Source organism: Desulfopila inferna (genome assembly GCF_016919005.1).
GTDB classification, from domain to species: Bacteria; Desulfobacterota; Desulfobulbia; order Desulfobulbales; family Desulfocapsaceae; genus Desulfopila_A; species Desulfopila_A inferna.
On sequence record NZ_JAFFQE010000005.1, the window covers coordinates 1 to 57,671 of the forward strand.

Here is a 57,671-nt window from a genome sequence, read left to right on the forward strand (position 1 = left end):
CCGTTCCCATTCCGAACACGGATGACGGAGTCTCGCTGCACTCGCTTACCTACGCTCTTCAGCGCCGATGGTACTGCATGGGTGACTATGTGGGAGAGTAGGTCGTCGCCGAATTCTTATAGAAAAGCCCCTTAACGTTTTTTTCGTTGAGGGGCTTTTTTTTTTGCTCTGAATCCCCTTCAGGATAGTTTCAGGAGATTAGCTTCCCTCCTCCTATATCTATTTTTCAATAGACCTTGGTTTTCCATTTCTTCTTTCAGCCCTTTGGCTGAAGGCGACAAACTATTCTGTCTTCTGGCCTCTGACTTCTGTTTTCTGATAAGTAGGTCCTCTCCCCCGAATTTCTTTCGGGGGAGTTCGCCTTACTTACATCAACTCGGAAAAGAAATCATTACCCTTGTCATCCACAAGAATAAAAGCTGGAAAATCGACAACCTCAATCTTCCACACTGCTTCCATACCCAGTTCGGGATAATCAATGCATTCTACTTTTTTAATATTTTCTTCCGCAAGAATAGCAGCGGGTCCACCAATGGAGCCAAGGTAAAAACCGCCATGCTTTTTACAGGCAGCCGTCACCTGCGGGGATCTATTGCCTTTGGCGATCATAACCATAGACCCGCTATGTGACTGGAGCAGATCCACATAACTGTCCATACGACCTGCTGTTGTCGGTCCGAATGACCCCGATGGCTTACCAGGCGGTGTTTTGGCGGGACCTGCATAATAAATCGGATGTTTTTTCAAATACTCCGGGAGAGGCTTTCCTGCATCGAGCAATTCCTTGAATTTGGCATGAGCGATATCCCGTCCCACCACTATCGTACCTGTCAGCATGAGTGATGTACCGACCGGGTACCTGCTCAACTCTGCCAGGATCTCCTGCATAGGCTGGTTTAAATCTACTTTAATCCCATGCTCATGTTTGCCGCGATATTTCTCAGGAATCAAGCGAGCCGGGTCGTCATCCATAACCTCGACCCATAAACCATGCTTATTGATCTTCGCTTTTATATTCCGATCAGCAGAGCACGAAACTCCCATGCCGACAGGACAGGAAGCACCGTGACGCGGCAAGCGGACAACACGAACATCGTGAGTGAAATATTTACCACCGAACTGAGCGCCAATGCCTGAGTCCTGCGCGGCCTTTTGCAATTCAGCCTCGAGTTCTACATCACGAAACGCCCTGCCGTGTTCATTCCCTGTGGTTGGCAGTCCATCAAGATATTTGGCAGAAGCCAGTTTAACCGTTTTCAAGTTAGTCTCCGCACTGGTACCCCCAATGACGAATGCCAGATGATAAGGAGGACAGGCTGCGGTACCCAGGGTTTTCATCTTTTCCACCAGAAAACTTAGCAGCTTTTCAGGATTCAGGAGGGCCTTTGTCTCCTGAAAAAGATAGGTTTTGTTTGCACTACCGCCGCCTTTAGCGATGAAAAGAAATTTGTATTCGTTTCCTTCGGTTGCATAGAGATCTATCTGAGCTGGCAGGTTTGTGCCGGTGTTGGTCTCGGTGTACATATCAAGAGGTACTGTCTGGGAATAGCGTAGATTTTCTTCCGTATAGGTATTAAATACGCCGCGGGAAAGCGCTTCCGCATCATTGCCGCCCGTCCAGATATTCTCCCCTTTTTTCCCCATGATTATTGCAGTCCCGGTATCCTGGCAGATGGGAAGCTCTAATTTGGAGGCAACTTCAGCATTTCTGAGAAACGCCAGAGCAACTCCTTTTTCATTCATTGATGATTCCGGATCATGCAAAACCTTAGCTACCTGATCATTATGACCCGGCCGCAGCATAAATGAAACATCCTTCATTGCCTGATTAGCAAGAACCGTCAGCCCTTCAGGATCAATAGTAACAACTTCAATGCCCTTGAAGGTATCCACGCCGACATGTCTTTCCGAACCATCAATCTTACGATACTGCGTTTCATCACTGTCCAAAGGAAAAGGGTCCTGATAAATAAATCCTGCCATTTCATACTCCTTGTCTCAAACTTTTTGCAAATAAAAGCTACCTGGTGACTATAATGGGAATTTTCTGTTTTAAATCGGAATTATCTTCTATGAAGGCTATGGATATCAATCTATTTTATTTATCACATTTATTTAACTCGCAGCCTGAATTTTGGCCAGATCTTTTTACCGTATTTTCTTTTCATGTACTGATAGTTTCGTAAAATGTCCGATCCTGGGACTTCAAAAAGTACGAGAAGTTTTTAGTTTGCTCTTCCAACGTTGATGAGATTAATATCGCTCTAATGTCTTTTCGAACTGCAACAAACATTATTCCAAATTGAAAGAACATTGGCACGCAGGCTATTGATGCCTTTCAGAAAACTTGATTTTTTTCGCTCATACATGGTATATCGGTACATTCTAATGTGCCTTTGCCTCTATGGCGCAAAAGAGCAGTCTCTGCTATAGCAGACTGATTCACGTATTCAAAAATACTTTTCGTTTTCCTATTTTTCGGGCAGTTTTAGAAAACATCACTAATTCAGCGGAACTGGATAAGAACCTTGAAGGCAGATTGTTTTCTTGCAAAAAAAACAAGAATAGAATCTTTAAGCTAACACTTAGGAAGGGGGAATCATGTACGGAAAGATTGCATTCCATATAAGCTGTGTGTCCATGCTGCTGCTTTTTGCAATAAGTGCAGCTGCACAAACCACTATCCCGGAAGCACCCTCCGGTAATCTGAAATATTCCATTACCGTCGCCAAGTTTAAAAACGAATCCAGTTGGTCCGGACAATGGGATGTAGGAGATGGCTTTACAACCGCCATGACTGATCTTCTTCAGCAGTCCGGCTGGTTTATTGTTTTAGGTGATTCAGAGATGCGTGAAGAGGCTATGGTTGAGCAGGATTTCGGTGCCAGCGGCCGCACTGCCGGCGGTAAAAAAACCCCTCAAGCTGGACGAATGACTCCAGCACAACTGCTGGTCCGCGGCTCTATTACCAATGTTCAGGAAACCGGAGGTCAGGGAGGTGGAGTAAACCTCTTTGGGGTACGAGTCGGCGGCGATATGGGCCATTCGGAAATGGACATAACCATTTACCTTGTTGATTCGGAAACAGGTCAGGTTAAGGCTTCAAAGAAGGTTACCGGCAGATCCACGAACAAAGGCTTTTCCATCGGCGGCAGAATTTTGGACGATATCGGTGCCAATTATGGGGCCGACAAAAAGGACAATGTTCAAAAAGCCGCGGAGGACGCCATCGCTCAGGGAATAGCATTTCTCATAGACCAGTTGGAAAGTATTCGCTGGGAAGGAACCATTATTCTTGCCAACAATGGTAAAATAATTGTCAATCGCGGTTCCCGCGAGGGAGTCCAGGTAGGTACAAAATTCTCAGTAGGGAGTGTTGAGGAATTAATTGATCCCGATACCGGGGAAGTGCTTGATTCCGAGATGACCCAGACGGGAACCTTGGTGGTCACCAATGTGAAAGAGAAAATATCCTATTGCTCGGCTGAGACCGGCGGCAATGCCATTCAAAAAGGAATGACTGTTTTTGCCATGAATTAAATCCCCTGTTCCGGCACGGCCCTTCAGGAGTGAATCTGCAGCGGCTGTGCCGTAAGTGCGCATCCGTCTTTTATCAGGGCTCCAAGAGATATTCCTCCATTTTTACCCTCAACTGCTTGAAGTGCTGTTCGATTATCTTCCCATGATGATCAAGATCGCCGCCTTTATCATTTTGGGCCAGGTAATTTTCAATTTCGATAATTGCCTCCCTCATCCTGGAGGCACCCACATTGCCTACGGCACCTTTCATTTTATGGATCTGCTTTTTAATCAGCTCAAAATCCTTTTCGGCGATGGACGAAAACAGGTATTCAAGTTGGACCTGCATATCTTTAACAAATTCTTTAACAATGGTTTTGGCCAGCGACTTATCGTTGAGAACCCTTCTTTCCAGCTCCTGTGCATAAAAAACGGATGATGTATTTATATTGTTGCACTGGGTGGCGCAAACACTATCCGGGGCTTCCAGACTCGATTCCTGTTTATCTCCGCCATCCTGGTTGATATAAAGTTCCAGAATATGGCCAAGCGCATCAGGTGATACCGGTTTGGTGATATAATCATTCATTCCCGCGGCAATACATCTCTCCTTATCACCTTCCATGACATGCGCGGTCAGGGCAATGATAGGAACATTTCGATTCCTCATACTGGAATGTACCTGACGAAATCTTCTCGTTGCCTCCAGTCCGTCCATTTCCGGCATCTGGACATCCATTAATACCAGGCTATAAGGAAATGCCTCCAGAGCCTGAATCGCCTCCATGCCATTACCGACGACATCAACATGAGTATACCCTATCTTGTTCAGGATACCGATAACCACCTGCTGATTAATGCTGTTATCTTCGGCAAGAAGAATCCGGCCCTTTTTTTCTTTACATGATGAGAGTGTAGTACACCTGGGACGCTGAACCACCGGTCTCTTCCCGGTCAAAAGCATGCTCAAACAGGCAATCAGGCCATGATAACGGACAGGCTTGGCTAAAAATGCCGTGAACCTCATTCCGATAAGTCCGCGCAGCTTGTTGCGATAGCTTGAATCATGCATGAGAACCATTCGCAGAGCCGGTATGTTTGGGTCGGCCACAATACAGTTTCCATAAACAACACCATTCTTATCCGGCAAGTCCATACTTAAAAAAGCATAATCAAAGGGCTTTCCATTACCCCCGGCTTGCTGCAGAATGGAAACTGCCTCCATGCCCCGTTCTGCCTCGCCTATCTCTGCTCCCCAATGCTGAAGTTGCTTCCGCAACATATTGCGCACATTGCTATTATGGTCGACGATAAGAACTCGACGACCGACAATTTTCCTTAGCCAGTCGGGAGATTCTTCACTGCTTTTCTGCTTTTTAAAACGAGCGGTGAAGAAAAACTCCGACCCTGTTTTCTCCTGTGAATGAAATCCAATCTCTCCTTCCATCAGTGAACAGAGTTCTCTGGAAATCGCCAGGCCTAGACCAGTTCCACCGAATCTTCTGGTAATAGAGCTATCGGCCTGAGTAAAGGTTTTAAATATATCAGCCTTCCGTGAATCAGGGATACCTATGCCCGTATCCTGAATTGAAAAACGCAGCCTGCAGTCCTCCTCACCCTGCTCAAGAACGGTGACATGGACAACAACCTGTCCCTGATGAGTGAATTTTATCGCATTCCCGGTCAGGTTAAGAAGAATCTGACGCAACCTTCCTGAGTCTCCAATCAGCAAAGAAGGAACAACAGGCTCGACACAAAATACATATGCCAATCCTTTGGCTTCAGCCTTTAGCGAGGTAATATCAATGAAATCATCCAGTAGTTGCCGCAAATTGAAATTGAATTCCTCCAGTTTCATTTTTCCTGCTTCTATTTTTGAGAAGTCCAGGATGTCATTGATTATTCTCAACAATGACTCACTGCTCGACTGCAGGGTCTGAACATAGTGCATTTGAGATTCATCGAGTGGAGTATCCAGCAACAGTGTTGTTAATCCCATGACCCCATTCATCGGTGTACGTATCTCGTGGCTCATGCTTGCCAGAAATTCACCTTTGGCCTTGCTTGACTGTTCCGCAATATCCTTGATTACTCTCAGCTCTTTCATATTTTCACGGCACCTTGCTAATTCTTTTTTGTGCAGGGAAAGCTTAAGAGACATATCATTAAAAACTGCAGCTATCTCGTCAATTACAACGGCAGAGGAGTCAGTAGCGGTTGCTTGCGATTCATTCGCTTCAATCTTTCTCATGTCATTTCTGAGAATGATCAGTGGTTTGACCAGCAACCTGTTGAGAAAAGCGCTCAAGATTACCGTCAACAGGGCAAGAGAGACAAAAAGCAGCATAACGATCGTAAAAAAAGATCTGCTTTTCTCCCTGAGGATATTTTCCATCGAGTAATAAATCGAAAGAAAGCCTACTTTGTCACCGTCTGCATAGAAATTATTACGATACAGTAAAATATCACCTATTCCTGTTTTAACCTGCCCAAAAAAATATGGCGCTGCAGTAGAAGCTATATTCTCCGGTTTAACATTATGATGAATAGCATTTCCGGAACATGAAAATAGATTTCCGTTTGCAGCATACATACAAATTCTTTCAATCTCCGGCGCTATTTCTCTGATTCCATCGAGAGTCTCTCGATATTCCAGATCATTGCCGTCAAGAAATCCATCTGCCAGGACAGAAGCTTTTTCTCTGAACAAAGTGTCGAGAAGGAGCTCAATTTTATTCAAGTGCTCGTTAAATCTTCGATTTTCAAGAGGATATACAGAGGATAAAAATAGGATTGCAACAAGAACAGCCGTTGACAAGAGAACCGCATTTATTTTAAAAGACAAGCTCGGGGTGCTCATAAATAGTGAAGCCGTACTTTTAAGTGATAAGTACACGAGATTATGTAATAATGGATTTCACAATAAATAGACGATAATAGTTTTGTTTAGGGAGATATAGTTACTTTTTCTGATAAAGCAGGATAGATAACCAGCTCCTTCTGACTATATAATAGATCATTAAGAAAAAGAAGAGCAACGCGGAAAATAAAAATCGTTCTTCTGAGAGGGTTTTGCTTCTCCGAATCACGACTCGAGGCAGACAGGATACTTAATGAATTTTATTGAATAGTTACCTTGCTATTAATCGATTCTACTGGTGGTCCAAATCTATATTCCAGCATAAATAAAAATCAATACGAAAGCTTTTGAGGCGGTTTTTCAGGAGTGATTCGCCAAATTACCTTATGGCAAGCAATAATATTATTTATGCTTCGACGACCATTTCTCAGTAAACCTCAGCTTGGCTACCTATTAAATAATGATCTTCTACCTTTTCCTTTTTATATCATCATTCCTGGCAGCGACCGTTCTACCCTTTTCTTCAGAAGTAATCCTCTTTGCCCTTGTTCGTCAGGGGGAACCGGAGGGCTTGCTGATTCTCACAGCATCGCTCGGCAACACTCTTGGCGCTGCGGTAAACTGGTATCTCGGCCGCTTTCTTCTTCATTACCAGGATCGCAACTGGTTCTATTTCAAACAGGACCAAATCGAAAAAATGCAGCATTGGTTTCAACGTTATGGCATCTGGTCACTCCTTTTCTCCTGGCTCCCCCTTGGTGGAGATGTGCTCACCTTTATAGCCGGGGTGATGAAGGTGAATTTCCTATTGTTCATTATCCTGGTAGGAGTTGGGAAAACTTTGCGTTACATAGCTGTGTTCTATCTCGCCGCGTGGCCGATTCTTTCCCTTAATTAGGCTCTACACCGGAAATACGAAAAAATGATATCCTGTCAACAAAAACGTGCTTTCTTAAAATGGTTGCTTATTTTTATAGTTGATGCCCCCTGAACTCCGATTGGGCTTGTTACAAACTATTCTGATTACCAGTTCAAGATAGGGGCTGCTCTTTTTCACTGGTCTCTGCAGCCCGGCTGGCTACAGCAAAGCCCGGTTTATGGCGTCCCGATGAAGGAGCGGCTAATACTTCAAACCTACTGCTGAAATAACCGGAGGAGGCTGTCTTCATGTCGTATATTTATGGCATCGATGGTCTGCTTTTTAAAAGCAGCTATGAAGCACTTCAACACCAAGGAAAAAAGATAAAGCCTTGTGAACAATCTGCTCGGGTTCCCGGCGGCACTTGTAACCAGGCAATAAAAACATACACAGGTACAATGCAAGGAACGGCTGTTGGCCGACATCTGGTACCTGTCTCTCAAATTATGTCCTCACCTGTTTTAACCATCAGCAGGTATCAATCCCTGTACACTGCCTGGCGTCTGCTGAAAGAAGCAAATATCCGCCAATTGATTGTTATTTCCGGAAAGAATGAGGCAATTGGTGTTCTGGCGGACCGGGATATCCTTCAACATCTGAATGTGAAAGACGGTGAAGTTGAAACGAGCAGGATTCAGCCTGTAGCCGATGTGCTACAGGCTGAAATATATACCACTGACAGCACCAGCGATATCCGCCAAGTTGCCGGGGTGATGGCTGAGCACCATATCGATGCCGTTGCAATTGTTGACAAGCACCGCGCGACAGGTATCGTAACCCGGGGTGATATACTCAGATGTTTTGCCTCGAACCCAAAACTTAACCTCTGGGCCTGACTGTAAATATCCTGCTCAAGCAGGATATTTACATCATTGAGACTGCTGACCCTTCGCTTTTCGCTGCAGAACACTTTCCACCTTATCGCTCATTGCCTGCTCTCTGTCGGTCCGTGTTGCCAGCTTGATAGTAGTTAATATTCGCGGAACGCCCATTTCATGTACTTTTTCTTGACATCTTTTTACCGCTGACATGACTTCATCCCACTCACCTTCGATATTCGTTCCAAAAGCATGCAGCTTTATCTCAAGTCCTGTTTCGTCGAGAATCTCATGACAGGCTATGATATATTTTGATAAAGAAACGCCGGTGCCAATGGGTACAATGCCAAGGTCTATATTCACCTTCATATTTTTCCTCCTGAGAGTTTCTTATGGCCTTTTATAGAGCAGCAGGCGAAATGCCTGCTGCTTTACATTTTAATAATGTTCTTCGTGAGGGTAAACAGTGGATCCTATCGCATTCACAAAGAGCGTGTGTTGTTTGAGCCTACCTCTTTCAAGATCAGGTTAATGCTCGTCTCAAATCCCGATTCATATACTTTCTCACTTTTATGTTTTGATCCTGCATTTTTCAATTCTTAGTTTTGCCTGATATTTCAACTCAAACATAACATATGCACATTTAATTTTTTCATTTCATCAATAAAAGACAATGCTAAATTAATTGATATTTCTTCAGATTAACTACTAATTTTAAAAGCCTCTAAGATACTTTTCCTTACCCTTGCTTATTGTTTTTACACTTTAATTACAGATATTTAATTACTCTATTATTATTTTCCCGTTGATCTTTTGGTGTTATTTTCCTCATTACGCTTTTTCCCAAATATGTTGTTTTATTCTTGCATTTTTTACCATCATCGGATATTCACAAAGTAGGAGTGTGAGACACACACCGTAGGAGTACCACAACGTAGTAACGTGCATATGTATTTTATACGACATTGTAGTATATATTTACGGGTGAATTTTTTTTGAATTTTTTATGTGCATATGCATCTTATGTCACAATGTGGTGATTGCCCATTTTAAACTTTTTGTAACTCCAGTTTCGTACATATGAAATCTATACCACAGCGTAGCAATGAAGCACCTTGGAACGGGAGACTGATGACACTTGGACAGCAGCTTAAAACTATAATTCCCCTTCTGCACGAGCTCCAATATTTCGAGCAGAGGTAACTTGCAATCCTTTTTTTGGAGGGTAGAAACATGGTCAATCCCGAGGCATTGAATGAATTCAAAAAGATGTGGTCCTGGCTGTACAGGCATCCGGCGCATGACAGGAAGTATTACGTAAAACATGTCGCCAAACCTGAGCCACCCTGGAAAAACGACTGTCCGCTATGCAACCTCTCAGAGGGAGAGTGCACAGCATGTCTTTTCCTATGGGACCATGGTCACGGCAATCTCTGCAGCGACCCCGACTCCCCCCTGTCAAAATGGCGGATTACGCAGTTGAGTGACCCCAACTTCAGGACTTGGTATGCGGGAAAGATTGTAGACATAGCCCAGAAAGCGGATGCGTGACAAACCAGGAGTATGGCAGGAGACCATAGTCCTGCCATACAAAAAAACGGTCTGGAGAAATCTCTTCCTCTGCATCAGGGGATGAATAAGCTATGTAAAATCGCAATGAAAGCACATTACGCACAGTAAGAACAAATGCAATTGGCGAGGGGGAAAACAGGGCTCAATCCGCTCCTTTTACCCTTGCAATTTTTATCTACGTAATATAATCATGCTGACGGACCTTAATATGCATATGCCAAATATACTACATTGTAGTGATGCCCTTTCCGGCAGAAAACTCACAATAGGCGTATTGTGCATATGCAATTATTGTCTTTTGCCCGCATCATACTCTATCAAAGCGATATGGAACGTCCTTGAGGCGGTCTCAAACCGACGTCCTTTCATTAACCCACCTACTGGTACAGAAGGGAGAATGTTTTGAAGAATTATGGTATCAGTCAAAATCTTTATGGCGAGATCAAGAGGTTGGGTGCCAAGGATATGGAAATCTGCATGCAGTGTGGCAACTGTGCTGCGGCATGTCCTCTGTCTACAGGTGAAAACACCTTTCCTCGGAAAATCTACCGCTATCTTCAGCTCGGCCTGAAGGATAAGGTTCTGGAATCTCCGGAACCCTGGCTTTGCTACTATTGCGGCGACTGCAACACCGACTGCCCGCGTGGTGCAGAACCGGCGGAAACAATGATGGCAACCCGCCGCTGGCTGACAACCCAATATGACTGGACAGGTCTTGCCAGGCTCTTTTACGCCTCTCCGAAATTGGAAGTTGCAGCCTTTGCCGGCATCGCACTCTTTGTCATGTCATTGTTTTTACTTTTTCATGGTCCTGTCATTACCGACTATGTTGCCCTGAACGCCTTTGCCCCAGCGCATTACGTGCATATCGGCGATGAAATAATGATCCTGATTGTCCTCGGGCTGCTCGGCTCCAATGCAATAAACATGTATCTCAAGATCATGCAGGGTACCAAAGTTCCGCTGAAGCTTTATTTTACCCAGGCGCCTGTCTTTATCCTGAACTACTTCACTCAGAAAAAGTGGAGAAAGTGCGGTACCGGGCCTTCAAGTGCCTGGGCTAGACACTTCTTTCTCTTCTCCGGTTGGGTAGCTATGGAAGTATTGGTCATGATTTTCCTCACATCTTTCCAAACGGATATAGTCCATCCTTTCTGGCATCCGACCCGAATCGTCGGGTATTACGCCACGGTTGCACTCTTGGTAGGCTCAACCAGCATGCTCTATGGCCGATGGTTTAAAAAGGAAGAAAATCTGCATCGTTATTCGGATTTTACAGATATGTTTTTCCTGGTTCTCATTTTTGCCATCGCTTTCACCGGAATTCTGGTCCACTTTGCCAGACTCGGCGGGCTGCCCTTGACCACCTACTCCATCTATGTCATTCATGTGGGAATCTGCGTGGGCATGCTGATGATCATGCTGCCGTTCGGCAAACTGTCCCATCTGATGTACAGACCGCTGGCCATCTTCCTCACCTCTATAAAAGCGAAAGCACAACATGACTCACAGGTCGATCCCGTCGATATGGAACACGAGATCGGCGAAGCCTTCAAGACCTGTATGCAGTGCGGAACCTGTACCAGTGTGTGTACGTCGACTCATGCCAACAATTACAGCCCTCGACTGGTCCTCAGAAATCTGGCCCTTAACCGGGCTACAGATACCAATGTGGATGATGTCTCCTGGAACTGTGTGACCTGCAACAGCTGTGTGGCAAACTGCCCCCGCGGAATCGACATTATCGGTCTTATCAAATCGGTGCGAAGACAGATAGGGGAAGGAAAATTTATGCCTGAATATCTGCAGGCACCTCTTAAGAGCCTTGAAAAAGAAGGTAATCCCTGGGGCGGCAAACGCTCCAAAAAAACAGATTGGATAAACACACCCAAGATTCCCGTCTTCAGCCAAGATAAAGAATACTGTTTATTCACATGCTGTACCACCGCTTATGACGATACAGCCGCAAAAGGGAGTCTGAGCAGTGGGACCGCCCTGGTCAAGCTTCTGGAAATAGGCGATGTCTCCTATGGGACACTCGGCACAGCGGAATCGTGCTGCGGTGATCAGGCTGAGAAAATAGGTGCGGCGACCGTCAATGAAAGCCTCATCAAGGCGAATACCGATCTTTTCCTGAAAAACAATGTGAAAAAGATTCTGACATCCTCACCCCATTGCCTGAATGCCTTCAAAAAGAATTATCCGGAGTTGGAGGAAAACACCAAAACAATTCATTACACTGAGCTGCTCGATGCACTGATCACCAATGGCAGTCTGACCCCGCTCACTGAGGTGAACAGCAGGGTAACCTACCATGATCCGTGTTATCTCGGCAGACACAATGGAATATATGAACAACCGCGCAGAATCCTGCAGAGTATTCCGGGGCTTAAAATCATAGAGATGCAGAACTCCAGGAAGAGAAGTCAATGCTGTGGAGGCGGAGGCGGCGGAGCCTGGCACATTCTGCCGATAGACGAAAGCCACGGCGTTCAAAGAGTACGTGAAGCCATGGATACCGGAGCTGAGATCATCGCAACCGCCTGCCCCTATTGTATCCGTATGCTGAACGATGCCATTGCAATACTTGGTGCCCAAAATAAAATTGCTGTCCGTGATGTGGCAGAGCTTCTTCTCCAATCCGTAGAAGCATCATATATATCGGGTCAAACCACAAGCGCTAATCAGGAGGAGTATCATGTCTGAACGTATTGGATTTTTCATCTGCCACTGCGGTATCAATATTGCCTACAGGGTAAGAGTTGAGGAGGTTGCCAAATATGCAAGCACCTTCCCCGGGGTAGTAGTGGCAAAAGACTATCTCTTTATGTGTTCTGATCCCGGCCAGGAACTGATCGAGAAGGAAATAAAGGAGCACGATCTCACACGTGTCGTAGTCGCAGCGTGCTCTCCCAGAATGCATGAAAAAACCTTCAGGGCAGCCTGTGAAAGGGCCGGCTTGAATCCTTATCACGCCTTCCATCAGGTCTGTGTCCGCGAACATGGCTCGTGGGTCACGGAGAATGAGGACGAGGCAACCGCCAAGGCCATCACCATAGCCAAGGCAGGTCTATCCCGGGTAGCTTATCAAGACAAACTGGTACCGAAAACTTTTCCGGTAAATCCCAATTCTCTGGTAGTCGGCGGCGGCATCGCAGGAATGGAGGCTTCACTCACTATCGCCTCCTCAGGCAACAAGGCATATCTGGTGGAGACTCAGCCCACCGTCGGCGGCCATATGCTGCAGTATGATAAAACCTTTCCTACGCTTGACTGTGCCGCCTGTATCGGTACGCCGAAAATGGTTGCTGTGGGTCAGGAGAAGAACGTTGAGTTGAGGACCTACAGTGAGGTTGTCGATGTTGAAGGGTTTGTGGGTAATTTCAAGGTGACCCTCAACCAGAAGGCACGCTACATTAAACCGAACTGCACGGGGTGCGGCGACTGCGCCAAGGTATGTCCTGTCGAGACCACGAATGAGTGGGATAATCACACTAAATCGAGAAAAGCCATCTACATCGCCTTCCCGCAGGCGGTCCCGGTCCGCTACGTTATCGACAAGAAAGATCGTGGACCATGTGTTCAGAGATGTCCCGCCAACATCAACATCCAGGGTTTTGTCGCTCTTATTAAACTGGGCAAGCACCAAGAAGCGCTCAAGCTGATAATGGAGAAAATGCCTCTTCCTGGATCGCTTGGCCGAATCTGTCCGGCTCCCTGCGAATCCGAATGCCGCAGACAGGAAGTCGACAAACCACTGGCCATCTGCTCTCTTAAGCGTTTTGCAGCTGACCAGGCAGACTGGGAAAGCTTGCCAGTTCCCGAGATCGCCAAAAAAGATCCCAATGAAAAAGTGGCGATTATCGGTGCCGGACCCGCCGGGCTTACCGCCGCTTATTTTCTTGCCCAGGAAGGCTACCACCCCACCATCCTCGAGAAAGCTCCACAGAGTGGAGGTATGCTGCGCTACGGCATACCCGACTATAGGCTGCCGCCCGAGATTTTGGACCGGGAAGTGGATTACATCAAACGGCTCGGTGTTGCCATCGAGCTTGAAGCTGATATAGGGCGTGAGCGTACCATCGAAAGCCTTCTGGCTGAGGGCTATAAAGCCGTATATATAGCCGCCGGCGCCCACAAGAGCCGCAAGATGAATATCAAGAACGAAGATGCCGAAGGAGTAATGCACGGCATCGATTATCTTGGTCTTCTCAACCGTAAAAAGCCGGTGACCACCGGAGAGAAGGTGGTTGTAGTCGGCGGAGGCGATGTTGCCATCGATGCGGCCCGTGAGGCTGTTCGTCAGGGCGCCAAAAACGTCACCATGGTTTATCGCCGCAGCAGAAAAGAAATGCCCGCGGTGACTGCGGAAATCAAGGCCGCCGAAGAAGAAGGCATCAAAATTGAGATCCTGCAGAATCCCATCGAAGTTTTGACGGATAATGGCAAGGTAGTCGGGGTCAAATGCATCAAAATGGAACTCGGCGAGCCGGACGAGTCCGGCAGAAGAAGACCGGTTCCGATTGAAGGATCGGAATATGATATCGAATGTGACATGGTCATTCCTGCAATAGGCCAGCAAGTCAACAGTGAATTTATCAGCGGTACGGAGGGCATCGAGCTGACCCGCTGGGGGACCATTGACGCCGACCCAATCACCTTTCATACCGGCAGACCCGGGGTATTCGCAGGTGGTGATGTTTATACGGGACCATCTATTGCCGTTGAAGCTGTAGGCGCCGGTCAGGAGGCTGCGATATCCATCGCCAGATACCTCGAGGGTGAAGAACTCTTTGAGGACAGGCAGAAGCGCCCCACAGGAACCAACTGGCAGAAGATTCCCGAGAAGACCGTCAAAGTGGAAAGAGCCAGGATGCCGGAACTCCCGGTTGCCGAACGTATCAGCAATTACAAGGAAATAGAACTCGGTTTTTCTGAAGAACAGGCGATGCAGGAAGCGTCCCGATGTGTCGACTGCGGCGGTTGCTGTGAATGCAAACTGTGCATGGATCAATGCAAGGCGCAAGCCATCGATCATGTCGATACCGACAAGAAGGAAGTCATTGATGTGGGCTCAATCATCATTGCCACCGGGTTTGATCCAATGGATCCGACACCGATGACGCAGTATGGCTACGGCAAGTACGCCAACGTCTTCACCAATCTCGAATTCGAACGTCTCTCCAATGCAACCGGACCGACTTCCGGCAAACTGCTGAAAAGAGATTTGAATGACAAAATGAAGTTTACCACTCCGCCCAAAAGTGTCGCCATACTGCACTGCATCGGCAGCCGTGACAAGAATCATCACGAATATTGTTCCCGGACCTGCTGTATGTATGCCTTGAAATATGCCCACCTTCTCAAGGACAAATGCGGCCATGATACCGAAATTTACAACTTCTACATCGACATGCGCTGCTTCGGCAAGGGCTATGAAGAGTTCTACAAAAAGGTGCAGGAAGAAGGCGTGCGCATGATCCGCGGCAAAGCCGGCTCAATCACCGAAAAGGAGAATGGTATCCTGACGGTCAAGGCGGAAGATACCCTGTCCGGCCGAATAGTCGAAGTCGATGTCGAAATGGCCATTCTCTGTACAGCCATGGAGGCCAGACCAAACGCCGAAGAGGTGATGAGGAAATTCGGCATTGGTATCGGGCAGGACGGCTTCTTCCAGGAAGAGCACCCCAAACTTGCTCCTGTCTCCACACCTTCAAGCGGTGTTTTTCTGGCCGGCGCATGCCAGGGACCCAAGGATATCCCGGACACTGTGGCCCAGGCGAAGGGTGCGGCCGCTGAATGCCTTGCCCTTTCCTCTGCCGGACATGTCCAGGTTCCGCCAATGATTTCAGGGATCGATCCAGACATCTGTGTCGGCTGTAAGCTCTGCATCAGTCTCTGTCCTTACGGCGCAATCGAATTCAATGACTTTGCCGGTATTAGTGAAGTCAATTCTGCTGTCTGCAAGGGATGCGGCAGCTGTTCCGGCGGGTGTCCAAGCGGCGCACCGAAGGTTCGACATTTCACAGACAAACAAATATTTGCGGAAATTGATGGAATATTAACATATTAAATGAGGAGCCTGAACATGAGTGAGTTTGAACCTAAAATAGTAGCCTTTTTCTGTAACTGGTGCACATTCACAGCTGCTGATCTGGCAGGTACTTCGCGTCTTTCGTACCCGCCCAACCTAAAGATCATTCGCGTTATGTGCAGTGGTATGGTGGATCCGAAGTATGTCCTCAAATCATTTCTCAACGGCGCCGACGGTGTTCTGATCGGTGGCTGCTGGCCGGGCGACTGTCATTATATAAACGGCAACCTTAAGGCCAGACGCCGGGTTGCCCTGCTTACTGAATTGCTCAGTCAGTACGGCATTGGACCTGACCGTCTCTGGCTTCGCTGGATTGCGGCCAGTGAGGGAACGATGCTCAAGGAAGTAGCCGATCAAATGACGGAGAGGCTCAAAGAACTCGGCCCTAGCCCCCTGAACAGGAAGCAGCAGGAACTTAAACCCAGCCTGAACACGACCAAAGAAATGGTCGCTTGAGAAATGGAGATGCAATAATGGCTAAATTTATAAAATTGTCTTTCAATAAAGGCGAACTCAATACACGTGTATCCGAGCTTTTTTCGGATATGTTGGAAAATAACGCAGTGGATGCTGTACTTGCTCCCATGGCTCAACCACGAAAAGGGGTCATGCAGACTCTGGTAACCTCAAAAGAACATATTCAAAACATAGATCCTTTTGCACCAGTGGTGCCGGTAAATGGTGCCAAAGTTGCTTCCTCGCTGACAGCCAGTCCTTCGGGCAAGAAAATTGCCATGGTGCTTCGCTCCTGTGAAGTACGGGCTCTTATCGAACTGGTCAAACTGAAGCAGGCCAATCTCGACGATGTGCTCCTGGTGGGCATGGACTGTCTCGGCCGATACGAGAACACCGATTTTCTCAAATATCAAGCCGACGGCGGCACCGCAGAGGCCTTCATTGAAAATAGCCTCAACGGAAAAACGGAAGCAGCCGGCAATGATATAGCCGGAGCCTGCAAGATCTGCGAATATCCTTCCCCTGCGAATGTAGATATACACCTTCGTACAATAGGTGCCGGTTCAGGCACACTTTATGTCGAAGCACTCAGTGAAAAGGGAGAGGAAGCGCTCAGTAAGTCAGGTGCCAAATTCGGCGACGCCCCCGGTGGTCTTGATGAAGCGGTAAAGAAGGTTGCCGCCGGACGCACTGAAGCACGGGATGCACTTTTTGCGGCCTATCGTGAAGAGACTGCCACATTTGATGCACTGGAGGATAAACTTGCCGCCTGCATCAACTGCTATAACTGCAGAGTTGCCTGTCCGGTCTGCTACTGTAAAGAATGCGTTTTCGTGACTGATACCTTTCGTCACAAAGGCGAACAGTTCATCGGCTGGGCCAACAGCAACGGCACTTTGAAAATGCCCACTGACACAAGTTTTTATCACCTGACCCGCATGACGCACATTGCCGCTTTCTGTGTCGGTTGCGGACAGTGCACTTCAGCCTGTCCCAATGATATCGAGCTCATGCCGATCTTCAGAACCGCGGCAGAGAAGGCCCAGGCACGCTTTGAGTATGAGGCGGGCAGATCTGTGGATGAACCGCAGCCGCTGTCAGTTTTCGACAGCGATGAACTCATGGAAGTAACAGGTCAGGTTAAATAGGAGAGATATTATGGCAGAAAAGAAGCCGACAGGCACAGTCCTCGTGGCCGGAGCCGGCATCTCTGGAATAAAAGCAGCTATCGAACTGGCGGAAACAGGCTATAAGGTTCTGCTCACGGATGCCTCCACCCAGGTGGGCGGAATCCTGGCAAAGCTTGACTATCAGTTTCCCACCGACCATTGCGGAATGTGTCGGATGCTGCCCATGGTAGGACGTGAGTATTCTTCGGAATACTGTATGCGAAAGAGCCTCTATCATGAGAATATTGAGATCCTCCCGTTTACCGAGGTCGTCAATGTTTCCGGTGATGCAGGAAAATATACAGTGGAGCTGAAAAAAAAGGCGCGGTATGTCAATGCCGAGGTCTGTAATGAGATGGGAAAATGTATTGATGTCTGTCCGGTTGAGGTTGAAGATGAGTTCAATCACGGTCTGACCATGCGCAAGGCCATTTACAAGTCGATTCCCCATAACGTTCCCCAATTGCTTCTCATAGACAAAGATGCATGTACGGAATGCGGTCAGTGTGTTGAAGTCTGTTCAACAAATGCCATCGACCTGAACGCTCAGGATGTTATGGAGACCCGTGAGGTTCACTCCATAATTCTGGCTTCCGGCGTCAAGTTATACAATACCAGAGAATTTGAGGATGCCAAATCATATGCCGTGTCCCCGGATGTTGTCACCTCCCTGGCTTTTGAGCGGATGTTGAGCAGCACCGGCACCTACAATTACGGCACCATAACCCGGCCATCCGACGGTAAGCCCGCCAGAAAAATTGCCTGGATCCAGTGCATGGGGTCACGTAACAGAAGACAGAACAGAGATTACTGCTCCTCGGTGTGCTGCATGTTCGCTCTCAAGGAGGCTGTCCTGGCCAAGGAAAAAGGCGGAACAGATATAGAGGCCACCATTTTTTATATGGATATGCGCACCTTTGGCAAAGGTTTTCAACAGTACCGAGAAAATGCTGTTGATGAGCATGGAGTCAAGCTAATCCGCTGCCGCGTCCAGGAAGTTGTCCGTGAACCCGACGGTAGTCTGCGGATACGCTATTTCGATCCGGACACCAACGAATTTTTTATCGAACATTATGATATCGTGGTCCTCTCCACCGGTCAGATTCCTTTTGCCGACCATAAAAAGTGGGCTGATCTGATCAGCGCTGACCTCAATCCTCTGGGACTTCTGGCGACGGAACCCTACAGTAAAGTAAAAATCGCCAATAAACAGGGGATCTACATGTGCGGTTCACTAATGGGCCTCACAGATATCAGCGAAGCCATGTCCAGCGGCATTGCCGCAGCCGGAGAGGCGACAAACTTTCTCACTACCATAGACGTTGAGACAACACTGGGAGAAAATGTCGCAGAACCCAAAACCGACGATCGCGGCCTGCCAAATGTTGCTGTACTCATTTGCAAATGCGGTGAGTTTGCCGGGGCGGAAGGTTTCGATGCCAAACTCCTGGAAGCTCAACTGACAAAGGTCCATCAAGTCGGTGCCGTCCATGTTATCGAGTCGATCTGCTCGGAAGCAGGTCGGCAAGAGGCCTTGGATATTCTTAGCGAATCCGGCTGCAACCGTCTTCTCATCGGGGCCTGCCAGCCCTATATGTATCGCCGTAAAATAAAAGACCTCGCGAGAAAGGCCGGTTTCAACTCCTCGCTTGTACAGATTTTCGATTTTCTGGGAATTTCCCGCAGAGGTATACATGAAGATGACAAAGCCGCATGGACCCTGAGGGCCATCAAAGCGATCACCTCCGACATCTCCTCGATGAAGGAAAAACCAGCCTTGCACGTACGCTCGATCCCAATAAACCATACTGCGCTGGTGGTAGGTGGCGGTATAGGCGGCATGCAGTCGGCATTGTCGCTGGCTAATCGTGGAGTTCCCGTTCATTTGGTTGAAAAATCTGGTGAACTGGGTGGATTTGCAGGTAATTTCATCGCCTCTACAGTTGATGGCCTGGCCCCGATGGAAATGGCAAAGGACATGAAGCTGAAGGTTTACGAAAATAAGAAAATTACTGTCCATCTCAATGCTCAGGTAGAAAAAACGGAAGGATCGTTAGGCTCTTTTGAATCGAAACTTGTCTACAACGGCAACGGTGAAAATGAATATTTGCATCATGGCGCCGTTATAATGGCGACCGGTGGAAAGGAGGGCGCTACCGAGGAGTACGGTTACGGCCAGTCGGACAACATTATGACCCAGTTCGAATTCAAGCAGGGACTGGAAAACGGCAAGATCGATCTCAGCGAGGCTGAAGATGTTGTAATGATTCAATGTGCCGGCTCACGCGAAAAAGGCAAACGCGAATACTGCAGTCGTATCTGCTGCATGTGGGCTGTTGCCAATGCTCTGAAAATAAAAGAGAAGAATCCGGAAACCAGAGTTTTTGTGCTCTATCGTGATATGATGACATATGGGTTTCTGGAGCAGTATTACACCAAGGCTCGTCTGGCAGGCGTCATATTCGTCAGCTATAGTCCCGATTCCAAACCGCAGGTGGAATTAGTCGAAGGCAAGCCGGTGATAACCTTTAACGAGAGTGTCCTCAATTCTCCGGTAGAGCTTTCCCCCAACTATCTCGTCCTTTCAACCGGGGTGGATCCGGAACCCAGCAACAAAGATCTGGCAAAAGCGTTCAGCCTGGAGTTGAACCATGATGGTTTCTTCAACGAAGCCGACTCCAAGTGGAGACCAATCGAACTCAAGCAGATCGGGACTTTTCTGGCCGGTGCAGCACACTCCCCCATGCCACTTCCCGATGTCATTATGCAGGCGGAAGCGGCCGCTCAGAAGGCGTATACCTATCTTTCCGGAGGCGATCTGCAAACAGCACGGATTACTTCGACAGTGAAAGATTCCCTATGTATTCGCTGTCAGCGCTGCGTGAGTGTTTGTCCCTTTGGGGCACGATCCTACAATGAAATGGAAAATCGTATCGAGGTCGATCCTGCCGGGTGTCAAGGTTGCGGAATGTGTGCCGTAGCCTGCCGCAACAATGCTACAGAGGTCTCCGGTTGGAGCGACAGGCAGTTCATGTCGGTCATTGACTCCACACTTTCGGATGACCTGGAATTTTCCACGGTTAAATAGAGGTAAGCAATGGACATCAAAACAGAATCAATCAAAGATTTATGGAAGGATATTTATAATACCGGTGACCTGCAGCACTGCTTTAACTGCAGTACCTGCCTTTCCGGCTGTCCTGCCTCTTACGGAGATCCACCTCTGCTTGTCCGCAACCTGGCCCGCAAGGTGCTGTTTGGCCTTGAAGAAGAGTTGTTTGAAGAAGACACTCCCTGGGCCTGTGTCAGTTGTTCTCGATGTGAGGAAATGTGCCCCATGGACGTCAAGCCCTTTGAGCTTATTCTTCATATCCGGCAATGGCAGTCGGCCAATGATGAAACACGGGTACCGCCTTCAATAGTGGAAATTTACAAGAGAGGATACACCCAGGCCGTCGGGACCAACGTCGAGACCAGGGAAGCCTTGGGTTTGCCACCACTGCCGATTATCACCAACAACGAGGAACAGCTGAAAATGTTCCGGGAAATGCTCATGAAAACACCGGTGGTAGCAGCCAACGACTATATGTTCGGTGGTTAACCAGCAACTACCTTAAGTTAAAAGGAAAATAAAATGGAATTTTGTCTATTTCTAGGGTGTAACACCCCGGCTGTTCGCCCCGATGTCGAACGCGCCATCAGGGCTTCCATGGAAGAGCTTGATGTCGATCTGGTAGACGCAGATAACTATGTCTGCTGTCCTGCATTCGGCGCCTTTCCATCAACCGACGAGGACTCCTGGCTGGCAACAAGCGGCTGGAATCTTTCCATCGCCGAACAGAAAAAACGAGACATTCTCGTTCAATGCGGTTCCTGCTACAGTTCCCTGAGAATGGGGCGTGAGCATATCATGCATGACGAAGAAAAGAAAAAACGGGTTAACGAACTGCTCGAACCGACGGGGCGGAGCGTCACAGGCAGTACCAGAATCCGCCATGTGTCTGAAGTTCTCTACCGCGAAATCACACCGGAGAAGATATCCGAGAAGATCACCCTCAGTCTGAAAGGATTGCACGGCATCGTTCAATACCCATGCCACACCCTATATCCCAGCGAGGTGGTCGGCTTTGAGGACTCCCCCCGTAAGCCAAAGGGAATGCGGCAATTAGTGGAGGCACTTGGTGCAACAGTAGATTCCTATAGTCGTGAGATGCAATGCTGCGGCGGCGCCGGTGGTTTTATGAAATCTACACCGGAGCAGGCAATTGAATTTGCCAAGAGCAAGTTCGATGCCATTCTCGAGGAGACCAAGGCAGATTTTATCGCGGTCTCCTGCATAACCTGCCTGATGCATATGGAAAATGTACAGAATACGATTAACAAGCAGATCGGCGAAGAGAAGTATAAGATACCGGTTTTCGATTATAACCAACTGCTCGCCCTCTGTCTCGGCAAGGATCCCAAGCAGGTTTCCTCGATCTGCAATGTTCCGCGTGATGCCATCCATAATCATCTGACCAAGGTTGCCGCATAAAGCAGCATCTTTAACTATTCAGCGATACCGTCCCGTCGGGGATTTCTCTGCGGGACGGGTAACCATCATATTCGGAGGAGCTATGCAATTTGGATCCGTTGACGAAATTTTAAAGTTTGCCATCGGCAAAGAGAAGGAGGCGGTTGCCTTTTATACCGATCTCAGCAAAAAAGAATCGATCTCTTCTTTACAACAGACCTTCAGGGAACTGGCGCAGGAAGAGGCCAAGCATGTAAAGCTCCTCACGTCTCTGGGCAAAAACACGGCTGCCATTGCCTCCTATCAGCCCAAGGTTATAGCTGACCTGAAGATCAGCGACTACCTGACTGAAAAAGAATATGAAGAAGGCATGCCTATGGAAGATATTATAGCCCTGGCGATGAAGCGGGAAGAAATGGCTGTCAAACTCTATAAAGATCTGGCGGATAAAACCGCCGACCAGGAACCCCTTGCACTTTTCAGACTGCTGGTCCAGGAAGAATCAGAGCACAAACTCACTTTTGAGAAAATGTACGACGATTATCTTCAGGGTCAGGGAAACTAGCACACCTTCAATTTGCATATTTTCTATTCCAAGAACTGGAGAAAGCCGGCTCTCGGCTTACTCCGGTTCATCCAGGCCAGCTTGTCAATCTTTCAGCTCACCTATAGATCGGACCGATCTACTTTTCTTGGAATTTGTAGTTCCCCGCTTGCCTCAACACCATCCTGAATCGACTAACCACTGCTTCAGATCTCAACAATGTAGATCGAGCTTTTAACCAGCCCATCCTAAACTATTTATTACTAATTGACGAAGTATTATCATACAGATAATATACGCCAAATTTTCAGTTTTACCCTTATTCTCAACTCAATGGAGTTATCTGCTTTATGAAAATTTTGAATCTGGTGCAGAAAATAGGTGGTGGTTTCGGCCTCGTTCTGGTGCTGCTCTTCATCGTATCACTCCTTTCCTGGAGCGGCCTTAGCGGAGTATCTACCGGATTGAATACCTATAATCAATACGTAGAAAACGCCAATCTCAACTTTCAGCTTCAGGCTGACATGCTTGGAGTGCAGATGCATGTGAAGGATTTTATCATAGGTGGTGATGCGGCTTCCGTCGTCGGTTACAATGAATATCTAGCCAAAGTCGAAAAAGGTATGCAGACGGCTCGACAGAAGGCAACAAACCCTCAACAGAAAAAGAATCTCCGCAACATCGCCGAAAAAATAGAAGGTTTCAAAACGGCTTTTCAACATATTGTTTCATTAAAAGAGAGCCGCAACCAATTATTCGACAATAATCTGGCAGTCAGTGGACAAAAAATCGCATCTGACCTTGCTGAGATTATGGATACGGCCCACAATGATCAGGATGAGGTTGCCTCCTACCTTGCCGGCATGGCTCTTCGCAACCTCCTGCTTACCAGGATTAATGTTTTCAATTTTCTTGATTCCAGCGACTTGTCTTCTGCCGAAAAAGTAGAAAAAGAATTAATCGAGTTCGATGAATTTGCCAAAAAAATGACGGTCTTGCTCTTCGATGACGTCAGTCGTGAAAAAGCAGTGCAGTCCAGAGAGGCGGCTAAGGTGTATCTCTCCAATTTCAAAGAACTGGTGAACATCATCCAGCAACGGGACGAGACGGCCAGGGTGGCACTTGAAGAAATTGGTCCGTCCATCGCCGCAAGCTTTTCAGCCCTGACGGAATCCGTACAGCAGGAACAGAATAAACTCGGTCAGGCACTCCAGAAGCGAGCCGATAATTCCAAAACAGCTATTCTTCTGATAGCGGCTGCGGCCCTGGTAATCGGCGGTTTGCTGGCCTGGTTGCTCACCAGAATTATTACCCGCCCTATTCTCAAAACCGCTTCCTACGCAGATGTTATGGCCCAGGGTGATTTTTCCGGAACACTTGATATAGACCAACGGGATGAGATCGGCGAAATGTCACGCTCGCTCAATACCATGACCAAGAAACTTGGAGCGATGCTGAAGGATATCATTCAGGGAATTTCCACCCTCTCCGACAGTTCGGAGGAATTGAAAGAAATTGCAATGGAAATGTCCACCGGGTCAAGAGATACTTCCCGGAAATCCACCACTGTTGCCAGTGCCGCGGAAGAGATGACCACAAATATGAATTCTGTTGCGGCTGCCATGGAAGAAGCCTCCAGCAATATCAGCCTTGTAGCTTCAGCAACCGAAGAGATGTCTTCCACAGTCACGAAAATTTCCGAAGGAGCCGACAGAGCTCGGGAGATAAGCGGTCAGGCCGTTAAACAGTCCGCACTTACTTCTGAAAAAATGGAGGCTCTGGGCACAGCAGCTACAAAAATTGGCCAAATTACAGAAACAATAACAGAAATATCCGAACAGACCAATCTTCTCGCTCTGAATGCCACCATTGAAGCGGCGCGCGCCGGTGAGGCTGGGAAGGGTTTTGCCGTAGTGGCCAATGAAATCAAGGAACTTGCCGGACAGACAGCCAAGGCTACCATTGACATCAGGAATCAGATCGAAAGTGTACAGGGAACCACATCCTCGACCCTTGAGGATATCATGAAGATTTCAAAGATAATCAATGAAATAAATCAAGTCATCAATATCATTGGCACTTCCGTGGACGAGCAGGCTTCGGTCACCGATGAGATTGTCGCAAATATCAGCCAATCATCAGCCGGCATTTCAGAAGTGAATGAAAATGTTGCTCAATCTTCAGTCATGGTAAACAACATCAGTAAGGACATCTCCGCAGTGAATGATGCAGCTTCAGGTTTAACCCGCAGAAGTTCACAGGTTCAGGACAGCGCCAACAACCTCTCTTCCCTGGCCCACCAGCTTGAGGAGATGATCGCCAGATTTAAAGTCTAGAACCCAAAAAAGGGGCTGTAACGCTGTGAGTGTCTTCACCCGCTCAGTCTTTGGGTTACCGCATGCCCTTTTAAATAACATAACTTGTCGAATTGTCATTCCGCTAATTCTGTCGCTTTAAAAACTTCACCAGCAGGCAAGACGTGAATTTCGTGTACGAACGAATTACCTACATATTTGATCCCCTTCACCATGTCTGGGAAAATGCCGGAATGCACAGGAAGATATCGGTTGGACTTGTTCTTTTCTTTCTTGCCGGAGTTATCCTCATCGAGTTGAGAAGACAAGGTGTGCTGCCCCAGGAAATGGCAAACATCGTTCCACAAAACCATTTTTATGCGGTGCATTATGCTTTTACAGTGGTTCTCATACTCGAAGTAATCAGCCTGATTTTTACTTTGCCTTGTTCGTTTTCCCGCTCGGTAGGGAAACAATTTGAAATACTGTCACTTATTTTACTGCGAAATGCCTTTAAAGAGTTGTCGCAACTCCAGGAACCGGTGACTTTCGAAGGCAGCGAAACGGCAATACTCTATATTATTTCGGATGGATTCGGAGCACTGCTTATTTTCGCCCTACTCGGATATTATTATTACATTCAGCCAAAGGCTGCTGAAGACGGCATGAAGTCTACGGATCTATTCAAGTTCGTAGCCGCCAAGAAAGGTATTGCCCTCATTCTGCTGGGGCTTTTCATTTATATGGGCATCAACAGTGCCGTCTTAACATTATCTGGCAGGAAACATACCGACTTTCTATATGATTTCTATACACTGCTTATCTTGACGGACATTTTGGTGGTCCTCATTTCGCAATGTTTCCAGCCCTCCTTTTTTACCGTCTTTCGCAACTCCGGCTATGCTCTTTCCACGCTGCTGATCAGACTGGCTTTGGCAGCCCCGCCATTCTTTAATGTGTTATTGGGATTAGCAGCGGCAGCATTTGCGATTCTGCTGACTATGGTCAGTGGACGTTCTTTTATTTTGAAAAAGAGCAGGGCAGAGATAAAAGATCAGCCCAGGCAGTGAGAGAGTATCTTGATACCAGCGTCTGCTGTCAGACTGCCGAAGTTATCAATAGCTTATCCGCTTGATTTACCGACTGAACGACATCCCGCTTCATCTTCTTCAATTATTTCTTTCTCTTTTTTGGCCTGCTCCCGCCAAAGCTGAACTTTTGGCTGCGCCAGTACATGCTCCATATATTTCCTGGAAACGCCGGAAACTTCTATATTGTAGGTGTTAAAGCGAAAGACAACCGGCGCGAACATGCAGTCGACAATGGAGAACGCCCCGAATAACCAGGAACCTTGGGCGGAATATCTTTGGCGCAGCCACGACCACAGACTGTCTATACGGGATATATCTTTTTGCAGTTCTGCCGATATATCTACTTCTCTATTTGTCGCCCGGCAATTCATCGGCATCTGCTCACGAAGAGCAAAAAAGCCGGAGTGCATTTCGGCACTGCATGATCGAGCGACAGCCCTGGCCTCTGCAGAAGCGGGCCAGCCCCTGCCGTCGAGGTACCGTTCGGATATATATTCACAAATGGCAAGGGAATCCCAGATGACCAGGTCTTTGTCGTGTAAGACCGGGACTTTTCCGGCATCAGTGTATCCGGCAATTTCGGTAGCCGTATTTTGCTGTGACAGGGCAACTCTTACTTCTTCAAAGGATAGGTCATGAACCGCGGGCAGAAGCCAGGCGCGCAAAGACCAGGATGAGTAATTTTTATTGCCGATTATGAGTTTCATAACTTCTCCGGAAAGTTCGATAAGACGTTATACCAAGATATCTGGAATTTCAGAAATAAGAGTAGCACCAATGCCATAAAAAGCATATGCCTTTCTTGCGGATGTTCTCTCTCTGGAATTGCCTCCTCACCTGAAAACTCTATATCGTTCGATAACGATTCTCGAATACATTTGCCCAACAGTAGGATACCAGCAAGAGGCAGGCCTTTTCTGCCATTCCATTATTACGACCGCGTGGTATTTACTTTCACTGCATCAATAAGCTATACTTCAAATAGCTCCAAAACACTTTCCAAATTAAGCCAGGAGGTGGATCATGTTGAATGACCCGTTAAGGAATGTTATGACGCAGGGATATCTGTACGTCGAAGAATATCAAAGCGCCGGCAAGGCCCTTGGAGTTATGCGAGATATGCGCATAAGTTGCGTATTCGTTTTACAGGATAACAAACCATCTGGAATCATTACGGAAAGAAAGATCATGAAAATTGCAGTCAGCGGCTCTGATGTCTGCACCGCAGCTGTCAAAGATGTGATGTCCTCGCCATTGATCTCATTGACACCCGAGCATACCATCGGAGATGCCTGCGCACTGATAGCTGAAAAGGAAATTCGCCATCTGGGCATCGTCGATACCGCGGGCAGACTCAAGGGAACGGTAACCTCGAGCAATATTGTCAACCTCATGGGTTCGGAAAGCTTCTCTTCCACTGCTCTGGTAAGAGATGTGATGTTTCCAAATCTTGTTTTACTTGAGGAAAAATCGAATCTCAAAGAAGCCGGCAGTGCCATTCTCGAAGCACGGAGCTGCTGTGCAATTGTCATGAGTGAAGGATATCCTGTTGGTATTGTGAGTGAAAAAGATGTGGTCCGCTGCCTGGGATTTGGACAAAACATCTCCTCCGTCACCCTTGACAGGGTGATGAGTAAACCCGTAATAGGCGTAGAGGAAAAAGATACCATCGCTCAGGCGATCATAACCCTGCGCAGACACCGAATCCACAGGCTGGTTGTCTACAACGATCAAGGCAGGGTATCAGGCATCCTGGCCCTTAACGGTCTGGTACGAAATATTCATAAAATCCTTCATTAAGACCTGGTGGTCTCACGATAAGCCACCCGCATGGGCATAAACTCCGATTTCGAGAAAGCCCGATCTGCCTCGCTGCGGGTTTTTGACAAGCCTTCGAAATCTACCCATATTGTCAAAGGTCTGCGTAAAAACCTGCACTAATTTTAATTCTTTAGAACACCTCCTTTACGCCGGGCTTAAAACTCTGCAAGCACCCCGAATTATCATATTTCACTTGTATTTTTTTCTATTTCGCTCTATGAAATGACCTTTGTAAGTACACCCTGTTTTCTATGATGACGGGTATAGAGCCCCATCTCCCGCGCCTGGTATCCAGAGCTTTTTATCCAGCCATCTGGGAAATGTAAGGGCAACGGGTTCAGTACATTTACAGGCATACCATAGGGAACATCAATGCCATTTACAGGTGTTATAATAGCCATATCAACTGTATTCTGCTGGACCATCAGTGTACAGTTTTTTGAAGCAGCATCAAAAAAAGTAGGCCCAACTCCTGTGAATATTATCAGGATTGGTGTGGCGCTTCTCTTGTTCAGCGTCTTTCTTCTGATACGGGACGGAGCTCCCATCCCCTTCGATTTTCCACTTCGGGCCTGGCTTTTACTCAGCCTCTCGGGAATCATAGGCTTTTTTATCGGCGATATTTTTCTTTTCAAGGCTCTGGTTGAACTAGGTCCTCGGCTGGCCATGCTGCTCCATAGTCTTGCAGCCCCGACTGCGGCAGTCATAGGCTGGATTTTTCTCGACGAGAAATATCTCCTGCATCAATGGCTGGGTATAGCGGTGACTCTCAGCGGTGTTGCCCTGGTCATTCTCGAAAAAAACGGCAAACCCACTGCCGTGGTCAAGAGAATGCGGCGCAATATTACCATGGCCGGATTACTCTTTGGTTTACTGGCGATGTTGGGACAGGCGTGCGGGATGGTCTTGAGCAAGGCGGGTATGCAAAGCGAGTCCGGATATCTCGATGCCTTCGCAGCCACACAGATACGGGCAATTGCGGCATTTGTCTGCTTCTCACTCTTTTTTACGATTACTCATCGGTGGGTGAGTGTCAAAGACGCCCTATCAAACAGAAAGGCACTGCTATATACCTCGCTGGGTGCTGTCTTGGGGCCATTCCTCGGTGTTTCTCTGGCACTTTTGGCTCTCCACCATTTGTCGACGGGAGTCGCATCAACAATCTTCTCTCTGGTGCCGATATGCATACTCCCCTTTTCTGTTTTTCTCCATAAAGAGCATGTCTCGATTCGAGCGGTGGCAGGTGCCTTTATAGCTATATTTGGTATATTCCTCCTCACCTCCTGAGTACAGAGATATTGAAAAAAAATGCAGCCTTCCCTGCAGAATGACCCTGGCAGACAAGGCGTTCTATCCCTATCACTTACAAGATGTTTCTCATCCAGGAATGGAGAGTTCCATTTTTTTTCTTGTGTTCCCCTTGTTTTTGCAGTAATCTGACTTACTTTTTTATCTAAATCAGATACAGCACGGTGTTTTCGACACCCTTTTTTGCAGTGTACCCTGCTTCTTAGTTGCCGACGAGGATTGTTGCTGATCATAGTCTTAAGGAGCCCTTTAGTTTGAAACTCTTCATAGGTAATCTCCCCTACGATATTACGGAGCCTGAAGTATCAGATCTCTTCAGCGAATATGGCGAAGTCATTAATACCAATCTTATAACCGACCAATTCTCAGGGAGATCTAAAGGCTTTGCCTTCGTCGAAATGTCCTCTCGTGGTGAAGGTCACAAAGCAATGGAGACGCTCAACCGGAGACAGTTCAAACACCGCGAGCTTGTCTGCAAGGAAGCTATTCCACAGAAAAAAGGGAAAAAACGACGTTAGCCTGAAGTTAAGATATTTTAATGCCTGTACTGATCCAGCTCAGCTGGATCGGACACATATTGTCATATCAAAGGATATGACTACATTGTACGTGACATCACGTGCGACCATGCCGCAACCATCTTCAGCGATCTTTTTAGGGAGTCAGAGGGAAACGGCAGTAATAAAATGCCGGTATATTATTATCCGGCAATTGAACAACGGGGGTATCCCCGACAACACAGGAGTACCAGAAATGGCAGAAGGAACAGTAAAGTGGTTTAATGACGCAAAAGGTTTTGGTTTTATTGAGCAGGATGGAGGCCAGGATGTTTTTGTACATCATTCCGCTATTCAGGCAGATGGTTTTAAGTCCCTCGCAGAAGGCGAACGCGTTACCTTTGATGTCGTACAGGGCCAAAAAGGTCCGGCTGCTGAGAATGTAGTCAAAAAGTAAGACAATAAGAGACGGCGGCCGATAGGGTAATCGGTCGCCGTCTCTTTTTGAGTAGTGAATCTTCACTACCGGATTGATTGGCAATATTTACCATCAATCTATTATCCATTGTTTTATCATCAATTAATCGAAAATATAAAGTTTAATATCTGCCGAATCTTTGGGAACAACGTTTCAGGCAAGTTCAATCGGTCGTCAACAGATCTTGCAAATTCTTCAAAAACCGGTTAGATATTCTTATCTTTTTGTATTTGCCTCCAGAGTACCCTTCTTCCACTTGATCGCGCATACTTAGCAGAACATGAAAGATCGGCTCGGACACATTTGCGTGATTCCTATCATTCATGATATCTGGATATCCAACAATTCGCTAGAGAAGTAGTCTTTTCTTCCCTCGTGGTAAATCACCCTCAATTCAGTACACATTTATAATGATCAACGAAAATAACTCTCATTCGATACAGGGCTTTGATTGCCTCGGGCTTGACAAACTTCTCTTGCAGGCTCTTGATAAAAGCGGCTATACAACACCTACCCCTATTCAGTCTGAACTAATACCGCACCTTCTTGCGGGTTGTGATGTGATTGGACAGGCTCAGACGGGAACCGGCAAAACAGCTGCCTTTGCCCTGCCTTTGCTCAACAATCTCATACTCGGCAAGAAAGCAAAAGCCCAGGTCCTTGTCCTGGCCCCGACCCGTGAACTGGCTATACAGGTGAGCCAATCATTTGAAAAATACGGCAAGGCATTGCCCGGTCTTAAGGTAGTGCCCCTCTATGGTGGACAGGAATACTCCAGCCAACTGCGTCACCTCAAAAATGGTGTGCATGTCATTGTCGGCACTCCCGGCCGGGTCATGGATCACATTCGGCGCGGCAGCCTTGTACTCAGCACTATTACCAGTTTTGTTCTCGACGAAGCTGACGAGATGTTGAAAATGGGTTTTCTCGAAGATGTGGAGTGGATTCTTGAACAATTGCCTGTCGAGAAGAATATAGCTCTTTTCTCAGCAACAATGCCCGGCAGCATACGCCGCATTGCCAAAACCCATCTCCATAACCCCGTTGAAATTACCGCACGGAAAAACACCGTCTCTGCTCCCCGGATTCGCCAGCAATACGTAATCACAAATGGCCAGAGAGCTAAAAATATAGCTATTGAGAGGATCCTCGAAGCGGAACAGTTTGACGGCATGCTGATTTTTGTACGCACTAAAGTGAACACCGTCGAACTGGCCGAACGTCTCGCCTCTCTTGGATACAGTTGTGGTCCTCTTAATGGTGACATTCCCCAGAACCAGCGTCTGCGCATGGTGGATCAGCTCAAATCAGGCAAACTCGATATTGTCATAGCCACCGATGTTGCCGCGCGCGGGCTCGATGTCGAAAGGATCAGCCACGTCATCAATTACGATGTTCCTTTTGACAGTGAAGCATACACCCATCGCATCGGCCGTACCGGGCGGGCGGGCAGAAGCGGTAATGCCATACTTTTCCTGCACCCCAGAGAGAAAAGGATGCTGCCTTCAATGGAGCGAGAAACCGGGGGCAAGATTTCGCAGATGACTCTGCCGACAATCTCCGATATTAATGCCCGCAGAATTGAATCATTCAAGGATTCATTAACGGCTTCGCTGAAGGGGGATTGCTCATTTTTCAATGAATTGATCGAGAAATATTGCCTGGACACTGATATTCCCCCACATCAGGTAGCCGCTGCCCTTGCCAAGATGATGCATGAGAAGACACCATTACTATTGCAGGAACAGCCTGATCCGAAACCCTCAAAAGTGAGCATAAAACAAGGCAAGGAAGGATCCACACGAAAAAAAGAAATCCGCCGCAACCCCAAAGATACACAACCAGAATCCGGGATGGAAAGGTATCGTATTGAGCTCGGTGAGACCCATGGTGTCAAGCCCGGAAATATTGTAGGTGCCATCGCTAATGAGGCGGATATCGACAGCCGGCATATCGGTCGCATTTCGATTTTTGACAACTACAGCACTGTCGATTTACCCTATGGCATGCCGCTGGATATACTCAGGGTGTTGCAAAAAACGCGCATCTTTGACAAAACGATGCATATCCACAAGGAAACTATCACTCTGCCGGATCAGGACCAGGGAGAAAATAGAAATAAAAAGAAAAAACCAAAAAAAACATCTGCCACCGGAAAACGTAATAAGGGCGGTACCTTCCATCGCTCTCCGCAAAAATCCATGGCTGGATGAACAGATCCTTCGTTCTTCTGAATAACAGCTCTGACACATTTTTTTAATTCTCTCCAAAGCAGAGCTGCCCCCTCCGGTTTATCAGGAGAAGCTGAATTTCCTTCCGCTTCTCTTGATCTTGTCACGATGATGCATAACTATTGTAATAGTTTAGTCTGCGCCGATATATTTTTATTTCAATCAGCAGACAGTCAATTCGAGATAACTCTTTTGACGGCATTACCCTAAATTGATCCATATCATCCTCAAAGCAGTCGCAATCTGCATAGAATCTAAATGAGTGTAGATCGGGCCGTCTCCATCATCACTCGAGGATTCGAGTGAAACATTTAGGGTTTTCAGTATCGATATTTTCAACTAACTCAAAATTCCCGCTGATGATCTCAAGGAGAAGTGACTATGACGCTGACACCATCAACCATGTTAGAGCTTGGAAAAACAGCTCCGGAATTCAGTCTGCCTTCAGCGGACGGATTTCAGTTCATTCTTGCGGAACGGCATCTGGACAAAGGCCTTCTTGTCATTTTCATGTGTAACCATTGTCCCTATGTTATCCATATCCGCGAAGAACTGGTTTTTAAAATCAGGCAATACCAGGTGCAGGGAATAGAAGTTGTAGCCATCAACAGCAATGATTTCACCCAATTTCCTGATGATAATCCTGAAAGGATGTTGCAAACCGCGCAGGCTTTCGAATTTTCATTTCCTTATCTTGTAGATGAAGACCAGCAGGTTGCCAAAGCATATCGTGCTGCCTGCACTCCCGATTTTTTTCTTTTTGATGCCGACAGAAGACTTGTCTATCGTGGCCAGTTTGATGGAGCCAGACCCGGAAACAGCATCCCCGTAACCGGGGAGGACCTCACCAACGCCGTTTCATCACTGATAGCAGATGAACCTGTGAGTGCCGAACAAAAACCCAGCATGGGATGCAACATCAAATGGAAAGAAGGTAATGCCCCGGATTATTTTGCCTAGCAGGTGTGGTTTTCCAATTAAATAGAGGAGAATCTCAACGGCAGTTGTAGCCTTTCGACCATCAACGATGGATAATCCTGTAATAAGCCCGTCGAAAGTGTCGAAATGGGCTCTGGAAGAAGCATCTGAAACGGTGACTCTGTATACATGGATGCGAGACCGTTTCAGATGTGCAACAACCCGGGTAGGATTTTCCGAGTCCATCGACGAAGTGAATGGCGAGAAAGCACAACGCAGATCAACGCACCTCAACGCATGAACTGCGTACGGCGGATTGACAATTCAGTTTGAAAAAAAACAGAGGATCATAAGAACTTTAACAGGAGGGAAATCCATTTGCGCAGCAATACTAACAGAATATTTTCTTTATTGAGCAGGAACCCGTCCCGGAATGTCGATCCCTGCAAATATTGCGATTGGGGCAAGACTAATTTTGTTTTCCCGGTATCATTGAGATAAAGAATCTGTTCAACCTGCCATCTTTTCATAAACCCCCCTTTACGATGATTTTGTGAGAGGCTATAGCTTAAAGCAGCCTGCATTTTCTACCATAATAACACATTAAAAGATTACAAGTCAAACCGTACAACACCACATATAAAAAATCATTAACGTCATCATACCATATGAAGCATATCTTTCCTCATACACGAAACTATATCTTTTTTGTACAGGACCAGAAGATAAGGACAAGTAGGCAGGAAGGTATCAACAGAAAGCAGGCAGGGAATTCGGCCACGCCGGGTCAGTTATGCTCGACCCAGCGGGTATTGTCATAGAGAAAATGTGGATGAAATCTCGTTTTGTAATTCATTGATGATATCTGATCGATATTATAGCCGAGATATAAATAGTCGATACCCTTGTTGAGACAGAAGTTGATCATGGTGAGTATGTTGAAAATACCAGGGCTGCGACCTGCTTCCGATTCATCGAAGAAGAAATAGACGGCATTGAGCCAGTTGCTGCCGATATCAACAATCCCGTTGCCTATCAGCTTGCCTTCAACCCTATACCTGATTTCAAAGGTTGAGGTTATTTTGTTCAGAAAAAACCCGGAGTAGTAAGCTTCTGCAGTGTTTCCTTCGTGAGGATAGCGGCGGGAGAGGAAGTCTTCGCAGAGTTCCAGTTTTTCCGCGGTTGGACGAATCAATGCTATACTTATATCCACATCCTTATTCCTGCGCCAGATCCGTTTTTGATTTCTGTTCGGTTTAAACAATTTTGGATGGAGCCGTATTGGAACACATGCGTTGCAGTTTCTGCAGTGCATCGCATAAAGAGAATTGCCGTTTCTTCTGTAACCGGCGGCGAGGAACAGTTCCATCATTCTGTCGGAAAGAGGACCGAACAACCCCTGATAAAAGGTTGCCGGATACGGCAGATAATATGGACAACTTACCGTTACGTCGAGAAAATACTTGTCGACCTTTTTTTGTAGTGCGGAAAATTCCCGATTACATTCCTGATCATACTTTGCCATTTTTGCTACCGATATGAAGCTGCAACTCTTGCTGGGGTCTGTATAAGGTTTATTAGAAATACAATATTTCTAGACCAACCCTTGGTCAAGCATCGCATTTACTACATTAACAAATCCGGCAATATTTGCTCCGGCTACATAATTTCCCTTGACACCGTAATTATCTCCTGCCTGCAAACAGGTTGTGTGAATAGCTTTCATTATAATCTTCAGCCGGTTGTCGACCTCGTCCCTGGGCCAGGACAACCGCATCGAATTCTGCGACATCTCAAGCCCGGAAACCGCTACACCGCCGGCATTTGCAGCCTTCCCAGGCCCATAAAGCAGTCTGTTGTCCAGGAAGATATCCACAGCATCTGAAGTGGACGGCATATTCGCTCCCTCACTGATCAGGCGGACACCATTAGCCACCAGATGGGAGGCATCTTTGCCATTAATTTCATTTTCGGTCGCACAGGGGAAGGCGCAGTCCGCCTTGTGATTCCATAGCGGGTTGTAGCTTCGACCGGATTCGACCGGCACGTACACAGCATCTTTGTATTTTTCGGCATACTCACTTATTCTGCCGCGCCTGATGTTTTTTAATAATTTGACAAAGTCAAGCTTCTCACTGTCCAGTCCGGCCTCATCATAAATATACCCCGAGGAATCGGAGAGGGTAACGACCTTACCGCCAAGCTCGAGTATCTTCTCAGTGGTAAACTGCGCGACATTGCCGGAACCGGAGACGAGGCAGACTTTTCCATAAAAGGTTTCACCATTCTCGGCAAGCATTTCCGCAGCAAAATAGACATTGCCGTAACCAGTCGCTTCAGGTCTGATTAGACTGCCTCCCCAGGCCAGGCTTTTACCGGTGAGCACACCGGTGAATTCATTTCTCAATCTTTTGTACATCCCGAAAAGATACCCTATTTCCCTGGCTCCCACACCGATATCGCCGGCCGGCACATCGGTGTTAGGACCGATATGCCTGAACAATTCCGCCATAAAAGACTGACAGAAACGCATCACTTCGTTATCAGACTTACCCTTAGGATCAAAGTCGGATCCGCCCTTGCCGCCTCCCATGTTTAATGTTGTCAGTGAGTTTTTAAAAACCTGCTCGAAGGCGAGAAATTTCATGATCCCCAAATTGACAGAGGGATGAAATCGCAGCCCGCCCTTGTAGGGTCCAAGAGCGCTGTTCATTTCGATACGAAAGCCACGATTGACATGGATCTGGCCCCGATCATCCATCCATGGAACCCGGAAAAGAATAACTCTCTCCGGTTCGGTGATGCGCTGCAGAATCGCCTGCTGTCTATACTCTATATTTCTATCCAGGACAGGCTTTACTGTCTCAATAACCTCTTCAACGGCCTGATGAAACTCACGCTGTTCAGGATCTTTTTCAACAATTCGGCTCATGACCTGATCGTCCATTGCTCACTCCTTCTATCTTGACTAAACATGATGGGTTTGTTATTACGATTTTCACCTCATTGTCATTCTTGAATCGCTCGCTCCGCTTTAATTTTCCAGTCAGAGCAAAGTATACAACAGATCCGGGTGAATACACAAATAATCCATTCCTTATGAAGACGCCCCCTCTCTCTCCTGAAAATAAATAGTTGATACATCCATGTCACTTTGTGGTATAACTATGCAACTTTGATACCCTCTAAAGGCGTTTAGTATAGATGGTCTTGTAAAAAGCTCGATCTACGTCGTTGTAGACCTGAAACGGCAATTCACCGTCCTAGTTTATCGAGTTCAGCCGAAGCTGCGCTTCGTGAAGTCCATCTCTGCAACATTCAATAATATTTTACAGGATCGTCAAGCAGGATAAAGCAGAAAATATTTTATCTCACCCCATTTAACCTTTTGAGCACTCGATTTATGGATAGCAAGCAATTTACCCAAATACGAAAGAAACTCCACAAGACCCAGAAAGAACTGGCACAGCTGATGGGCACCTCTCTGAAAGCCGTCTGCTCCTATGAGCAAGGCTGGCGCTCAATTCCTACTCATGTTGAGAGACAACTTTACTTTCTGCTCTTCAGAAAAGCAGATGCAGAAAATATTCAGAAAAACTGCTGGGATATACTTAATTGTCCGGAAGAAAGAAAGATCCGCTGTCCAGCCTGGGAATTCAGGTCAGGAAAATTCTGCTGGTTTATAAATGGTACAATCTGCGCCTGCCGATCTCAGCAGAACTGGAAGAAAAAAATTGAGATATGTCATGAATGTGAGGTTATGAAACATGTGCTCTCAGAATGTTTCGGCAAAAATCAATGATCCGCTGGTGCAATCTGACTTTAATGAGCAACAATTCTTTTCAGCTTTGTTGCTCTTTAGCCTTCCGGATCCTCTTGAGCCCATTTTGTACAATCTCAAACCTGATACTTTCTAGAGCGCAATACCGGCAATTGCGTGATCGGAAAACATCATTACAGCTGACTAGGAGTGTGTCGGAGAATTGCAATTTTTCCTCAGATTAAGGCGTTTTTAGGAAATCAAGCACAGCCATATACTTAATATCGGAGTCTGCGCTTACCTGTGAGCATTGATTTTCTGAAAACAACGCCAAGATGGGCCGGCAAGCGAAGACTCCGAGAAGTGCTATCTCCGACAGGCTCCTAGAGTATTTGCCAATAATCACCTGCTGGCATAAAGACAATAGAGATTGTCCCCCAAGCTGATCCTGTTCGCGTTCATACAAGAATTACATGGTTCAAAGATATTTTACGAGATCGTCATTTTTGAAGGTGCTGAAGAACAATTTTTAGCATTCGTCGAATAGGTTCGGCGGCCCCCCAAAGCAACTGATCACCGACTGAGAAAGCGGTGAGATATCGGGCACCGATATTCATCTTGCGGATTCTGCCAATGGGTACGCTCAGGGTTCCGGAGGTCTTGGCCGGGGTAAGAACCTCTTCCGATTGCCGGCGTTCGTTCGGAACGACCATAACCCATTCGTTATGGGCTGCGATGATCTCCTCTATCTCCTTGAGATTAAAATCTTTTTTCAATTTTATGGTAAAAGCCTGTGAGTGGCAGCGCATGGTGCCGATACGGACGCACTGACCGTCAACCGGAATTATCGCATCGCCGGACCTGCCAAGAATCTTGTTGGTTTCGCTGATGCCCTTCCATTCTTCTCGGGTCTGACCGTTTTCCATCGGCGAATCAATCCAGGGGACCAGGCTGGCGGCAAGAGGTACCCTCCAGTTGTCACAGGTCAGCGTACCATCATTGAGTTTTTCCGTCACCCGGGTATCTATATCAAGTATGGCCGATGCAGGATTATTTAAAATTGGTGCAACGTCGGTATGCAATTCCCCCATCTGAGTGAGCAGTTCCCGCATGTTCTTGGCTCCGGCTCCGCTGGCAGCCTGGTAGGTCATGGAACTGACCCATTCTATCAGATCATTTTCAAAGAGACCACCAAGTGCCATCATCATCAGAGAGACCGTGCAATTGCCGCCGATGAAGTTTTTCACCCCTTTGTGCAAGCCGGCATCAATCACCGTCCGGTTAACCGGGTCAAGAACGATAATGCTGTCATCTTTCATCCTCAGGGTTGAAGCGGCATCAATCCAGTAGCCGTCCCAGCGGGAGCGCAATTCTTCATAGATGCTGCCGGTATAACCACCCCCCTGACATGATAGAATGATATCCATTTCTGCAAGCAGACTTATATTACCGGCATCCTGCAGTGGTTTACAACCGGAGCCGACATCAGGGCCTTTTTCTCCAACCTGAGAGGTTGTAAAGAAATGAGGCTCAAACCCTTGGAAGTCATGCTCCTTCATCATCCGTTCCATAAGAACGGAGCCAACCATGCCTCTCCAACCTACAAACCCTACATTGAGCATATCAAAACTCCGCTATTGAATGTTATCTTGTAAAAAATTAAGTAACTTAATCTCTGGCAACCCGTCAGACCTTGTATTCACAAGCATCTTCAAAAGAAGGGCCGCTACCCGAAACAGAAGATAAACAGTATACACAAAAATTAATACTATTTCATTGACGATAATTTCCTGGACACGCAAACTTCGTGAAAGCGCTATCGGGCTTTTCACAAGTCCGTCATTAATGACAATACATATTGCCACAACGCTCTCGAATGGCTCGAAAAAAAAACAAGGCCCTCCCCTAAAATCTGCAACGTGGCGGATATCGTTGAAGAGATGAGCCGAAGCCTCCAGCAGCGGATTCCAGGTGCCATGAAAATATAGTGGCGACAAAGCAAAAATATAATTAAATTTTAACAGGCACTTATTAGGTATAACCACATTCCGCAGACCCTGATCAAGTTCACTCGGTGAGACAGGTAGCATGTCTAAATGTCACCTGGTTAAAAAGATACTCTAACAGCAGGACAGGAGAAGGTATGGAACACAGTCACGGCGGGCAATTCAACAATTATAACCGATCCTTTGCCATAGGTGTTCTTCTCAATATTATATTTGTGTTTATTGAAGCAGGTTATGGTTTTGCCGTCGATTCACTCGTCCTCATAGCAGATGCAGGACACAACCTCAGTGACGTAGCCAGCCTGCTGCTGGCCTGGGGAGCCGGACTACTGGCTCGAAAAACAGCTACCGACAGAAGGACCTATGGTTTCCGCAAGGTAACGATCATGGCCTCCCTGATCAGTGCAATACTCCTGCTGATTGCCCTTGGAGGCATTGCCTGGGAGGCCGTCCGCCGTTTCTTCGATCCTCAGCCCGCAGCAGGGTCAACCATTATCATTGTCGCTGCAATCGGAGTCATCATCAACACCGTTACGGCCCTGCTCTTTATAAAAGGCCAGAAACATGATCTCAATATCCGTGGAGCATTTCTTCATATGGCTGCAGATGCTGGAGTGTCTCTGGGAGTTGCGATCGCCGGCGTTATCATCACCCTCAAGGGCTGGCAATGGATCGACCCGCTAGTCAGTCTTGGCATCGTCGCTGTTATCCTGATCGGTACCTGGGGATTACTGCGTGATTCAATCAACTATGCTATAGACGCCGTTCCCAGAAGCATCGACATCCCCGCAGTACGAGAATATCTTCTCAGCTTCGATCGTGTTCTAGATATTCACGACCTGCATGTCTGGCCGCTGAGCACCACCGAAATAGCATTGACAGTTCATCTGGTAGTGGATGATAATAGACTGGATAATCATTTTCTGCGGAATCTTCAGCAAAACCTGCATGATAATTTCGGTATTGAGCATGCCACAATCCAGGTAGAGGCCTCGGATGGCATCATGCTCTCGGGCTGGCCGGTATTAAATACCGATAATTACAGCAGTGGAATAAGTCAGGGTTCAGCTTAAATAAAGGCTGGTTAATCAACATCAAGGAAAAAATGGATACTGAAGAAGCCAGAAAAATTTTTAGCAACGATCGATTTGCCGCACTGGCAGGCATTGAAATAGTTGAGTCGGCAAAGGGTTATTGCAAAACCAGCCTGACTATCGAGGAAAAACACCTCAATGCAGCGAATGTCATTCAGGGAGGTGCCATCTTTACGCTCGCCGACCTTGCCTTTGCCGTGGCCTCCAACAGTCATGGCCAATTGGCTTTGGCAATCAATGTCAACATCTCCTTTCTTCGGGGGAAATCATCAGGCACTCTCTATGCCACCGCCTCGGAAGTCGGTGAACCGAAGCGACTCGGTGCCTACGATGTTTTGGTTACCGATGAAGGGGGGGAGATAATCGCGAGATTCAATGGTATGGTATACCGAATGAAAAAAAATGTTTTGAGGTAGATCTTCTGAGGTTTGTTACTCCGGAACATTAGCCGGTCTTTTCAACTTGGGCATTTCCGGATACCGGTAACTTTTTCCAGTAACTCGCTAAGTTCTTCAAAGCTAAAAGGTTTTTTAAGAATACCGGCGGGTTGAAGCGGTTCGAGCAACTCCCGGTTTGCACTGCCTAAATGGCCGGATGCAATTATCACTTTGACGTCTTTATATGTCTTTTTCAACTGATAAAATGCCTCGATTCCATTCATTCGCGGCATCTGGATATCCATTATAACGCAGGCAATCTGCGGATCGTGCAAACGATATTGTTCCAACGCCTCCACTCCGTTACCGGCGGTTATGACTGAAAGGCCAATATGACTTACCATTGTTTCGGCAATGGTCAGGCAAATATCTTCATCATCAACAATAAGAACAACAGGACGTTCGACCATAAATCTACTTATATAAAAAAACATTGACCATAGCAACAGGGTGATGTCCAGCAAAACCTAACACACAACCTGCCGAAACTTATAAGAAGGGAATATACAGCCATCTTTGATGGTTGTCAAAATTTTTAGCATTGAATGATATGCTATCGGGAATATGGCCCAAAAAGGACACAGGAGGAAAGCCTGTCAACTTACAGGCTGAAGGACTGGGTGCACTTCTTCTACTCATCTTGGTTAAAAATATCCGGATAATATTTTTTAGCGCAATCCGGACAGATACTATGGCTGAATTCCGCTTCCGAACGGCTGGTGATATAGTGCTCAATGCTGCTCCAGTATCCTTCATCATCGCGGATATTCTTGCAATGTGCGCAAATAGGCAGCAGTCCTTGTAACTGCCGGACATGGCCCAGGGCCTGCTGTAATTCGGTGATCAACCGTTGTCGCTCGATGGCAAAGCGAATGGTGCGTACTATCGCGGTCTGCGAGGGCTCTCCCTTAAACAGATAATCCTGGGCTCCCTTCTTGACCGCCTGGTAGGCCAGTTCATGATCCTTGCGGCCACTCAGAATTATAGTCGGTATGGAAGGATATTTTTCATGGAATGAGGTAAATGTCTCGAGGCCAAAACTGTCGGGTAGTGAAAGATCGGTGATCACTACATCGAGGTCATTTCCTTCTGCGATGCAAACAGCTTCAGCGAGTCGATCTGTATGGAAAATTGTCGCATTGAATTCATCAGAAGATGATATTACTTCCTTTAAGAGCAGGTAATCATCCAGATTATCTTCAATGATTAAGATGGAAATGTCCTGTTTCAATTTTCCTCCTCACTACCGTGGAAGTTTAACCAGTTGAAGCCAAAATTCCTCAACTTGCCTGATGATTTCGGTGAATTTAAAGAAATCTATATTTTTAGTGATATAGCAGTTTGCATGCAATTTATACGCTTTACGGATATCCTCTTCATCTTCGGAGGTCGTTAATATAATTACAGGAAGACCTGTGAGATTATCATCATTCCTGATTTCCTCCAAAACTTCATGTCCACTCATCAACGGCAGGTTCAAATCCAGAAGAACCAGATCAGGTCTGGGCTTTCCACGATATTTGCCCTCCTTGCGTAAAAAGGCCAAAGCGGCGATACCATCGGTGACTATATGCGTTCCAACAGGAAGATTCGAACTTTGTAAAGCTTCCAGAGTGAGCAGAGCATCGTCACTATTATCCTCCACGAGCAGGATCTGTGGAAAATGCGTATCAGCAGTATTCATCATATGGTGCGACAGGGTATTTTTTTCAATTCATATTTGGAAAGCGATATTGGAATGAGTACATTACAAAACGAAACGGACTTTAGCGTATTTATTTGTTTTCCGCAACCCGCAGTAACAGATTGTCAATCAATTAACATCTCCCCTCTTTGTCACTCAATACACTAAAATAGGCCACGCTATGCGTCAATATGCCTCCGCCTCTGGATTCTGCACTTCTGTATGTTTTCGAAGTCTTTCACAATTTTTATCGGAAATTAGGATTTGACATAATGTAACTATTCAAAATACCTTTTCAACTGCCTAACCGGTAAGATTTCCCAGGACATGCTGCATCCATTTGTAAATTAATGCATTAAAGTCCATTGAACAAGTTTGCGTCTCTGGTTTTTTCAATGATATATTATTAATAGACCATACCCGGACAAAAGATTCAGAATGCTCTGGTAAATCCACGTAGAAAATGAGATCATGGGACATGTTATCCGGGATTATTTTATAATTGTAGAAAGATTTATAAACATATTTTTTGTGCATACATTCAAATCAAAAAAACACCCCTGGTTGATTTTAACCGGCTCCTTCTAACCACCATTATCACCTTCCAGTTGCGGGGATCATGCATTCAGCACATATCTTAATTGTCGAGGACGAAGCCATCGTTGCCAGTGACCTGATCCGTAAACTGAAACGACTGGGATACACCGTTTGTGCAATCGCCTCCACTGGCGAAGAGGCCATCGCCAAGGCAAAACAGCTCAAGCCGCAACTGGTACTGATGGACATCCAGCTGACAGGCCAGATAGACGGCATTGAGGCAGCACGGGAGATTAGAGATTGCTGCGATTCCCCGGTAATCTTCCTGACCGCCCACTCTGATTCCGCCACTCTGGCCAGGGCCAAACTGACCGGGCCTTTAGGGTATATCCTTAAACCGTTCGATGAACGTGATCTGGCCACGCAGATCGAATTGGCTGTTAATAAATATCAAGCTGACCGCAAGCTCCGGGAACAAAGGGAGTGGCTGCACGTCACGCTGAGCAGTATTGGTGATGCGGTGATCGCCACCGACGAGCAGGAAAAAGTTACCTTCATCAATCCCGTAGCCGAGTCGCTGACCGGCTGGAGTTCAGCGGAAGCCCTGGGGATGGTGGCAACGAGCATATTTCAGCTGGTTGACGAGCAGACGAGAGAGCCGGTTAACCCTCCAATCGGGCATGTAGTTCGACGGAACCTGTCAGTACAAAAACAAATCCCCGAACGCGTCAACCTGCTGACCAAAAACGGGCGAATAATACCAATAGAGCATAGGGAGTCCCCCATCCTTGACTTTTCCGGAAAAATCATCGGCCTGGTCATCACCTTCCAGGATGTCACCGACAAACGTTCTGCAGAGCGTGCCCTTCAGCACAGTGAATATCTCTTGAATAAAGCTCAGGAGATGGCGCACCTGGGTAGCTGGGAGCTTGACGTGAATGATCAAGGCATGATGAAGTGGTCGGATGAGGTATATCGCATATTCGGTCTTGATTTCGATATCTCCTCGCCAACCTACGAAGACTTTATTGATCGAATTCATCCCGATGACCGCCGGATGGTGGAGAAAACCTACTCAGACTCGCGATACCTCGACTCTGTTACCTATGACATCGAACACAGGATTATCAGGCCTGATGGAGATATACGCTATGTACACCAAAAATGCGAACATCAGCGGGATAAAGGGGGCAGGGTAATCCGTTCGGTAGGCATGATCCACGATATCACTGAACAGAAAGCGGCCCAGGAGGCTCTTCAGCGGTCCAACCGGGAACTGGAGCAGTTTGCCTATGTTGCCTCCCATGACCTTCAGGAGCCGCTACGAGCGATTATCGGCTTCCTGCAGCTCCTGCAGAGTCGCTACGGCGAAAGTATCGATGAAAAAGGCCATCAATTCATCGAACGCTCCATCAAGGCCGGCTATCGTATGCAATCGCTGATCAGGGAGCTCCTCAGCTTGTCGAGAGTAAGCTCCCGGGCCTCCGATTTTGCTCTCGCCGATCTGAATGTTATCTTCCAGGAGGTCATGGAAAGCCTGAATCCATTGGTGGAACAGGAAAAGGCAACCATCTCCTGCACGGAACTTCCGACCTTGGCGGTTGATGCCAATCAAATAAGGAGCCTCTTCCAGAATCTGGTAATCAACGGTATCAGATATAATTCCAATCCCAATCCCAGTATTGAAATCGGCTGTCACGAATTAGGCGGCTACTATCAGTTCTTTATCAAGGATAACGGCATCGGTATCTCTCCCCAATTTCACCAGCGTATCTTCGTGGTCTTTCAGCGGCTGCACACCGAACGGGAGTTTGCCGGAAGCGGCGTGGGCCTGGCTATGTGCACGAAAATCGTGGAGCGGCACGGCGGCACCATATGGGTTGAGTCCGGTCAGGGAAAAGGGTCTACATTCTATTTCACTCTACCTAAATCCAGGTAAGCGCAGACTCCGGGTAAGCGCAGACTCCGGGTAAATTAATATGTCTTCGGGTGATAGCAGGCTACTTCGCAGTTGTCCAGTTCTCTGATTGCCGGCGGCTCTCCGGTACATATTTCCGTCATATAAGGACAGCGTGGATGAAAGGTACAACCCGGCGGAGGAGCTATCGGAGACGGCAATTCACCTTGAAGGGCTATCCGCTCTTTGGTCCGGAACGGGTCGGCTACCGGAGTTGCAGAAAGCAGAGCCCGGGTATAGGGATGATGGGGTTTATTGAAAATCATCTCCCTGCTGCCAAACTCGATAGGTCTTCCCAGATACATCACCATCACGTCATCGGCTATATGTTTAACCACTGAGAGATCATGGCTGATGAAAAGATAGGCAAGATTAAAGGTATCCTGCAGGTCGGTGATCAAATTGAGAATCTGGGCCTGGATAGACACATCGAGTGCGGAAACAGGTTCATCAAGCACCAGTATCTCCGGATTGAGCATCAAAGCACGGGCAACGGCGATACGCTGACGCTGTCCGCCCGAGAACATATGGGGATAGCGGTCATAGTGTTCCGGCCGCAGACCAACAAGATCAAGCATTTCCCTGGCCTTTTTTCCTCTTTCCTTTTTCCCCATCGAAGTATTGACCAGAAGCGGCTCCTCCAGACAGAAGCCTATTTTCTGCCGTGGATTGAGAGAACCGTAGGGATCCTGAAAGACAATCTGGACCTTGGAGTGGAGTGCTCTTTTGGCGCTGCTGCTTGCCGTGATAATATCAACACCTTGAATTTTCAGCTCGCCGGCCGTCGGTTCTTCGATAAGGGTTACCAGCCGGGCCAGCGTGGACTTGCCGCAGCCGGATTCGCCTACAACCGCCAACGTCCTCCCTGTTTCAAGAGTAAATGTAGCTCCATCAAGCGCTTTTAGTATGGCAGGCTTGCGAAAAGTGCCACGCTTGATCTCATAGTGCCGCTGCAGATTTGAAGCCTGCAAAACGATTTTCCTCTCCATTATGCCACCTCCACTTTTTCAGGATAGTTTGTCGGCAGACCATCCTTCAGGGGATAATGGCACAGGGCCCTGCCGAGTTCCTCATCCGCAGGCGGCGGCGGAGTACTGCGGCACAAAGGTGTGGCGTATTTACAGCGCGGCGAGAAAACACAGCCGCTAGGCTTGTCGAACTGGCCGGGCACCACGCCTTTTATCGACGGCAATTTCTTGGTTCTTGCTCTCTCCGGCAGGGAGTCGAGCAGCGCCGCGGTATAGGGGTGATGAGGATCGGAAAACAAACCTTTAATGAACTGCTTTTCCACCTGCTGCCCGGCATACTGCACCACCACTCTCTCCGCAGTTTCGGCAACAACCCCCATATCGTGAGTAATAAGAACAAGTGACATCTGTTTTTCTTTTTGAAGATTAACAAGAAGATCAAGTATTTGAGCCTGAATAGTGACATCCAGCGCCGTGGTCGGCTCATCGGCGATGAGCAGCCGGGGATTGCAGGAAATGGCAATGGCAATCATGACGCGCTGGTTCATACCACCGGAGAGTTGGTGGGGAAAAGCAGATAATCTTTTCTGCGGCTCAGGAATGCCTACTTGCTCGAGCAGTTCGATTGCTCTTTTCTTGCGATCCCGGCGGTTCATACCGAAATGAATTTTCAGCGCTTCCGAAAGCTGAAATCCTACGGTAAAACAAGGGTTCAGACTGGTCATGGGCTCCTGAAAAATCATGGCCATTTCTTTGCCGATGATTTTTCTCAACTGGTATCCTGAAATGGTGGTGAGGTCCTTGCCGTCAAATTTGAGGACATCGGCAGTCACTTTGGCCGTCCAGGGGAGAAGTCCCATCAGGGCCAGCATCGCCACTGATTTTCCCGATCCCGATTCACCAACAATGGAGACCACCTCGCCGGGGTTTACATTCAACGTGACTTTATCAACGGCGGTGAACATTCCACCTGCTGTTTGAAAAGCGACCGATAGATTTTTAATTTCGAGCAGTGACATGATAAATACTTTAGGACCGTTTAAGTTTCGGATCGAGGGCATCGCGCAGACCGTCGCCCATCAGGTTAATCGCCAGCACCGTGGTCAATATAGCTATTCCGGGAAAGGTGACGACCCACCAGGCACGCAGAATAAATTCTCTGGCCTCGGCCAGCATTGTCCCCCACTCAGGAGCAGGAGGCTGGGCTCCCATACCGAGAAAACCGAGGGCGGCGGCATCGAGAATAGCGGTGGAAAAGCTGAGAGCGGCCTGGACAATCAGTGGAGCCATACAATTAGGCAGCACGGTAATGAACATCAGCCTCAGCGTCTTCACCCCGACGATTCGGGAGGCGGTGACATAATCCTTTGTCATTTCGGACATCACCGCCGCCCTTGTCAGCCGCACATAATGAGGCTGCTGAACGATGGCGATGGCAATCATCGCATTGATCAAGCTGGGGCCGAGGATAGCTACTAATACCAATGCCAGCAGAAGGCTGGGAAATGCCAGGACCACATCCATGATGCGCATGATAAAGGTATCGACCCTCCCTCTGAAATATCCGGCTGCAAGTCCGAGAATAACACCGACAACAAGGGAAAGGGAAACCACGACGCACCCTATGAACAATGAAAACCTGGCCCCGAAAATCAAACGGGACAGAATGTCCCGACCAACGGCGTCTGTTCCCAAAGGGAAAAGAAAATTGCCGCCGTTTTGCCAGAAAGGAGGCTGCAGCAGGGCATCACGGAATTGTTGATTAGGTGCATGAGGGGCGAAAAAGTCCGCAAAAATTGCCACCAGAATAATGGCGATGAAGAAAAAAAGACCGGCAACGGCACCCTTGTTCTCACTGAAATATGACCAGAATTCGCGCAGTAGAGCAATTCTGCCGGTTGGCCGTGTATCTACTATCTGCTGCGCCGCTAATACTTCATCCATGCTTAATCCGTATGTCTGATTTGTGGGTTGATGAGGCCGTAGAGCAAATCGACCACCAGATTGACAATCATGACAATGGCGGCGATAAGCAACAGTCCCCCCTGCACCGAAGGATAATCGCGTCTAAAGATGGAATCGACCATCCACTTGCCGATGCCGGGCCAGGAAAAAATAGTTTCGGTAAGAATGGCCCCGGCAAAAAGCACCCCTACCTGTAATCCGATCACCGTAATTACAGGGATCATGGCATTGCGCAGTGCATGCAACCCGATTACCCGTCCGGGCCCCAGACCTTTGGCTCTGGCCGTACGGACGTAGTCTTCGCTGAGCACCTCGAGCATTGCCGATCTGGTCTGCCGTGCTATCACGGCCAGAGGGATAGTTGCCAGGACAATGGAGGGCAGGATCAAGTGGGAAAGCGCCGAGATAAATGCTCCCTCCTGCCCGGAAAGCAGAGAGTCAATAAGCATGAACCCGGTCACTGCTTCAACATAGTAAAAAAGCGAAATTCTGCCGGAGACAGGAGTCCATCCTAAAATTCCGGAGAATAAAATGATAAGCAGCAGCCCCCACCAGAATATGGGCATCGAATATCCGGTCAATGCACCCGTCATAACCGTATGATCAAAGAACGATCCTCTTTTGGTTGCAGCAATCATGCCGGCCGGCAATCCCAGAAAGACCGCCAGAAAAATGGCGCAGAAGGAAAGTTCCATAGTGGCTGGAAATAGTGTGAAAAATTCCTTTAAAACCGGTTGCCGGGTAATGATGGACGTGCCGAAATCTCCGGAAAACAGATCAACAAGATAGTTGCCGTACTGGATAATAACCGGTTTGTCATAACCGAATTCCGCCATCAGCATGGCATGGCGCTCTTCCGACATGCCGCGCTCCCCCGCCATCAACAGCACGGGATCGCCGGGCAGCAGTCGTATAAAAATAAAAGCGACCAGCGTTACGCCGAAAAAGGTCGGTATAATTACGCCTAATTTTCTAATTATATAAGAGAACATGTAACTTGCTTGGGCTGGAAATAAAATTCATATTGCCTAGGCCCGGGCGGCGTTTGCCGCCCGGGCCGGGACTCTTACTTCAGATCTACACCATAGAAGATATGTCCGCCGAAAGGATCGATTTTAAAATCGACAACCTCGTTGCGAACAGGTTTGAAAACAACAGAGTGGGCAATTGTAGCCCATGGAGCCTGCTCCTTGAATACAACCTGCGCTTCTTCATACAGCTTGGTCCGTTCGTCGATATCGGAAACCACTTTGGCCTTCTGGATCAGGTCTTCGAAGGGCTGATGGCACCACTGGGCGCGGTTAGCGGCTTCGACGCCGTCACAGCCGAGAAGTACGGCAAGAAAGTTGTCCGGATCTCCATTGTCGCCGGTCCAGCCCAAAAGTACCGCACCATCACGATCCAAGTCTTTGGAGCGCTTGAGATATTCACCCCATTCATAGGAAACGATCTCGACATCGACACCGATTTGCGCCATGTCCGACTGAATCAATTCCGCCATCCGACGGGCATTGGGGTTATATGGGCGTTGCACCGGCATAGCCCATACTTTCATATTTAAATCGGTGACGCCTTCCTCTTCCAGCATCTTCTTGGCTACTTCCGGTTCGTAGGTGTCATCCTCGACCGCTTCATTATAGGACCAGATGGTCGGCGGAATAGGATTTTTGGCTATCTTGCCGGCGCCCTGGAAGATGACGTCAATTATCGCCTGCTTATTGATCGCCTTGTTCAGAGCTTTGCGCACCTTGACATTATCAAAAGGTGCCATTTGAGTATTGTAGGCGAGATAACCGACATTGAGGCCTTCCTGCTCAAGGACCTTGATTTCCGCATCCTTTTGCATGGCTGCAACATCACCCGGATTGGGATACGGCATTACATGACATTCCCCGGCTTTAAGTTTCTGGTAACGTACCGAGGCGTCGGGGGTAATAGCAAAGACAAGGTCATCGATAGCAGCCTTTCCGGCCCAGTACTCAGGATGAGCCTTGTAACGGATAACCGCGTCTTTCTGATAAACTACCAGTTGGAAAGGACCGGTACCGACCGGTTTATTATCGATTACTTCGGGCGTTCCGGCTGCCATCATGGCATCGGCATATTCCTTGGAATGGATGGAGGCAAAATCCATGCCCAGATTGGCAATCATCGGGGCTTCCGGTCTGCTGAGAATGAACTCAACTGTATAATCATCTACCTTATTGACTTCCTGGAGAAGATCCTGCATCGACATACTGTTAAAGTATTCGTAGCTGCCGGCTGACACCTTATGAAATGGGTGATCGGGATCAAGCTGCCGCATGAAGCTGAAGACGACATCGTCGGCATTGAAATCACGGCTGGGAGTAAATTCTTTGGTGGTATGAAACTTCACGCCTTTGCGCAGATGGAAGGTATACTTTGTTCCGTCTTCAGAAATCTCCCAACTCTCGGCGAGACCCGGACCGATCTTGGTTGTTCCTCTTTCAAATTCCACCAGCTTGTTGAAAATTTGCCTGGAGGTTGCATCAAAGGTAGTTCCGGCAGTATAAAATGCCGGGTTAAATCCTTCCGGGCTGCCCTCGGAACAGTAGACCAGGGTCTTGCCCTGCGCTCCGATGGCCCCCATGGTCATCAACGAGGCTCCGCATAGCGCGGCTAACAGCTTTTTCGTTTTTCTCATATTGTCCTCTCCATTTTTGTTGAACAGTTCAGCCCTTTTTCAAGGCCACATTTGTCCTATACAACAACTCTTGCATAAGTATCCTTTACGCAAAGGTACGCAGCAAAGATGCTACGAGACCTCTGCGGCGGAAACTCTTCCAGCCGGTCGCTCTCCCTCTTCAGCGTATGTTCCTGCTTTGAGGTTATTCCCATAATACAGGTGCGTTAGGAAAATAGTAAATGGTATTTTTTTTGCTCTGTTGTCAATTCAATGCTTGGTCACATTAAATATCTTGAAATTCAGGATGTTATCGACAAATTACGGGAGAACAGAAAAAAAATCGACTTCTGCTCGGCACTGTGATCAAAGAAATCTCTGGGCCTTATTCTTCATCGCAGCGATTTTGCTTGAGGCACAAGCTCATGATTTGGTGGAAAATCCTCATGCACCAAACGCCACTACATATACAGGGAAAGAACGGTTTAGGTCAAGTGCAATTTTATCCAGGCGGAATACTCTTTTTTATATTACGGAACTTCGACAAGGACTCACCTATCGATTACCTGCACCCGGTCGATCAAATCTTGAAATTATGATTTCAGTATAATTAAGAAAAAAAGCAAGATCTTACCATCATTAAATTTCTCAAAACCTGTTATCCTCGGCAGAATTTCATCCAGGTCTGATCCTCGCTCATTTGGTATGAACAAACTCTTCTTCAGGACTACACCTTGAAGCTCGGGGTTCTGGAAACTGCGGCATCGACGAACGGATACCGTTAATGGTCCAGGGTTTGGCTTTCTCTCTGGCATTGCATACTTTCCCGACTATACGACAGAAGAGCATGTATAAAAAGAATCGGAATAAACAACTCCAGGCACTCCTCCACCGTACGGGCAAAAGTTGCCGGATTCTCCAGCATCGGCAAAAGGGTCTTGAATATTATGGAATTGCCATCAAGCACTTTGCTAAGAAGGGTGCAGCCTATCGCACAGGCTACCGAAACGGCATAAGGGCGTGCCCTGAATACATCTTTTTTGAATCCCGGCAATGATCTGCGAAGGTAGATTATTCCGTAGACGAGCAGACTAATGATGAAAAGTGTAACCAGAAATTTCTCAACCACGGGAACCTCCGGGCTGACAAAGAACCTGCTCTTGAACATACCCATGGTGGTGAAACGCGCATGAAAATCCAGCTCACGCAGGCCGAGAAGTAGGATGAAGAATCCCGGTGCAAAGCTTGTCCTTACAGCACCTATATAATTAAAGTAAAATAGAAAGAGACAGAACAGGAAATACCCTGCCGCTGAAAGGACCTCAACCGGGCCGTTCTCCCTGACCATTTCCTGCGAGATCTTTTCGGGCATCAAGGTTATACCGATGACCAGCAGGACATAGACTGCTGCTATCTTCAGCAGAGGAATCAGGATTCTTTGAGTCGCGTCAATCTTTTCCATTCCAGTCTTCTTATCCCTGAAATTATTTAAATATTGTTCTTTTATTGATCGGCAGCCAGTCGGACCAAATCCTCCGGCGTGTTGCAGTTACGCCAGGAACCAGCCAGATTCCGCGGCAACTCAGGGGTTAAAATTTTAGCATGATCGCAAATTTCGCTGATCCTGGATTTGCCCTGTTGCAGCATCATCTCAAAAAGGTACCTGCTGCGAAAATCATAATGGGCCAGCAGCGGCTCGAAGCGATCCGACCGCCAACGACGCGGCACGGCTCCCCACACTCCCGGTTTGCGAGTATGCAGCAGCCACTGCAGACCTTCCGTCTCGACCAGCGGCATATCGCAGGCGGAGACAATCCAGGAAACTCGTGGATTCCAGCGCATAGCTGCTAGTATGCCGGCAAGTGGTCCTTTGGCTTCAGGAATGTCCGCCAGTCTTGGTACATGCACAAGTGAAGGGGGAATCTCTCCCCTGCCCGCAAGAACAACCTCTTGGGTATGCTCCGCCAGCCGGGTACACAGTATCTCCGCCCAGGTGATCCCTTCACTATTGGTAATTAAGTGCTTCGGCCGTCCCATTCTTGAGCTGTGTCCTCCTATGAGGACACAGCCCCATACAGGAGTTGACGCTGTCCACTGATCGAGCAGGGTTTGAATACCATGGACAAGCGCAGCGCACTCATCGCCAAGGCGGTGACTTAGCATCAGGTGTTCCTGCCCAGTCGGGCCCGTCAGCACCTCGGTTTTATCTGAACCGGGTTGTTCTTTTCTTGAAAGTAAAATGAGATCGTAATCACCATAGCGGGATGTAACCATGGAATGAACGGCATGATCTCCGGTACAGCTTGGTATACCGCACTCCGCTAAAAAAAGAATATCAGAGCAGCATGCGGCAGGTACTCTATGTAATATACCTGCCGTTCCCTCATCTGTGGAAACGAGCAGAGCCCTGATAAGTCTTTTTTCAAGGTTCTTCAGCAGATCATGCAGGAGCGTAGCTTTTCTCTCCGGATCCCCACCCGACAGGGTCACGACAGGCGTCATATTTCTTTTTTCAGCATGCGGTGTACGCATATTATTCAATCATTGTTAACGGCATATTATTCTGCGGCAGAATCCCCGCCTGTCTTCCCCGCGCCAAAAAGGTCTCTACAGCTTCCAGACCCTCGTCACCCAGTTCCAGCGAATATGTATTTACATATAATCCAATATGCTCCTGCACTACCTTTTCATCGATTTCCTGGGAATGCTGACGGATATAGGGGAGAGATTTACCCGGATGTTCATAGGCCTGCACCAGACTTTGCCTGATTGCCTGGTTTATCTTTTCAATCTTCTTCATGCCAAGACTCCGTTTGGCGGCGATACAACCCAGAGGAATGGCACGCCCCGAAATTTTCTCCCACCATTGGCCGAGATCCTGCAGGCACATCAATCCCTTTTCCCTATAGGTGAATCTGCTTTCATGGATTATCACTCCGGCATCTACGCTGCCCGCGGCAACCTCTTCCATAATTTGCTCAAACCTCATTTCAACCAGCGAAGTGCATTGCGGAGCAAACATCCGGAAAAGCAGCGAAGCAGTAGTCCATTTACCCGGTATTGCAATTTTCAGTGCAGCTCCTTGAGAGAGGTCAACCGGGCCGGAAGCGATAAGAAGGGGTCCACAGCCTCTGCCCAGGGCGCTACCCGCCTGAAGCAGGCAATAATCATCCAGGACATGGCCCAGCGCATGAAAGGAGAGTTTGGTGACATCGAGTTCTCCGTTCATGGCACGGCTGTTCAGGGTTTCCACGTCCTCAAGAAGAGGGGGATGAAAGAGTATATCGGTATCAACAAGTCCGTGCACCAGCGCATGAAAGATGAAGGTGTCATTGGGACATGGGGAAAACCCCAGGCTGACTGCATCCATATTAACGTAACTCCCTTACTAATAACGCCGCGGTCTTGCCGCTATTTTCACAAGCCTGTCGAAGACGCCATCGCGTAGTATCTCTATCTTCGACATAATTGGAAATACACCTTACCTGCAGCAGGGGTATCTCAAAATCGACACAAACACGGGCAATGGCCGCACCCTCCATATTTTCGCAGAGACCATGGTATTTGCGGCGCAGCATCTCCCCCCGCCGGGATGTGCCACTGGCACAGCTTACGGTAATAAAATTACCCGCAAAGGGATTTATTCCATTTTCTACCAATAGCGCTGAGGTACGTTCCCGTATGCTCCGGTCCAGTTGAAAATGTGTATTACCGGTTAACTCCCGCGGCAAGTCATCTATCCTTCGAGGAAAACATATGCCCAGATCTCCGAAAACCTCCGTTGTGGCGAGACAAATATCAAGAAGGGCAGGTCCATGCCGGCCGTCCCTGTAGGCGCCAGCCACCCCAAAGTTGAAGACAAGAGAGACAGCATCTCCGTTTTTCTCCAGAAATCGGGTAAGCTGCAGGCAGCTTTCCACAGGCCCTGCCCCGCAGACCAGGCTGGTACAGAGAGCCTCATCCCGGGCAGCGAGGAAAGGTGCCATTTCGAAATCAGTTGCAGCAACGGCAAGTATCATGGTAATACGGTCGGTCCCTGGCTTTCGCCTCTTTTTTCTGCTTAGCTGGGTCTTAATTATCAACTTCAGCCTTTTCCTGATTTTCCTGATTATTGTAACCGGATAAAGGGAAGAAATAAACTTATTACATACAGCATTATTGATCCGCCATGCAAGATGATTTCCTACTCGAATCCTATGATTATTCCCTGCCTGCGCAGAACATCGCCCAGCAGCCATCCCCACAAAGAGACGGATCCAGGCTCCTGATTCTCGATAGGAAGACCGGACACATTGACCACAAACAGTTTTCAGAAATCACCGCCTTTTTCAACCAAGGCGACATTTTGGTGGTGAACGACACCAAGGTCTTTCCTGCCCGCCTGCAGGGCAGAAAGGAGAGCGGAGGCAAGGCAGAAGTCTTTCTTCTTGAACTGCCGCAGGAAAGGACATCGACACCACTCTCTTCAACCTGCCGCTGCGCCGAGGCTGATGCCCTTATAAAAAGCTCGAAGCGGCCGGCCAGGGGTTCAAAAATCCTTATCAATGACATGCTGAGCTGCACCATTATCGATCATCTGGAAAACGGCAGGATGCGCATTGCTCTGAATTTTCCGGCACAATCGGAGCTGATGGATGTCCTCCTGCAGTACGGCTCCGTTCCTTTGCCGCCATATATTGAAAGGCCTTCAGGTTCTACAAAGAATGACCGTAACCGCTATCAGACGGTGTATGCCGATTCCATCGGAGCCGTGGCCGCACCAACTGCAGGTTTACATTTCACAATGCCTATCCTTGCCGAACTCAAGGAGAAAGGCGTAGAAATAGTGTCCCTGACTCTGCACGTCGGATATGGCACTTTTGCCCCCGTGCGCATGGAATCCATCAGAGACCACCTCATTCACAGGGAATATGTCTCCATAACGGAGGAGACAGCCGGGCGAATAAATAAGACAAAAGAAAACGGCGGCAAAGTGTGGGCGGTGGGAACGACAACCGTCAGGGCTCTTGAGTTTTCCAGCGGCGGTAGAGGTAGAGTGCAAAAGACCTCCGACTGGTGCGATCTTTACATTACCCCGGGCTTTAAGTTCACGGTGATAGACAATCTTATCACCAACTTCCATCTCCCCAAGTCATCGCTTCTCTTTCTGGTTTCCGCATTATGCGGCAGAGAGAAGCTTCTGGAATCCTATGGGGAGGCCATTGCCCGCGACTACAGGTTTTATTCCTATGGCGACGCAATGGCCATTCTTTCCTGAACGGCTTTATTAAGGCTCTTCACCTCCTCCTCTTCCCGACAACCCGAAGAAGTGGTGGATCTCAGGAGGGGGCAGAGATTCTGATCAACTGGAAGCGGCGGCAGCGGGACAGCCCTTACATCCTCCTCCAGTATCACATGCAGCAGGCGCTTTTTCAGTTGCTTTGCTGCTGTTGGCTGTGGCTGATGCATAACCGTCGGCATACCATCCGCCACCTTTCAACTGGAAAGAACTCATGGACACGAGTTTTTTAACTTCTCCCTGACAGTCGGGACAGGTTTTTATCGGATCATCTGCAATTCTCTGTTGTACTTCGAAAACTTTTTCACATTTGCTGCATTCATATTCATATACCGGCATTACTCTACTCCATTGCAACTATTATATTTTTTTCAAAATAACTATTATTGGATCAGCCACTGCCTGATGATACACGATTTTTTAGTTGAATCAAGGTGTTCACTAGTACTCATTTGATACGTGCATAAAACTTCCTCGCCCGGCACGGATATCGGTAAAAAATCATCCAGACCAGCTACTGAGGATACACCAGTTCAACTATATGGCTGCGACTTGGTTTCCTGTACCCAATCTGAGGAAAAGTACCTGTTCTCGCATACACTCCTAGTGGTGGACCAGGGAAAATCCTTTCCCAAAATAATACCATAGCGGCCTTCTGTCAATAAGCTAAATCGCTGTGATATTCTCTTTTAGGACATCTTTGTTTACCGCCCGGGAAGGATATTACAGGATTCGGGCACGACTCAGCGGAGCAGGCTAAAAACCTATGGTGTTACTGAAAACCGGCAATGCCGGAAATCGGGGTTCCCCAACGCCCGAGGTTAAGCCCTTACGGGGGCTTACTTAATCAAGCTCTTGGCTTTTAGAGACTCACAGATTACTTTCTTGTTTTTGTGCAAGAAAATAATCTGTCTAAAGGTTTCTTATCCAGCCCAGCTGGGTTAGAAATCGTTCTTGTCGTTCCTGTCCGGTTCTGGTATATCCCTGTTTGGTTGAGAAGAGTGATAGTCGCCTCGTTGTTGGTCAATCTTCTGCCGAATAGTTTTAATAAAAAACCATAATACAACTACTTTGATATTTCAGACGTAACCCCTATGATAGGAATATTTGACTCCGGCATAGGAGGGTTGACGGTAGCCCGGGCAATAGAATCATTATTGCCGAACCGTTCGCTTCTCTACTTCGGTGACACCGCCAGAACACCCTACGGAACAAAAAGCGCGGAAGTCATCATTGACTATTCCCTGCGCAATGCTGAATTTCTTCTTGAAAACGGGGCAAAGCTCATTGTTATCGGCTGCAACTCCGCTTCAAGTGTCGCTACAAATAGCCTGCGAGCTGAATTTGATGTTCCTGTGCTCGAGGTCATCGGACCGGCAGCGGCAAAAGCCGTGGCTGTCTCCGTTTCAGGCAGGATTGGCATCATAGGTACGCGGGCCACTATTAACAGCGGTATATACGAGCAAAGCATCGGCAGTTTGAATCCCGACTACAAAGTATTTTCAGTTCCCTGCCCTCTGCTTGTGCCCCTCGTTGAAGAAGGATGGACCACCAGACAGGAGACCAAGATGATCATTCGCCGTTATCTCCATCCACTTAAGGATAAACGGATCGACACTCTTATTCTGGGATGCACGCATTATCCGATGCTCAAGCCCCTGATTCAGGCGCGCTCTGGTAAAAGGGTCACCCTCATCGACTCCTCTGTCGAGGTTGCGTATTCCCTGCGGGATCAACTTTTGTCCTTACCGGATTCTCCGGAAGAGAAAGGTATTGTGGAACACCGCATATATCTCTCGGATATTACCGAATCCGCCCGTGTAATCGCCTCAACAATATTCGGCCGCCCCGTGGAATTGTTATCACCATGAAAAATATTTCGCTCAGCATATTTAGTACGTTACAGAAGGTATCCTTGTTTTTTTTCAAGAAAATAATCGGTCTAAAGGTTGTTATCCAGCTCAGCTGGGTCTGTTTCTTCTTCTCTTGTATGTCACTCGTCTGGATGCCTTCCGCCCTTTCCGCAACAGAGGATGAGAAACCGCTGCAAATCGCACAGCAATTGGCTGAACACCTCAGTTCCCTCGACAGCCTGAGCTTCACCTTCACTCAGCGCACCATGGGACAAATGAGCGGTCGCCCCCGCCAGGCCAGTGGACAGGCTTACTTTGCCAAGACCGATGAAGGTGCAAAAGTGCGCTGGAATTACCAGACCCCCGATAGCCAGGTAATACTGAGC

At 47.6% G+C, this 57,671-nt stretch carries 47 protein-coding genes (1 of these 47 running past the window's edge); 27 read left to right on the forward strand and 20 right to left on the reverse strand.

Annotation, left to right across the window (positions count from 1 at the left end; all coding sequences use genetic code 11):
- Positions 1-366: 366 nt before the first annotated feature.
- Positions 367-1,983 carry a fumarate hydratase gene (locus tag JWG88_RS13050; protein ID WP_205234230.1) on the reverse strand — a complete coding sequence of 539 codons (1,617 nt, stop codon included), beginning with the start codon at positions 1,981-1,983 and terminating at the stop codon, positions 367-369.
- Between the two features lie 618 nt (positions 1,984-2,601).
- On the opposite strand from JWG88_RS13050, the gene JWG88_RS13055 reads away from it, so the two are divergent.
- Positions 2,602-3,540 (forward strand): CsgG/HfaB family protein, encoded by a 939-nt coding sequence (locus JWG88_RS13055; RefSeq protein ID WP_205234231.1) that lies wholly within the window; start codon positions 2,602-2,604, stop codon positions 3,538-3,540.
- A gap of 73 nt (positions 3,541-3,613) precedes the next feature.
- Here JWG88_RS13055 and JWG88_RS13060 read toward each other — a convergent pair whose 3' ends face one another.
- Complete coding sequence (locus JWG88_RS13060) at positions 3,614-6,259, reverse strand: response regulator (protein ID WP_205234232.1); 2,646 nt, start codon at positions 6,257-6,259, stop codon at positions 3,614-3,616.
- 580 nt (positions 6,260-6,839) lie between these two features.
- Here JWG88_RS13060 and JWG88_RS13065 point away from each other — a divergent pair.
- Together JWG88_RS13065 and JWG88_RS13070 are read left to right on the forward strand one after the other, a co-directional pair.
- Positions 6,840-7,277: a YqaA family protein gene (locus JWG88_RS13065; RefSeq protein WP_205234233.1), complete on the forward strand. Its 438-nt coding sequence runs from the start codon at positions 6,840-6,842 to the stop codon at positions 7,275-7,277.
- A gap of 269 nt (positions 7,278-7,546) precedes the next feature.
- On the forward strand, positions 7,547-8,134 hold the full coding sequence (locus JWG88_RS13070) for a CBS domain-containing protein (protein ID WP_205234234.1): 588 nt from the start codon (positions 7,547-7,549) through the stop codon (positions 8,132-8,134).
- A gap of 33 nt (positions 8,135-8,167) precedes the next feature.
- On the opposite strand, the gene JWG88_RS13075 is transcribed toward JWG88_RS13070, so the two are convergent.
- Positions 8,168-8,485: an MTH1187 family thiamine-binding protein gene (locus tag JWG88_RS13075; protein WP_205234235.1), complete on the reverse strand. Its 318-nt coding sequence runs from the start codon at positions 8,483-8,485 to the stop codon at positions 8,168-8,170.
- 864 nt (positions 8,486-9,349) lie between these two features.
- Between JWG88_RS13075 and JWG88_RS13080 the strand changes: the two genes are divergently transcribed.
- The 11 genes from JWG88_RS13080 to JWG88_RS13130 all read left to right on the forward strand — a co-directional run bounded on the left by JWG88_RS13080 (position 9,350) and on the right by JWG88_RS13130 (position 25,828).
- A complete protein-coding gene (locus JWG88_RS13080; RefSeq protein WP_205234236.1) occupies positions 9,350-9,667 on the forward strand; it encodes a hypothetical protein in 318 nt (105 codons plus the stop codon).
- 423 nt (positions 9,668-10,090) lie between these two features.
- Positions 10,091-12,394: a (Fe-S)-binding protein gene (locus tag JWG88_RS13085; RefSeq protein ID WP_205234237.1), complete on the forward strand. Its 2,304-nt coding sequence runs from the start codon at positions 10,091-10,093 to the stop codon at positions 12,392-12,394.
- Entirely contained in the window at positions 12,387-15,761 is a 3,375-nt protein-coding gene (locus JWG88_RS13090; RefSeq protein WP_205234238.1) for an NAD(P)-binding protein, read from the forward strand. The genes JWG88_RS13085 and JWG88_RS13090 overlap by 8 nt, the downstream gene beginning before the upstream one ends.
- Before the next feature lie 15 nt (positions 15,762-15,776).
- Positions 15,777-16,238, forward strand: a complete 462-nt coding sequence (locus tag JWG88_RS13095; protein ID WP_205234239.1) for a hydrogenase iron-sulfur subunit — start codon at positions 15,777-15,779, stop codon at positions 16,236-16,238.
- 17 nt (positions 16,239-16,255) lie between these two features.
- Positions 16,256-17,386, forward strand: a complete 1,131-nt coding sequence (locus tag JWG88_RS13100; RefSeq protein ID WP_205234240.1) for a 4Fe-4S dicluster domain-containing protein — start codon at positions 16,256-16,258, stop codon at positions 17,384-17,386.
- 10 nt (positions 17,387-17,396) lie between these two features.
- A complete protein-coding gene (locus JWG88_RS13105; RefSeq protein WP_205234241.1) occupies positions 17,397-20,495 on the forward strand; it encodes a 4Fe-4S binding protein in 3,099 nt (1,032 codons plus the stop codon).
- Positions 20,496-20,504: 9 nt separating this feature from the next.
- Positions 20,505-21,008, forward strand: coding sequence for a 4Fe-4S dicluster domain-containing protein (locus tag JWG88_RS13110; protein WP_205234242.1), 504 nt, complete (start codon positions 20,505-20,507; stop codon positions 21,006-21,008).
- A gap of 33 nt (positions 21,009-21,041) precedes the next feature.
- On the forward strand, positions 21,042-21,941 hold the full coding sequence (locus tag JWG88_RS13115) for a CoB--CoM heterodisulfide reductase iron-sulfur subunit B family protein (protein WP_205234243.1): 900 nt from the start codon (positions 21,042-21,044) through the stop codon (positions 21,939-21,941).
- An 82-nt stretch (positions 21,942-22,023) separates the two neighbouring features.
- On the forward strand, positions 22,024-22,485 hold the full coding sequence (locus tag JWG88_RS13120; protein WP_205234244.1) for a ferritin family protein: 462 nt from the start codon (positions 22,024-22,026) through the stop codon (positions 22,483-22,485).
- 329 nt (positions 22,486-22,814) lie between these two features.
- Positions 22,815-24,800 (forward strand): HAMP domain-containing methyl-accepting chemotaxis protein, encoded by a 1,986-nt coding sequence (locus JWG88_RS13125; protein ID WP_205234245.1) that lies wholly within the window; start codon positions 22,815-22,817, stop codon positions 24,798-24,800.
- A gap of 143 nt (positions 24,801-24,943) precedes the next feature.
- Positions 24,944-25,828 carry a hypothetical protein gene (locus tag JWG88_RS13130; protein WP_205234246.1) on the forward strand — a complete coding sequence of 295 codons (885 nt, stop codon included), beginning with the start codon at positions 24,944-24,946 and terminating at the stop codon, positions 25,826-25,828.
- 53 nt (positions 25,829-25,881) lie between these two features.
- Here the strand turns inward: JWG88_RS13130 and JWG88_RS13135 are convergent, their stop codons facing one another.
- Positions 25,882-26,556 carry a glutathione S-transferase family protein gene (locus JWG88_RS13135; RefSeq protein ID WP_205234247.1) on the reverse strand — a complete coding sequence of 225 codons (675 nt, stop codon included), beginning with the start codon at positions 26,554-26,556 and terminating at the stop codon, positions 25,882-25,884.
- A gap of 316 nt (positions 26,557-26,872) precedes the next feature.
- On the opposite strand from JWG88_RS13135, the gene JWG88_RS13140 reads away from it, so the two are divergent.
- The 6 genes from JWG88_RS13140 (at position 26,873) to JWG88_RS13165 (ending at position 33,144) form a co-directional block, all read left to right on the forward strand.
- On the forward strand, positions 26,873-27,649 hold the full coding sequence (locus JWG88_RS13140; protein ID WP_205234248.1) for a CBS domain-containing protein: 777 nt from the start codon (positions 26,873-26,875) through the stop codon (positions 27,647-27,649).
- 393 nt (positions 27,650-28,042) lie between these two features.
- Positions 28,043-28,957 (forward strand): DMT family transporter, encoded by a 915-nt coding sequence (locus JWG88_RS13145; protein WP_205234249.1) that lies wholly within the window; start codon positions 28,043-28,045, stop codon positions 28,955-28,957.
- A 275-nt stretch (positions 28,958-29,232) separates the two neighbouring features.
- On the forward strand, positions 29,233-29,496 hold the full coding sequence (locus JWG88_RS13150; RefSeq protein ID WP_205234250.1) for an RNA recognition motif domain-containing protein: 264 nt from the start codon (positions 29,233-29,235) through the stop codon (positions 29,494-29,496).
- 235 nt (positions 29,497-29,731) lie between these two features.
- Complete coding sequence (locus JWG88_RS13155; RefSeq protein WP_205234251.1) at positions 29,732-29,932, forward strand: cold-shock protein; 201 nt, start codon at positions 29,732-29,734, stop codon at positions 29,930-29,932.
- A gap of 431 nt (positions 29,933-30,363) precedes the next feature.
- Entirely contained in the window at positions 30,364-32,166 is a 1,803-nt protein-coding gene (locus JWG88_RS13160) for a DEAD/DEAH box helicase (RefSeq protein ID WP_205234252.1), read from the forward strand.
- A gap of 399 nt (positions 32,167-32,565) precedes the next feature.
- Positions 32,566-33,144 carry a thioredoxin family protein gene (locus tag JWG88_RS13165; RefSeq protein WP_205234253.1) on the forward strand — a complete coding sequence of 193 codons (579 nt, stop codon included), beginning with the start codon at positions 32,566-32,568 and terminating at the stop codon, positions 33,142-33,144.
- 745 nt (positions 33,145-33,889) lie between these two features.
- Here JWG88_RS13165 and JWG88_RS13170 read toward each other — a convergent pair.
- Together JWG88_RS13170 and gdhA are read right to left on the reverse strand one after the other, a co-directional pair.
- Positions 33,890-34,627 carry an arginyltransferase gene (locus tag JWG88_RS13170; RefSeq protein ID WP_205234254.1) on the reverse strand — a complete coding sequence of 246 codons (738 nt, stop codon included), beginning with the start codon at positions 34,625-34,627 and terminating at the stop codon, positions 33,890-33,892.
- A gap of 69 nt (positions 34,628-34,696) precedes the next feature.
- Positions 34,697-36,049: an NADP-specific glutamate dehydrogenase gene (gene gdhA, locus JWG88_RS13175; RefSeq protein ID WP_205234255.1), complete on the reverse strand. Its 1,353-nt coding sequence runs from the start codon at positions 36,047-36,049 to the stop codon at positions 34,697-34,699.
- A gap of 525 nt (positions 36,050-36,574) precedes the next feature.
- Between gdhA and JWG88_RS22075 the strand changes: the two genes are divergently transcribed.
- Entirely contained in the window at positions 36,575-36,904 is a 330-nt protein-coding gene (locus JWG88_RS22075) for a two-CW domain-containing protein (protein ID WP_337833132.1), read from the forward strand.
- 458 nt (positions 36,905-37,362) lie between these two features.
- On the opposite strand, the gene asd is transcribed toward JWG88_RS22075, so the two are convergent.
- Entirely contained in the window at positions 37,363-38,484 is a 1,122-nt protein-coding gene (gene asd, locus JWG88_RS13180) for an aspartate-semialdehyde dehydrogenase (RefSeq protein ID WP_205234256.1), read from the reverse strand.
- A gap of 521 nt (positions 38,485-39,005) precedes the next feature.
- Here asd and JWG88_RS13185 point away from each other — a divergent pair.
- A complete protein-coding gene (locus tag JWG88_RS13185; RefSeq protein ID WP_205234257.1) occupies positions 39,006-39,941 on the forward strand; it encodes a cation diffusion facilitator family transporter in 936 nt (311 codons plus the stop codon).
- A gap of 32 nt (positions 39,942-39,973) precedes the next feature.
- Positions 39,974-40,378, forward strand: coding sequence for a PaaI family thioesterase (locus tag JWG88_RS13190; RefSeq protein ID WP_205234258.1), 405 nt, complete (start codon positions 39,974-39,976; stop codon positions 40,376-40,378).
- A gap of 41 nt (positions 40,379-40,419) precedes the next feature.
- On the opposite strand, the gene JWG88_RS13195 is transcribed toward JWG88_RS13190, so the two are convergent.
- The 3 genes from JWG88_RS13195 to JWG88_RS13205 form a co-directional block, all read right to left on the reverse strand.
- Entirely contained in the window at positions 40,420-40,809 is a 390-nt protein-coding gene (locus JWG88_RS13195) for a response regulator (protein WP_205234259.1), read from the reverse strand.
- A 221-nt stretch (positions 40,810-41,030) separates the two neighbouring features.
- A complete protein-coding gene (locus JWG88_RS13200) occupies positions 41,031-41,630 on the reverse strand; it encodes a response regulator (protein ID WP_205234260.1) in 600 nt (199 codons plus the stop codon).
- 12 nt (positions 41,631-41,642) lie between these two features.
- Positions 41,643-42,083 carry a response regulator gene (locus tag JWG88_RS13205; RefSeq protein ID WP_353740680.1) on the reverse strand — a complete coding sequence of 147 codons (441 nt, stop codon included), beginning with the start codon at positions 42,081-42,083 and terminating at the stop codon, positions 41,643-41,645.
- Between the two features lie 619 nt (positions 42,084-42,702).
- On the opposite strand from JWG88_RS13205, the gene JWG88_RS13210 reads away from it, so the two are divergent.
- Positions 42,703-44,559 carry a hybrid sensor histidine kinase/response regulator gene (locus JWG88_RS13210; RefSeq protein WP_205234262.1) on the forward strand — a complete coding sequence of 619 codons (1,857 nt, stop codon included), beginning with the start codon at positions 42,703-42,705 and terminating at the stop codon, positions 44,557-44,559.
- Positions 44,560-44,594: 35 nt separating this feature from the next.
- Here the strand turns inward: JWG88_RS13210 and JWG88_RS13215 are convergent, their stop codons facing one another.
- From JWG88_RS13215 to mqnB, 9 genes are all read right to left on the reverse strand, one after another.
- Entirely contained in the window at positions 44,595-45,566 is a 972-nt protein-coding gene (locus JWG88_RS13215; protein WP_205234263.1) for a dipeptide ABC transporter ATP-binding protein, read from the reverse strand.
- Entirely contained in the window at positions 45,566-46,564 is a 999-nt protein-coding gene (locus JWG88_RS13220) for an ABC transporter ATP-binding protein (RefSeq protein ID WP_353740679.1), read from the reverse strand. The genes JWG88_RS13215 and JWG88_RS13220 overlap by 1 nt, the downstream gene beginning before the upstream one ends.
- 10 nt (positions 46,565-46,574) lie before the next feature.
- Positions 46,575-47,489, reverse strand: a complete 915-nt coding sequence (locus JWG88_RS13225) for an ABC transporter permease subunit (protein ID WP_205234264.1) — start codon at positions 47,487-47,489, stop codon at positions 46,575-46,577.
- Positions 47,490-47,491: 2 nt separating this feature from the next.
- The gene (locus JWG88_RS13230; protein ID WP_205234265.1) at positions 47,492-48,502 is read right to left on the reverse strand and encodes an ABC transporter permease subunit; all 1,011 of its coding nucleotides are present in this window, start codon (positions 48,500-48,502) and stop codon (positions 47,492-47,494) included.
- A gap of 74 nt (positions 48,503-48,576) precedes the next feature.
- A complete protein-coding gene (locus tag JWG88_RS13235) occupies positions 48,577-50,127 on the reverse strand; it encodes an ABC transporter substrate-binding protein (RefSeq protein WP_353740681.1) in 1,551 nt (516 codons plus the stop codon).
- A gap of 808 nt (positions 50,128-50,935) precedes the next feature.
- Positions 50,936-51,616, reverse strand: a complete 681-nt coding sequence (locus JWG88_RS13240) for a hypothetical protein (RefSeq protein WP_205234267.1) — start codon at positions 51,614-51,616, stop codon at positions 50,936-50,938.
- Positions 51,617-51,657: 41 nt separating this feature from the next.
- Positions 51,658-52,686, reverse strand: coding sequence for a molybdenum cofactor guanylyltransferase (gene mobA / locus JWG88_RS13245; RefSeq protein ID WP_205234268.1), 1,029 nt, complete (start codon positions 52,684-52,686; stop codon positions 51,658-51,660).
- A gap of 1 nt (position 52,687) precedes the next feature.
- Positions 52,688-53,524 carry a 1,4-dihydroxy-6-naphtoate synthase gene (locus JWG88_RS13250; protein WP_205234269.1) on the reverse strand — a complete coding sequence of 279 codons (837 nt, stop codon included), beginning with the start codon at positions 53,522-53,524 and terminating at the stop codon, positions 52,688-52,690.
- A 1-nt stretch (position 53,525) separates the two neighbouring features.
- The gene (gene mqnB, locus JWG88_RS13255; RefSeq protein ID WP_205234270.1) at positions 53,526-54,236 is read right to left on the reverse strand and encodes a futalosine hydrolase; all 711 of its coding nucleotides are present in this window, start codon (positions 54,234-54,236) and stop codon (positions 53,526-53,528) included.
- A gap of 86 nt (positions 54,237-54,322) precedes the next feature.
- On the opposite strand from mqnB, the gene queA reads away from it, so the two are divergent.
- Entirely contained in the window at positions 54,323-55,411 is a 1,089-nt protein-coding gene (gene queA, locus JWG88_RS13260) for a tRNA preQ1(34) S-adenosylmethionine ribosyltransferase-isomerase QueA (protein ID WP_205234271.1), read from the forward strand.
- Positions 55,412-55,495: 84 nt separating this feature from the next.
- Here queA and JWG88_RS13265 read toward each other — a convergent pair whose 3' ends face one another.
- Positions 55,496-55,771, reverse strand: a complete 276-nt coding sequence (locus JWG88_RS13265) for an FmdB family zinc ribbon protein (protein WP_205234272.1) — start codon at positions 55,769-55,771, stop codon at positions 55,496-55,498.
- 755 nt (positions 55,772-56,526) lie between these two features.
- On the opposite strand from JWG88_RS13265, the gene murI reads away from it, so the two are divergent.
- Both murI and JWG88_RS13275 read left to right on the forward strand, forming a co-directional pair.
- The gene (gene murI / locus JWG88_RS13270; protein ID WP_205234273.1) at positions 56,527-57,303 is read left to right on the forward strand and encodes a glutamate racemase; all 777 of its coding nucleotides are present in this window, start codon (positions 56,527-56,529) and stop codon (positions 57,301-57,303) included.
- Between the two features lie 44 nt (positions 57,304-57,347).
- A protein-coding gene (locus tag JWG88_RS13275; protein WP_205234274.1) for a LolA family protein crosses the window boundary here: on the forward strand, positions 57,348-57,671 show its 5' end (the start). The gene runs 411 nt beyond the window's last position; 324 of the gene's 735 nt are visible here — the first part of the coding sequence; its start codon is at positions 57,348-57,350; the stop codon falls past the right edge of the window.

Bases quoted from the DNA above. Each gene is read 5' to 3' on its own strand.
- JWG88_RS13170 (WP_205234254.1), bottom strand. From the start codon at position 34,627: ATGGCAAAGTATGATCAGGAATGTAATCGGGAATTTTCCGCACTACAA.
- JWG88_RS13125 (WP_205234245.1), top strand. From the start codon at position 22,815: ATGAAAATTTTGAATCTGGTGCAGAAAATAGGTGGTGGTTTCGGCCTC.
- JWG88_RS13160 (WP_205234252.1), top strand. From the start codon at position 30,364: ATGATCAACGAAAATAACTCTCATTCGATACAGGGCTTTGATTGCCTC.
- JWG88_RS13120 (WP_205234244.1), top strand. From the start codon at position 22,024: ATGCAATTTGGATCCGTTGACGAAATTTTAAAGTTTGCCATCGGCAAA.
- JWG88_RS13050 (WP_205234230.1), bottom strand. From the start codon at position 1,983: ATGGCAGGATTTATTTATCAGGACCCTTTTCCTTTGGACAGTGATGAA.
- JWG88_RS13190 (WP_205234258.1), top strand. From the start codon at position 39,974: ATGGATACTGAAGAAGCCAGAAAAATTTTTAGCAACGATCGATTTGCC.
- JWG88_RS13105 (WP_205234241.1), top strand. From the start codon at position 17,397: ATGGCAGAAAAGAAGCCGACAGGCACAGTCCTCGTGGCCGGAGCCGGC.
- JWG88_RS13055 (WP_205234231.1), top strand. From the start codon at position 2,602: ATGTACGGAAAGATTGCATTCCATATAAGCTGTGTGTCCATGCTGCTG.
- asd (WP_205234256.1), bottom strand. From the start codon at position 38,484: ATGCTCAATGTAGGGTTTGTAGGTTGGAGAGGCATGGTTGGCTCCGTT.
- murI (WP_205234273.1), top strand. From the start codon at position 56,527: ATGATAGGAATATTTGACTCCGGCATAGGAGGGTTGACGGTAGCCCGG.
- JWG88_RS13240 (WP_205234267.1), bottom strand. From the start codon at position 51,616: ATGGAAAAGATTGACGCGACTCAAAGAATCCTGATTCCTCTGCTGAAG.
- JWG88_RS13155 (WP_205234251.1), top strand. From the start codon at position 29,732: ATGGCAGAAGGAACAGTAAAGTGGTTTAATGACGCAAAAGGTTTTGGT.
- JWG88_RS13110 (WP_205234242.1), top strand. From the start codon at position 20,505: ATGGACATCAAAACAGAATCAATCAAAGATTTATGGAAGGATATTTAT.
- JWG88_RS13225 (WP_205234264.1), bottom strand. From the start codon at position 47,489: ATGGATGAAGTATTAGCGGCGCAGCAGATAGTAGATACACGGCCAACC.
- JWG88_RS13230 (WP_205234265.1), bottom strand. From the start codon at position 48,502: ATGTTCTCTTATATAATTAGAAAATTAGGCGTAATTATACCGACCTTT.
- JWG88_RS13250 (WP_205234269.1), bottom strand. From the start codon at position 53,524: ATGGATGCAGTCAGCCTGGGGTTTTCCCCATGTCCCAATGACACCTTC.
- JWG88_RS13115 (WP_205234243.1), top strand. From the start codon at position 21,042: ATGGAATTTTGTCTATTTCTAGGGTGTAACACCCCGGCTGTTCGCCCC.
- JWG88_RS22075 (WP_337833132.1), top strand. From the start codon at position 36,575: ATGGGCACCTCTCTGAAAGCCGTCTGCTCCTATGAGCAAGGCTGGCGC.
- JWG88_RS13185 (WP_205234257.1), top strand. From the start codon at position 39,006: ATGGAACACAGTCACGGCGGGCAATTCAACAATTATAACCGATCCTTT.
- JWG88_RS13145 (WP_205234249.1), top strand. From the start codon at position 28,043: ATGCCATTTACAGGTGTTATAATAGCCATATCAACTGTATTCTGCTGG.
- JWG88_RS13195 (WP_205234259.1), bottom strand. From the start codon at position 40,809: ATGGTCGAACGTCCTGTTGTTCTTATTGTTGATGATGAAGATATTTGC.
- JWG88_RS13090 (WP_205234238.1), top strand. From the start codon at position 12,387: ATGTCTGAACGTATTGGATTTTTCATCTGCCACTGCGGTATCAATATT.
- queA (WP_205234271.1), top strand. From the start codon at position 54,323: ATGCAAGATGATTTCCTACTCGAATCCTATGATTATTCCCTGCCTGCG.
- JWG88_RS13220 (WP_353740679.1), bottom strand. From the start codon at position 46,564: ATGTCACTGCTCGAAATTAAAAATCTATCGGTCGCTTTTCAAACAGCA.
- JWG88_RS13135 (WP_205234247.1), bottom strand. From the start codon at position 26,556: ATGAAACTCATAATCGGCAATAAAAATTACTCATCCTGGTCTTTGCGC.
- JWG88_RS13205 (WP_353740680.1), bottom strand. From the start codon at position 42,083: ATGAATACTGCTGATACGCATTTTCCACAGATCCTGCTCGTGGAGGAT.
- JWG88_RS13215 (WP_205234263.1), bottom strand. From the start codon at position 45,566: ATGGAGAGGAAAATCGTTTTGCAGGCTTCAAATCTGCAGCGGCACTAT.
- JWG88_RS13075 (WP_205234235.1), bottom strand. From the start codon at position 8,485: ATGAAGGTGAATATAGACCTTGGCATTGTACCCATTGGCACCGGCGTT.
- JWG88_RS13140 (WP_205234248.1), top strand. From the start codon at position 26,873: ATGTTGAATGACCCGTTAAGGAATGTTATGACGCAGGGATATCTGTAC.
- JWG88_RS13095 (WP_205234239.1), top strand. From the start codon at position 15,777: ATGAGTGAGTTTGAACCTAAAATAGTAGCCTTTTTCTGTAACTGGTGC.
- JWG88_RS13070 (WP_205234234.1), top strand. From the start codon at position 7,547: ATGTCGTATATTTATGGCATCGATGGTCTGCTTTTTAAAAGCAGCTAT.
- gdhA (WP_205234255.1), bottom strand. From the start codon at position 36,049: ATGGACGATCAGGTCATGAGCCGAATTGTTGAAAAAGATCCTGAACAG.
- JWG88_RS13210 (WP_205234262.1), top strand. From the start codon at position 42,703: ATGCATTCAGCACATATCTTAATTGTCGAGGACGAAGCCATCGTTGCC.
- JWG88_RS13265 (WP_205234272.1), bottom strand. From the start codon at position 55,771: ATGCCGGTATATGAATATGAATGCAGCAAATGTGAAAAAGTTTTCGAA.
- JWG88_RS13100 (WP_205234240.1), top strand. From the start codon at position 16,256: ATGGCTAAATTTATAAAATTGTCTTTCAATAAAGGCGAACTCAATACA.
- JWG88_RS13080 (WP_205234236.1), top strand. From the start codon at position 9,350: ATGGTCAATCCCGAGGCATTGAATGAATTCAAAAAGATGTGGTCCTGG.
- JWG88_RS13065 (WP_205234233.1), top strand. From the start codon at position 6,840: ATGATCTTCTACCTTTTCCTTTTTATATCATCATTCCTGGCAGCGACC.
- JWG88_RS13235 (WP_353740681.1), bottom strand. From the start codon at position 50,127: ATGACCATGGGGGCCATCGGAGCGCAGGGCAAGACCCTGGTCTACTGT.
- JWG88_RS13165 (WP_205234253.1), top strand. From the start codon at position 32,566: ATGACGCTGACACCATCAACCATGTTAGAGCTTGGAAAAACAGCTCCG.
- mobA (WP_205234268.1), bottom strand. From the start codon at position 52,686: ATGCGTACACCGCATGCTGAAAAAAGAAATATGACGCCTGTCGTGACC.